The sequence below is a fragment of the Streptomyces sp. WP-1 genome (assembly GCF_030450125.1).
Classification (GTDB): domain Bacteria; phylum Actinomycetota; class Actinomycetes; order Streptomycetales; family Streptomycetaceae; genus Streptomyces; species Streptomyces incarnatus.
Genome location: NZ_CP123923.1, coordinates 1,311,135 through 1,368,805, shown reverse-complemented (window position 1 = coordinate 1,368,805; position 57,671 = coordinate 1,311,135). Strand labels below are relative to the sequence as shown.

Annotated in this window: 47 protein-coding genes, 1 tRNA gene and 1 pseudogene (2 of these 49 cut by a window edge); 29 read left to right on the top strand and 20 right to left on the bottom strand. The window is 73.3% G+C overall.

Annotated elements, in window-relative coordinates:
• Both QHG49_RS05680 and QHG49_RS05675 read left to right on the top strand, forming a co-directional pair.
• A protein-coding gene (locus QHG49_RS05680; RefSeq protein ID WP_301487527.1) for a thiolase family protein crosses the window boundary here: on the top strand, window positions 1-715 show its 3' portion. It extends 473 nt beyond the left edge of the window; only the last 715 of its 1,188 coding nucleotides appear in the window; its start codon lies off the left edge, out of view; the stop codon is at window positions 713-715.
• 112 nt (window positions 716-827) lie between these two features.
• On the top strand, window positions 828-2,336 hold the full coding sequence (locus tag QHG49_RS05675; protein WP_301487526.1) for a long-chain fatty acid--CoA ligase: 1,509 nt from the start codon (window positions 828-830) through the stop codon (window positions 2,334-2,336).
• A gap of 1 nt (window position 2,337) precedes the next feature.
• On the opposite strand, the pseudogene QHG49_RS05670 reads toward QHG49_RS05675, so the two are convergent.
• Window positions 2,338-2,652, bottom strand: a pseudogene (locus QHG49_RS05670) (aldo/keto reductase); the annotation flags it as partial.
• A 239-nt stretch (window positions 2,653-2,891) separates the two neighbouring features.
• Between QHG49_RS05670 and QHG49_RS05665 the strand changes: the two are divergent.
• Window positions 2,892-3,701, top strand: a complete 810-nt coding sequence (locus tag QHG49_RS05665; RefSeq protein WP_301487523.1) for a cobalt-precorrin-6A reductase — start codon at window positions 2,892-2,894, stop codon at window positions 3,699-3,701.
• 30 nt (window positions 3,702-3,731) lie between these two features.
• Here QHG49_RS05665 and cobF read toward each other — a convergent pair whose 3' ends face one another.
• Window positions 3,732-4,505 carry a precorrin-6A synthase (deacetylating) gene (gene cobF / locus QHG49_RS05660; RefSeq protein WP_301487521.1) on the bottom strand — a complete coding sequence of 258 codons (774 nt, stop codon included), beginning with the start codon at window positions 4,503-4,505 and terminating at the stop codon, window positions 3,732-3,734.
• Window positions 4,506-4,542: 37 nt separating this feature from the next.
• A complete protein-coding gene (locus QHG49_RS05655; protein ID WP_145491713.1) occupies window positions 4,543-5,049 on the bottom strand; it encodes a DUF309 domain-containing protein in 507 nt (168 codons plus the stop codon).
• 106 nt (window positions 5,050-5,155) lie between these two features.
• Here QHG49_RS05655 and QHG49_RS05650 point away from each other — a divergent pair.
• Window positions 5,156-5,229 (top strand) — tRNA-Pro (locus tag QHG49_RS05650).
• 77 nt (window positions 5,230-5,306) lie between these two features.
• On the opposite strand, the gene QHG49_RS05645 is transcribed toward QHG49_RS05650, so the two are convergent.
• A complete protein-coding gene (locus tag QHG49_RS05645) occupies window positions 5,307-5,615 on the bottom strand; it encodes a tyrosine-type recombinase/integrase (protein WP_301487517.1) in 309 nt (102 codons plus the stop codon).
• Between QHG49_RS05645 and QHG49_RS05640 the strand changes: the two genes are divergently transcribed.
• Complete coding sequence (locus tag QHG49_RS05640; RefSeq protein ID WP_301487514.1) at window positions 5,614-5,799, top strand: hypothetical protein; 186 nt, start codon at window positions 5,614-5,616, stop codon at window positions 5,797-5,799. The genes QHG49_RS05645 and QHG49_RS05640 overlap by 2 nt on opposite strands.
• 226 nt (window positions 5,800-6,025) lie before the next feature.
• Here QHG49_RS05640 and QHG49_RS05635 read toward each other — a convergent pair whose 3' ends face one another.
• On the bottom strand, window positions 6,026-7,276 hold the full coding sequence (locus QHG49_RS05635) for a helix-turn-helix transcriptional regulator (RefSeq protein WP_301487512.1): 1,251 nt from the start codon (window positions 7,274-7,276) through the stop codon (window positions 6,026-6,028).
• Between the two features lie 151 nt (window positions 7,277-7,427).
• On the opposite strand from QHG49_RS05635, the gene QHG49_RS05630 reads away from it, so the two are divergent.
• Entirely contained in the window at window positions 7,428-7,844 is a 417-nt protein-coding gene (locus QHG49_RS05630; protein WP_301487510.1) for an ATP-binding protein, read from the top strand.
• Window positions 7,845-8,663: 819 nt separating this feature from the next.
• On the top strand, window positions 8,664-10,826 hold the full coding sequence (locus QHG49_RS05625) for a hypothetical protein (RefSeq protein WP_301487508.1): 2,163 nt from the start codon (window positions 8,664-8,666) through the stop codon (window positions 10,824-10,826).
• Window positions 10,827-11,048: 222 nt separating this feature from the next.
• On the opposite strand, the gene QHG49_RS05620 is transcribed toward QHG49_RS05625, so the two are convergent.
• The gene (locus QHG49_RS05620; RefSeq protein ID WP_159706624.1) at window positions 11,049-11,345 is read right to left on the bottom strand and encodes a hypothetical protein; all 297 of its coding nucleotides are present in this window, start codon (window positions 11,343-11,345) and stop codon (window positions 11,049-11,051) included.
• Between the two features lie 502 nt (window positions 11,346-11,847).
• Here QHG49_RS05620 and QHG49_RS05615 point away from each other — a divergent pair.
• The 9 genes from QHG49_RS05615 (at window position 11,848) to QHG49_RS05575 (ending at window position 24,014) form a co-directional block, all read left to right on the top strand.
• A complete protein-coding gene (locus QHG49_RS05615; RefSeq protein ID WP_301487505.1) occupies window positions 11,848-14,487 on the top strand; it encodes an aldehyde dehydrogenase family protein in 2,640 nt (879 codons plus the stop codon).
• 5 nt (window positions 14,488-14,492) lie between these two features.
• A complete protein-coding gene (locus QHG49_RS05610) occupies window positions 14,493-16,226 on the top strand; it encodes a thiamine pyrophosphate-binding protein (RefSeq protein ID WP_301487503.1) in 1,734 nt (577 codons plus the stop codon).
• Between the two features lie 14 nt (window positions 16,227-16,240).
• The gene (fabF, locus tag QHG49_RS05605) at window positions 16,241-17,518 is read left to right on the top strand and encodes a beta-ketoacyl-ACP synthase II (protein ID WP_301487501.1); all 1,278 of its coding nucleotides are present in this window, start codon (window positions 16,241-16,243) and stop codon (window positions 17,516-17,518) included.
• Window positions 17,519-17,528: 10 nt separating this feature from the next.
• A complete protein-coding gene (locus tag QHG49_RS05600; RefSeq protein WP_301487499.1) occupies window positions 17,529-19,616 on the top strand; it encodes a condensation domain-containing protein in 2,088 nt (695 codons plus the stop codon).
• Window positions 19,613-20,860, top strand: coding sequence for an aminotransferase class I/II-fold pyridoxal phosphate-dependent enzyme (locus QHG49_RS05595; RefSeq protein ID WP_145490545.1), 1,248 nt, complete (start codon window positions 19,613-19,615; stop codon window positions 20,858-20,860). Before QHG49_RS05600 ends, QHG49_RS05595 begins: the two co-directional genes overlap by 4 nt.
• Before the next feature lie 80 nt (window positions 20,861-20,940).
• Window positions 20,941-21,183 (top strand): acyl carrier protein, encoded by a 243-nt coding sequence (locus tag QHG49_RS05590; RefSeq protein ID WP_301487497.1) that lies wholly within the window; start codon window positions 20,941-20,943, stop codon window positions 21,181-21,183.
• Window positions 21,184-21,195: 12 nt separating this feature from the next.
• Window positions 21,196-21,957 (top strand): SDR family NAD(P)-dependent oxidoreductase, encoded by a 762-nt coding sequence (locus tag QHG49_RS05585; protein WP_159706632.1) that lies wholly within the window; start codon window positions 21,196-21,198, stop codon window positions 21,955-21,957.
• Between the two features lie 140 nt (window positions 21,958-22,097).
• Window positions 22,098-23,354: an MFS transporter gene (locus QHG49_RS05580; RefSeq protein ID WP_301487495.1), complete on the top strand. Its 1,257-nt coding sequence runs from the start codon at window positions 22,098-22,100 to the stop codon at window positions 23,352-23,354.
• A 102-nt stretch (window positions 23,355-23,456) separates the two neighbouring features.
• A complete protein-coding gene (locus tag QHG49_RS05575) occupies window positions 23,457-24,014 on the top strand; it encodes a GNAT family N-acetyltransferase (RefSeq protein WP_145490557.1) in 558 nt (185 codons plus the stop codon).
• Here QHG49_RS05575 and QHG49_RS05570 read toward each other — a convergent pair.
• Genes QHG49_RS05570 through QHG49_RS05555 form a run of 4 tightly spaced genes read right to left on the bottom strand, consistent with a single transcriptional unit; the run spans window position 23,990 to window position 27,972 of the window.
• Window positions 23,990-24,742: a nucleoside 2-deoxyribosyltransferase domain-containing protein gene (locus QHG49_RS05570; RefSeq protein WP_301487492.1), complete on the bottom strand. Its 753-nt coding sequence runs from the start codon at window positions 24,740-24,742 to the stop codon at window positions 23,990-23,992. The genes QHG49_RS05575 and QHG49_RS05570 overlap by 25 nt on opposite strands.
• Entirely contained in the window at window positions 24,732-25,529 is a 798-nt protein-coding gene (locus tag QHG49_RS05565) for an alpha/beta fold hydrolase (RefSeq protein WP_301487489.1), read from the bottom strand. Before QHG49_RS05565 ends, QHG49_RS05570 begins: the two co-directional genes overlap by 11 nt.
• Window positions 25,526-26,458: a macrolide 2'-phosphotransferase gene (locus QHG49_RS05560; RefSeq protein ID WP_236576536.1), complete on the bottom strand. Its 933-nt coding sequence runs from the start codon at window positions 26,456-26,458 to the stop codon at window positions 25,526-25,528. Before QHG49_RS05560 ends, QHG49_RS05565 begins: the two co-directional genes overlap by 4 nt.
• Window positions 26,455-27,972, bottom strand: coding sequence for an AMP-binding protein (locus QHG49_RS05555; protein WP_301487487.1), 1,518 nt, complete (start codon window positions 27,970-27,972; stop codon window positions 26,455-26,457). Before QHG49_RS05555 ends, QHG49_RS05560 begins: the two co-directional genes overlap by 4 nt.
• A 70-nt stretch (window positions 27,973-28,042) precedes the next feature.
• Here QHG49_RS05555 and QHG49_RS05550 point away from each other — a divergent pair, with 70 nt between their 5' ends.
• Window positions 28,043-29,668 carry a CocE/NonD family hydrolase gene (locus QHG49_RS05550; RefSeq protein ID WP_301487486.1) on the top strand — a complete coding sequence of 542 codons (1,626 nt, stop codon included), beginning with the start codon at window positions 28,043-28,045 and terminating at the stop codon, window positions 29,666-29,668.
• On the opposite strand, the gene QHG49_RS05545 is transcribed toward QHG49_RS05550, so the two are convergent.
• From QHG49_RS05545 to QHG49_RS05505, 9 genes are all read right to left on the bottom strand, one after another.
• Window positions 29,597-30,796: a glycosyltransferase family 2 protein gene (locus tag QHG49_RS05545; RefSeq protein WP_301487484.1), complete on the bottom strand. Its 1,200-nt coding sequence runs from the start codon at window positions 30,794-30,796 to the stop codon at window positions 29,597-29,599. The two genes, QHG49_RS05550 and QHG49_RS05545, sit on opposite strands and share 72 nt — an antisense overlap.
• Window positions 30,793-32,025, bottom strand: a complete 1,233-nt coding sequence (locus tag QHG49_RS05540; RefSeq protein ID WP_159706644.1) for an acetyl-CoA carboxylase biotin carboxylase subunit family protein — start codon at window positions 32,023-32,025, stop codon at window positions 30,793-30,795. The genes QHG49_RS05545 and QHG49_RS05540 overlap by 4 nt, the downstream gene beginning before the upstream one ends.
• Complete coding sequence (locus tag QHG49_RS05535) at window positions 32,018-32,752, bottom strand: PIG-L deacetylase family protein (RefSeq protein WP_236576539.1); 735 nt, start codon at window positions 32,750-32,752, stop codon at window positions 32,018-32,020. Before QHG49_RS05535 ends, QHG49_RS05540 begins: the two co-directional genes overlap by 8 nt.
• Entirely contained in the window at window positions 32,749-34,770 is a 2,022-nt protein-coding gene (locus tag QHG49_RS05530; protein WP_301487479.1) for an NAD-dependent epimerase/dehydratase family protein, read from the bottom strand. Before QHG49_RS05530 ends, QHG49_RS05535 begins: the two co-directional genes overlap by 4 nt.
• 73 nt (window positions 34,771-34,843) lie before the next feature.
• Window positions 34,844-35,587 carry a hypothetical protein gene (locus QHG49_RS05525; protein ID WP_301487477.1) on the bottom strand — a complete coding sequence of 248 codons (744 nt, stop codon included), beginning with the start codon at window positions 35,585-35,587 and terminating at the stop codon, window positions 34,844-34,846.
• An 8-nt stretch (window positions 35,588-35,595) separates the two neighbouring features.
• On the bottom strand, window positions 35,596-36,630 hold the full coding sequence (gene vioC, locus QHG49_RS05520) for an arginine beta-hydroxylase, Fe(II)/alpha-ketoglutarate-dependent (RefSeq protein ID WP_145490577.1): 1,035 nt from the start codon (window positions 36,628-36,630) through the stop codon (window positions 35,596-35,598).
• 226 nt (window positions 36,631-36,856) lie between these two features.
• The gene (locus QHG49_RS05515) at window positions 36,857-38,797 is read right to left on the bottom strand and encodes an amino acid adenylation domain-containing protein (protein WP_301487474.1); all 1,941 of its coding nucleotides are present in this window, start codon (window positions 38,795-38,797) and stop codon (window positions 36,857-36,859) included.
• Window positions 38,794-39,954, bottom strand: a complete 1,161-nt coding sequence (gene vioD / locus QHG49_RS05510; protein WP_301487472.1) for a capreomycidine synthase — start codon at window positions 39,952-39,954, stop codon at window positions 38,794-38,796. The genes QHG49_RS05515 and vioD overlap by 4 nt, the downstream gene beginning before the upstream one ends.
• Window positions 39,955-39,973: 19 nt before the next feature.
• A complete protein-coding gene (locus QHG49_RS05505) occupies window positions 39,974-41,374 on the bottom strand; it encodes a KamA family radical SAM protein (protein ID WP_301487471.1) in 1,401 nt (466 codons plus the stop codon).
• A 520-nt stretch (window positions 41,375-41,894) separates the two neighbouring features.
• Here QHG49_RS05505 and QHG49_RS34040 point away from each other — a divergent pair.
• The 6 genes from QHG49_RS34040 (at window position 41,895) to QHG49_RS05470 (ending at window position 50,291) form a co-directional block, all read left to right on the top strand.
• A complete protein-coding gene (locus QHG49_RS34040; protein ID WP_370530428.1) occupies window positions 41,895-42,332 on the top strand; it encodes an XRE family transcriptional regulator in 438 nt (145 codons plus the stop codon).
• Between the two features lie 68 nt (window positions 42,333-42,400).
• The gene (locus tag QHG49_RS05490) at window positions 42,401-44,134 is read left to right on the top strand and encodes a carbamoyltransferase C-terminal domain-containing protein (protein ID WP_301487469.1); all 1,734 of its coding nucleotides are present in this window, start codon (window positions 42,401-42,403) and stop codon (window positions 44,132-44,134) included.
• The gene (locus QHG49_RS05485; RefSeq protein ID WP_301487467.1) at window positions 44,131-45,930 is read left to right on the top strand and encodes a condensation domain-containing protein; all 1,800 of its coding nucleotides are present in this window, start codon (window positions 44,131-44,133) and stop codon (window positions 45,928-45,930) included. Before QHG49_RS05490 ends, QHG49_RS05485 begins: the two co-directional genes overlap by 4 nt.
• Before the next feature lie 37 nt (window positions 45,931-45,967).
• Window positions 45,968-46,681, top strand: a complete 714-nt coding sequence (locus QHG49_RS05480) for a hypothetical protein (protein WP_301487465.1) — start codon at window positions 45,968-45,970, stop codon at window positions 46,679-46,681.
• Entirely contained in the window at window positions 46,678-48,411 is a 1,734-nt protein-coding gene (locus QHG49_RS05475) for an ABC transporter ATP-binding protein (RefSeq protein WP_301487464.1), read from the top strand. Before QHG49_RS05480 ends, QHG49_RS05475 begins: the two co-directional genes overlap by 4 nt.
• Complete coding sequence (locus tag QHG49_RS05470; protein WP_301487462.1) at window positions 48,408-50,291, top strand: ABC transporter ATP-binding protein; 1,884 nt, start codon at window positions 48,408-48,410, stop codon at window positions 50,289-50,291. Before QHG49_RS05475 ends, QHG49_RS05470 begins: the two co-directional genes overlap by 4 nt.
• Window positions 50,292-50,384: 93 nt before the next feature.
• On the opposite strand, the gene QHG49_RS05465 is transcribed toward QHG49_RS05470, so the two are convergent.
• Window positions 50,385-50,558, bottom strand: coding sequence for a CsbD family protein (locus tag QHG49_RS05465; protein WP_159706662.1), 174 nt, complete (start codon window positions 50,556-50,558; stop codon window positions 50,385-50,387).
• Window positions 50,559-50,695: 137 nt separating this feature from the next.
• Between QHG49_RS05465 and QHG49_RS05460 the strand changes: the two genes are divergently transcribed.
• From QHG49_RS05460 to QHG49_RS05430, 6 genes are all read left to right on the top strand, one after another.
• Entirely contained in the window at window positions 50,696-50,866 is a 171-nt protein-coding gene (locus tag QHG49_RS05460; protein ID WP_145487627.1) for a hydrophobic protein, read from the top strand.
• A gap of 871 nt (window positions 50,867-51,737) precedes the next feature.
• Complete coding sequence (locus QHG49_RS05450; protein ID WP_301487457.1) at window positions 51,738-53,495, top strand: PEP/pyruvate-binding domain-containing protein; 1,758 nt, start codon at window positions 51,738-51,740, stop codon at window positions 53,493-53,495.
• An 84-nt stretch (window positions 53,496-53,579) separates the two neighbouring features.
• On the top strand, window positions 53,580-54,341 hold the full coding sequence (locus QHG49_RS05445; RefSeq protein ID WP_159706666.1) for an SAM-dependent chlorinase/fluorinase: 762 nt from the start codon (window positions 53,580-53,582) through the stop codon (window positions 54,339-54,341).
• Between the two features lie 164 nt (window positions 54,342-54,505).
• Window positions 54,506-55,468, top strand: a complete 963-nt coding sequence (locus QHG49_RS05440) for a hypothetical protein (RefSeq protein ID WP_301487454.1) — start codon at window positions 54,506-54,508, stop codon at window positions 55,466-55,468.
• On the top strand, window positions 55,461-56,876 hold the full coding sequence (locus QHG49_RS05435) for an aminotransferase class I/II-fold pyridoxal phosphate-dependent enzyme (RefSeq protein WP_301487452.1): 1,416 nt from the start codon (window positions 55,461-55,463) through the stop codon (window positions 56,874-56,876). The genes QHG49_RS05440 and QHG49_RS05435 overlap by 8 nt, the downstream gene beginning before the upstream one ends.
• On the top strand, window positions 56,873-57,671 hold the 5' portion of the coding sequence (locus tag QHG49_RS05430) for an MFS transporter (protein ID WP_301487450.1). Its footprint extends 593 nt past the window's final position; only the first 799 of its 1,392 coding nucleotides appear in the window; the start codon lies at window positions 56,873-56,875; its stop codon lies beyond the right edge, outside the window. The genes QHG49_RS05435 and QHG49_RS05430 overlap by 4 nt, the downstream gene beginning before the upstream one ends.

The window sequence follows — 57,671 nt, the reverse complement described above, 5'->3', positions numbered from 1 at the left end:
CGGCGTGCTCGCCATGGGGGAGACCGCCGAGGAGGTCGCCACCCGGCACGGCATCTCCCGTGAACGGCAGGACGAGTTCGCGCTGCGCAGCCACCAACTCGCCGCCGCCGCCCGCAAGAACGGCCTGTTCGCGGACGAGATCCTGCCCGTCGAACGCCCCGACGGCATCGTGGTCGAGCAGGACGAGTGCATCCGCGAGGACACCTCGCTGGAGAAGCTGGCCCGCCTCAAGCCGGTCTACCGCGCGGGCGGCACGGTCACCGCGGGCAACACCTCGCCGATGAACGACGGCGCCGCCGGCCTGCTCCTGGTCAGCGAGGAGGCCCTCGGCGAACTGGGCCTGGAGTCCCTCGGCCGCTACGTCGCCGGTGCCTCCGCGGGCGTCCACCCCGATGTCATGGGCATCGGACCGGTGCCCGCCACCCGCAAGGTGCTCGCGCGGGCCGGCTGGGAGGTCGCCGACCTCCAGGAGGCCGAGTTCAACGAGGCGTTCGCCGCCCAGGTCCTCGCCTGCGTCGACCAGCTCGGCATCGATCCCGGCCTGATCAACCCCACCGGCGGCGCCCTCGCCCTCGGCCACCCCCTCGGCTCCTCCGGCGCCCGCATCCTGACCACCCTGCTGCACCGCATGCGCCGCACCGGCGCCGAACGCGGCCTGGCCACCATGTGCGTGGGCGTGGGCCAGGGCAGCGCGGTGCTGGTCGAGAGGCACTAGCTACCATCCGACGCGGGGATCCCTCTCGTGAGGACGGGGGATCCCCGCCGAGGGACGACCGTACGACCGGTTCGGCGCGCCGAGCCGCAGCAAGGAAACGGAGCCGTACTCCATGGCAACCCTGTCCGTCGCCGCCATCCTGGCCGAGAACGCCAGGCGCCGCCCCGCACGCACCGCACTCGTGGAAGGGGAGCGGCGGCTGAGCTTCGGCGCCGCGTGGCAGGCGGCGCTGGCCCAGGCCGGCGCGCTCACCGCCCTCGGCGTCCGGCCGGGCGACCGGGTCGCCCTCATGGCCCCGAACACCACGGAGTTCCCGCTCGCCTACTACGCCGTCGCCGCGGCCGGCGGTGTCGTCGTCCCCGTCCATCTGCTGCTGTCCCCGGGCGAGATCGAGCACGTCCTCAAGGACAGCGGCGCCACGCTGCTCCTCGTCCACCCGGCACAGGCCGTCGCCGGGCGGACCGCGGCCGACGCCCTCGGCGTCCGCGTAATCACCCTGGGCGCGGAGTTCGACGCCCTCGCCGCCGAGGCCGAGCCGCTGACGACGTACGCCACCCGGGCCGCCGACGACCCGGCCGTGATCCTCTACACCAGCGGCACCACCGGCGTCCCCAAGGGCGCCGTGCTCAGCCACTTCAACCTGGTGATGAACGCGACCGTCTGCGCCTTCGACGCCAACGACGTGCGCCCCGACGACATCGCCCTCGGCGCGCTGCCCCTCTTCCACGCGTTCGGGCAGACCGTCTCGCTCAACTCCACCTGGCGGGCGGGCGCCACGCTGGTGCTGCTGCCCCGGTTCGACGCGGCCCGCGCGATCGAGCTGATGGTGAAGGAGAACATCAACACCTTCCACGGCGTGCCCACCATGTTCGTCGCGCTCGCGGCGGCCGCGGCGGACGCGGACGTCCTGCCCGAGCTGCGGGTGTGCATCTCCGGCGGCGCCTCGCTGCCCGTCGCCGTACTCGAACGCTTCGAGGCCGCGTTCGGCGCGCGGATCTACGAGGGGTATGGGCTGTCGGAGACCTCGCCGACGGCCACCGTCAACCAGCCGGACTTCGGCACCCGGGCCGGCACCATCGGGCACCCGCTGTGGGGCGTCGACGCGGAGATCGCGCGCGCCGAGGTGGAGGGCCGGATCGAACTGCTGCCGCCCGGCGAACTGGGCGAGGTCGTCATCCGCGGCCACAACGTCTTCTCCGGTTACCTCGGCCGCCCGGAGGCCACCGCCGAGGCCCTGGTCGACGGCTGGTTCCGCACCGGCGACCTCGGCACCAAGGACGAGCAGGGCTTCCTCACGATCGTCGACCGCAAGAAGGACGTCATCATCCGCGGCGGCTACAACGTCTACCCGCGCGAGGTCGAGGAGGTCCTGGTACGGCACCCCGGCATCGCCCAGGTCGCCGTCATCGGCCTGCCCGACGAGCTGCACGGCGAGGAGGTCTGCGCGATCGTCGTCCCGGCACCCGGCGGCGGCCTCGACGCCACCGCCGTCATCGAGTGGTCCAAGGAGCACCTCGGCCGTCACAAGTACCCGCGGCGCGTGGAGTTCGCCGAGGAACTGCCGCTCGGCCCGAGCATGAAGGTGCTCAAGCGGGAGCTGCGGACGCGGTACACGGGCTGACGTCCTCGACCTGGCCGCGCAACTGCTCGGGACGCGCCATGGGCAGCCACTCACCACCGGAGTCCCGCCCCGGCCCGACCTTGGTCACCACGGCCACCTCGCCGGACCAGCCCGCGAGGGCACGGTTGGTCAGCTCGTTCGCGGACCGTAGCGGCGAGAAGTAGAAGGCGGCCGTGTCGATGTGGTCGACCCCCAGCTCGAACGCGCGGCGCAGCAGAGCGACGGCGGCGCGGTCGCTCTGCGCGCCGTCGGAGTTCCCCATCATCCCGTTGCCCGTCAGCCGCAGCGCGCCGTGGCCGACACGGCTCACCTCCAGGTCTCCGAGCTTCCGCGTACCTGCCGCCGCCGCTGTGTTCGCCCTGTTCCTCGGCCGGTGTGCTGATCAGGTCCAGGAGTATGAGGCGTCCGCCGCTTGCCGCGACAGGGCGACCGGCGGGGCGAAAAGTCACATCCGGCACGGGAACCATCCCCGGCCGCCCGGCCGTTGACTCCCCTGAGAGCCCACGGCACGGCACGCGTTTCTCCACCCCCTGACCTGCCGATACGCTCACCCTCATGCCCGCACCGCCCCCGCAGCCCCCGCGACGACACGTCCTCGTCCTCGGCGGCACCACCGAGGCCCGCAGCCTCGCCGCCGCTCTGGCCGCGCACCCCGCCGGGCTCCGGGTGACCACCTCCCTGGCCGGACGCACCGCCCGGCCGGAAGCACCGGCGGGGGAGATACGGACCGGGGGCTTCGGCGGGGCCGAGGGCCTGGCGGAGTGGCTGCGGGCGCACCGGGTGGACGCGCTGGTCGACGCCACCCATCCGTTCGCCGCGTCGATCACCGCGAACGCGGCCCGCGCGACGGCGGCCACCGGAGTCCCGATGGTCGTACTGCGCCGCCCCGGCTGGGGGCCCGTCCCGGGCGATCGCTGGTACGACGTCCCGTCCCTGGCCGCGGCCGCGGAGGCGCTGCCCGGACTTGGCGACCGGGTGTTCCTCACCACCGGGCGCCTCGGCCTGGCCGCCTTCGCGCACCTGGCCGAGCAGCACTTCCTGGTCCGCTCGGTGGAACGCCCCGACCCCCCGCTGCCCCCGCACACCGAAATCCTCCTGGCGCGCGGCCCGTTCACCGTCGCCGACGAGCGGGAACTGCTGCGGGCGCACCGCGTCGACGTCCTGGTCACCAAGGACAGCGGCGGCGAGGCCACGGCGGCGAAACTCACGGCCGCCAGGGAACTCGGGCTGCCGGTGGTGGTCGTACGACGGCCGCCGCTGCCGGACGGGGTGACGGCCGTCCCCGATGTGGCGGGGGTGCTGGGGCGGCTCGGTCTCGGATCGGAGGCAACCGAGGGGGCCGCGCAGGCCGAGGGAACCGCGTAGAGCGAGGAGCCGGCGGGCCCCCGAACCGGGCTACCGCTCCCCGGGGTTCCGCCGCAGCAGATACGTGTCCATGATCCACCCCTTGCGCTCCCGGGCCTCCGCCCGCACCCGCTCGATCTCGGGGCCCGCCTCGGCGAGGGGCCCGGAGACGAGGATCTCGTCCGGGGTGCCTATGTAGGCGCCCCAGTAGATGTCGATGTCCTCGTCCGCGTAGTGCCGGAAGGCCTGGTGGGCGTCGAGCATCACGACCACGTCGTCCACTCCCTGGGGGAAGCCCTCGGCGAGCCGCCGCCCGGTGGTGATCTGCACGGGCCGGGCGACCCGGTTCAGACCGGTGCGGTGACGGGCGACCAGCGCGGAGACGCTGCTGACACCGGGCACCACGGCGTACTCGAAGGAGACCGCGCCCCGCGCCAGCACCTCGTCCAGGATGCCGATCGTGCTGTCGTACAGCGCCGGATCGCCCCACACCAGGAACGCGCCGGTCTCGTCGTCGCCCAACTCCTCGACGATCAGCCGCTCGTAGATACCGGCGCGGGCGCTGCGCCAGTCCCCGACGGCCGGCGAGTACGCCGACCCGCCCGCCTTGCGGTCCCGCTCCGGGTCCCGGGCCTCGACCACCCGGTACGACCCCTCGGGCAGGTGCGCGTCCAATATGTCCAGGCGGAGCCGGGTGAGATCGCTCTTCTCCTCGCCCTTGTCGAGCAGGAAGAACACGTCCGTGCCGCGCAGCGCCCTCACCGCCTGGAGGGTCAGCTGCTCGGGGTCGCCCGCGCCGATACCGATGACATGAATCTCTCGCACGCCCCGAGTCTGCCGTACGCCACTGACAACGCGCCCCTCAGGGCCCCAGCCTGGGCGCCTCCACCCCGGCGTCCACCGGATCGCCCCCGGCCTCCACCCTCCCGGCCAGCTCCCGCGCCCAGCGGACGAGCCCGGCGAGATCCATCCCGTACGGCCGGTCCTCGCCGCTGCCGCGCTCCCACTTCTCGACCGCGTCCGCGCCGCGCCGCAGCAGCCGGGCGCCGCCGACCGCGTTGCCCCGGGCGGCGTGGGTGAGCCCCACCGCCAGCTGGGCCAGCCCCCGCCACAGGGCGCGCTCGTCCTCGGGCCCCGACTTCCAGGCGTCCTCGAACACCTCGTGCGCGTGGAACGGCCTGCCCGTGTCGAGCAGCGCCTGAGCCTCGGCGACCGTCTCGCGCGGCGCCCTCACCACACCCTCCGGCTGCCGCGGCACCCCCTGCGCGCCGTACGGCAACGGCCGCCCGAGCCCGTCCCGCGGCCGCGCACTGCGGGCCCGCCCCTCCGCGTCCCGGTCCCGCTCCCCGCCGTCACCCGCGTTCGTCATGCCCCCGATTCTCCCCGCCCCCACCCCGAGCCCCTTTCTGCGCACCCCCGTACGTGCGGTAAAGTTCCCCTCGCGCGATCACGCGGTTCACCGCGAGGCAGCGCATCGGGACGTGGCGCAGCTTGGTAGCGCACTTGACTGGGGGTCAAGGGGTCGCAGGTTCAAATCCTGTCGTCCCGACGGTGAAGTACAAGGTCGGAGGGGTCTTTCGGGGCCCCTCTTGATCGTTTCCAGGGGCGCCGTCTCACAATTTCTCACTAACGCTGTTGATCAAGCTCAGTCGAGCAGTTCGGCGGCTTCTCCGAACCCGCCCTGAGCGACTGCGGGTCGGGGTGCACGTAGGCCCGCTTCGTGAAGCCGAGATCCGAGTGACCGGCCCACGCGGAGACCACCGTGTCCGGCACCCCGTTGTTCGCCATCCACGACAGGCAGGCGTCCCGCGCGTCGTACAGCCGCACCTTCCGTACGCCCGTGGCGGCCATCAGCTTGTGCGCCTCGCGCCGGAGCTTGTCCGTCCTCCACTGCCGCCCCCGGCTGCTGAAGGTGTGCGATCTTGTGGCGCGCATGGGCGTGGAAAAGCGCCTGGTGACGCTGGCCGAGGTCCAGACGAAGATCATGTTCGAGGCCATGAACCGGACGCCGGACGCCTTGGAGCCGACGGCCGCGCAGCGCGCCCGCGTGCCGGACGTGATGGCCGGTTTTCTGCGGGGCATGGCTACCGAGGGGCGGCTGGAACTTCCCGCCGCCTGAACGCCAGGAAGCCGTAGCCCGTGAGCGCTGCGGCTTCCTGCGTGTGACGAGAACCCAGGCGGGCCGATTGATCAATCAGACGGGGATATCCCGTATGCGCAGATAGTCGTCCGGATCGTATGACAGGCGTAGTGGTGTCTGCTGGTCGGACAAAGTTCCTCTTTCCTCGGTGCCTTCACTGAGGGTGCTTTGCTGGCTTCACCGATCGGAAACGAGTGGCGTACCCCTAAGCGAGCAACAAGTGCCCATGGTCGGCCAGCACTTCGCGTGCCTCGGGCACGTCCTTGTACTCCCTCAGCCGGTGCAGGACCGTCCGGGCCCGCTCCGCCGTGCGCTCCGAGGAAAGATCGCCGGATGTGCCGATGACGCGGCGGGCCTCTTCGGCAGCCTGCTCGGGCTCGTTCGCGTCAGCCAGCGCCACGGCCAACCATGAGCGGTACAGCGCGACCTCCCGGGCGTGCGTGGCGTCGTAGCGTCCCAGCACGTCCTGGAGCAGCGGCACCGCGCGCAGCGGGCGGCGCAGCTCGGTGAACACCCGGGCGTCCATGACCTCCAGCTCCTCGCGGTTGACCCAGTAGGCCCACTTCGGCGCGGGAGGGCCGCCCGTGGCGTCCAGGGCGGCGTGGGCCTCCCCGAGCGCCCGCAGGGCCGGTTGAGCCTCCCCGGCACGCGTATGCGCCCACGCCACGCGGTCCAGGAACAGGGCGCGGGTTGTGGCCGGAGCGTCCGGCCCGGCCTCCGCAACGGCTGCCTTCGCCAGCTCCAGGCCCTCCCGTTCCCGGCCGCTGTTCGTCAGGTGGTAGCCGAGGCTGCCCGCGAGCTGTGCCACCAGCGGCGCGTCCCCGGCCTGGCGGGCGGCCGAGAGCCCGAGTCGGTAGGCGTGCTCCGCGTCGTCACCCCGACCGGCGTCCGAGGCGATCCATCCGGCGATCTGGCCCAACTCCCCGATCTGCACGAGCAGGCCGCGCCCCGTCTCCTCGGAGTGCTCGGACTCGCGGTACAGGCGGACGGCGGCGCGCAGCTCACGGAAGGCGGGGGCGATCAGGTCCCCGCCGGACAGCACATCGTCCGCGAGCCGGAGACCGTGGACGCGAGCCGCCAGACCGTCCACTGTGGTGGCACCGATCCGACGGCCACAGGGGGCTGACAGCGGCTCCAGCGCGTCCCCGTCGGGCAGCAGGTCCCCGAGGGTGGCCGCGACCCCGGGAAGGACGGCCTGAGCGTCCCCCCGGGCGTACGCGGCGGCCTGCTCCAGCTCACGCAGCGGCACGCCGAGCACCTGGGCGAAGGTGGGGAGCCACGCGTCCGGGACGCGCTCCCCGCGCTCCCATCGGGAGACCTCGTTCCGCGTGATCGACTGGGCGCCGGACACGGCGCACAGCACGGCGGCGAACTGCCGCTGCGAGCGGCCGGAGTGCCGCCGCAGACCGGCGAGGTAGGCGCCGAACTCGCGGCGTCGCTCGGTGGTGTCGCTCATGGTGGCCCCCTTCCGTATCCAGTGTGGCCCCTTCCTGGCCCCCTGGTTGGCTCCTCCGCGTGATCGCGCACCCCGGTTACCTGAACGCGTAGCGCCCCGGCGACCGCGCGAACGGCCCCGGGGCTGGCCGATCTGAAGGAAGCAGACCGACATGCCGCAACCTACAACCCGGGCCCGCCAGACCGGGCACCCCGGGTACAGCGAGACCCTGCCGAGGCAGCCCGAGAGCGCAGCCACCGCGCGGCTCCTGCTTCGTACCGCCTGTGCCGTCTGGGGGCTGGACGCATTGGCCGAGGATGGGGCGCTGATCGTCTCCGAGTTGGTGGCCAACGCCGTGCAGCACGCCCGGCGGGAGTCCATCCGGGTCGTCATCGACCGCCCCGGCGCCGCGCGGGTGCGTGTCGGAGTCGCGGATCTCTCTCGGGCGCGGCCGGTGGAGCGCGAAGCGCACGAGAACGAAGAGGGCGGGCGCGGTCTGCGCCTCGTGGCGGCGCCGGCCGCCGACTGGGGCACGGACGAGCGGCACTGGGGCAAGATCGTGTGGGCGGACCTGGAGGGGCGGGGTTGACCACGCGAGAGACCCCTGGCCGCAGTGCGGCGCGCGCCCATCTGTCGCAGTTGATCGAGCTGTTCGGTACGGACGGATGCCTGCGGATCAGTACGGCCCCCGCTGACCCGGACCGCCCGCCGTCGGCGGAGAGGCCGAGGACGACGAGCAAGACTGACCGCCCCAAGGCGCGGCGAAGCCCCGGCCGGTGAACTCCACCGAGCCGGGGCTTCGCCGTCTCACAGCCGTCTCACACAGGTCTCACGAACTGCACGGACCGACGTGGAATTTGTGGCGCCGACCTGGACGTTTCCGCTCTCCCTGGATCTCACGGACCCCCCTGGACGGTGTTTCGTTCACTGGGGGCAAGGGGTCGCAGGCCAGGGGCGGTTTCGGAGAGATCCGAAACCGCCCCCCGATCATTTTTGGGGACCAGGTGGGGACCAGCGTTCCTTGACTTGTCGTGGGACCACAGCGTCGACGTCCTGGCGCCGGGCGTGAAACGGTCCAAGGTTCCTCGCGTCGGCCCGTCGGTGCCCGGATCGCTCACTTCTGATGAGCATTCAGCACTGGGCCGCCGGTGCGTCAGCAGGTGCTTCAGTGAACCGGCTTCAGGGCGCCGACCAGGGAAAAGAGCGTGCTCTCCGCTTCCGCGGGTGATGGTCACAGCGTCTTCACGCATTTCTCAGCGAACCCTCATCTTCATCCGGGGCGCGGACCGGGCCTGTACGTTTCGCCTTCCTGGAGCGTTCTCCAGGCCGGCCCTTCCGCCAGGCATCTTCGGCGGGGGACTTCGCAGAACGGATGACAGCAGTGAACCCTCGCGCCTTGAACCGCCGTATGGCTTCCAGCGGCCTGACTCTGGTGATGCTCACCGCCGGACTCGCCGTGGCCGGCCTGCCGGGCGCGCCGGTGGCGGCCGCCGCCGGCGCCACGACCGCGACCGCTCCGACCCCCGGCCCGATCGACCCGGACAGCCTGTTCCTGAACCGCTGGATGGGCCAGATCCGCGACGTCATCGGCGACCGGCCGCTCAACAAGGTCGTGATGCCCGGCAGCCACGACGCGGGAACGTGGGGCATCACCGACAAGTCGGGAGTCTGCGACACCGCGAGCGAAGCGTCGATGGCCCGGAAGTACCCGGAGATCGCCGCCGCCATCTCGGTCACGCAGTCGGGCCCCATCAAGGCCCAGCTCGACGCCGGCTCGCGCTATCTCGACCTGCGGCTGTGCAAGCAGAACGGCAAGTGGTACACGTACCACGGCGGTCCGCTCGGCGGTCTGTTCTTCGACGACCCCGCCACCGGACAGAAGGGCGAGATCAACGACATCGCCGCCTGGATCCGCGACCACCCGGAGGAGATCGTCACGATCGATCTGCGCACCTCCGTCCCGAAGGAGTCCGCGGCCGCGGACAACAAGGAAGCCGTCGAGCTGCTGGCCAAGGCGATCGGCACCTCCCGCATGGCCGACAAGAACAAGCTGACGCCCTCCTCCACGTACTACCAGTACATGGCGGCCGGCGCCAACGTCATCCTGCTCGACACCACCAACAGCACGGACGAGCCCTGGGACTGGCCGGAGAGCCGCATCGACGGCCGCGACAGCTACGTCGAGGACAAGGACTGGGGCGGCCTCATCAAGGAGGCGGTGACGCACCCCTTCTCGTCGGACCCGGCGATCGACAAGATCAGCCGCACGGCGCTCGACCGCGACCAGCAGGTGCTGAGCACCGACCTGGGCACGCCGGACACGTTCTTCGCGCTCTCCGGCAACGTCGACTCCACGCTCGCCATCCCCGACGCGGCCTACGACGTCGCCAACAACGGCATGAACTTCAGGGGCGGTGACGGCGTCCCCTACATGCTCTACCTGGCCCGTCAGCACAACTACAACCTGGTGAAGAAGCTGGAAGGCGAATGGCGCTACTCCAGCATCGCCAGGAACACCAACATCGTGGCGTACGACAACGTCAACATGGGTGACGGCAGGGGCCCCATCAGGGGCTCCGGGTACATCAACGCGGCCATCATCGCCAACAACACCCCGACCACGGCACCCGGCACCCTGGTGGGCACCCAGCGCCGCGCCGACGGGACCTGGAGCGCCGCCGAGGCGCTGCCCGGCGCCTACGGCGCGCTGGAGTTCGCCGGCGGTGAGCGCGCGGTGGCGGCCATGCCCGACGGCGACCTGCAGTTCCTCGCCTACGGCAACGACAAGCACCTCTACCACAACATCCGTTTCTCCAACGGCTCGTGGCAGGGCTGGAACCGCCTCAACAGCGACGCCGTCGACAAGCAGCTGAACGGCGGCCCGCTCGCCCTCGCCAGCACCCCCAACGGCACGCTCCAGGCGCTCGCCGTCGACAAGGACGGCAACCTGCTGCACACCCTGCGCAAGCCGGACGGCTCCTGGCAGGAGGGCGGCTGGGCAGGCGTCGGGGACGGCACCGGCAAGGGCGTCATGAAGGCCAAGGACGTCGCCGTCACCGGCCTGCCGAACAACTCCATCAAGGTGCTCGTGTACGGCCGGGACGGTGCCATGCGCCTGACCGAGCGCTACATGAACGGCATGTGGGAGCAGTCGGGCTGGCAGACCCTGCCCGGGGTCGGCGGCGCCGCCACCTTCGTCGGCAAGGACCTCTCGATCACGGCCACGCGGGACTACACCCTCCAGATCGCCGCGATCGGCCAGGACGGCAACATCTGGCACATGACCCAGAACGCGCAGCGGGTCGACTCCGGCTGGAACACCCCGCAGTGGGCGCCCGGTCAGGCGATGCAGGCCACGTCCGTCGCGATCTCCGCCACGCCGGACGGCGCCGCCCAGCTCCTCGCCGTCGGCATGGACGGCAACACCTGGCACAACCTCCGCCAGGCCAACGGCCAGTGGACCGGGTTCGGCGCGCCGCGCGGAACGTACAACCGCCCGCTGGCAGCCACCAGCGTCAAGATCGCCGGCCTGCCCGACGGGAGCAGCTACAGCCTGATCGACGCGCGCTGACGCACGCCGACGCACCGCACGCCGCCCCCGGCACCGGGGGCGGCGTTGTCGTTCGTGGACACCCGCCGCGGTCAGGGTCCACCGGCGCGGACGGCTGCCCGGCGAAGACGTCTGCCCGCTGCCGCACCGGCGGGCGGAAGCGGTGGTACGCCAGGGCGACCACAGCGGCGCAGGGGGCGACGGCGCCTGCGACCATCAGGGCACCCGGGCGGATTCCTGCGCCTAAGCCCGCCGGACGGCGGCGACGGTCGTCCCGCCCGCGCACAGGGACAGCACCCGCGGACGGTCCGTCCGCCAGGAGGCGATCTGCTCGGCAGTACCGGGGACGACGGCGGTGGCGAGAAGGGCCCAGAGGAGACAGACGCCGGCGCCCCTCACGATGTCGGACGGGCGGTGCCTGGCCGCCGGCTGCACGAAGTACGCCGTCCGTGTGGCGACCGCGGCCCCGGCCGGGACGGCGACGTACCGCAGAGCCGCCGGGCGGCCGATCAGGGCGACCAGCGCCGCGCAGGTCTCCATGGTGGGGTGACCGCTGGGGCGGACCAGAGAGGTGCGGGCATGCCGACCGAACCGGGGTCGCCGGAGACGTCGGGGCTTGTCCGGAGACGTCGGGGCTTGTGCCGGCGGCATCGCTGATTACAGCGGTGGGGGCCGGGCGGGGAGCACCGTCGGAATTGTCGCGGAATAGCCGTCGGGCCGGTCATTCAATCGTACTTTTAGTGGCCGCCTGTCGGGCGCTCCGATGAGTCCGCGGTCGTATCGGCCGCGCTTCCGCCCCGATCGGCAGGATTCTTGTCGGCACTCAAAAAGAAACGCCGCTGCCAACCGTGCCAAGAGTTCACCGATCAGAACCGGCCGCCCGGTGCGTCACTTCCGTCGCTGCGCACTCAAGCATCCCGTATGTGTCAGGGAGTTCCTCTTGCCGTATTCGACGCCGAACTGCGGCTGTGGGACAGTCGCCTGAGAGCTGAACACGCTCTCTGGTGGTGTTAAGGAGTACGAGGTGCCTATTATCAGGCGCTTGATTTCTCCCGAGGGGCATATCTGGGAGACGGATGAAATCGTGGCCCGAGTCTTCGGTGCCGCTGAACTTCTTGCACACCGTGGCGTCGAACCCGGTTCGCGGGTGATGATGAGCGGGGCGAATTCCCCGGAATGGGTCGTCGATCTGCTGGCGCTCATTCACCTCGACGCCTCGGTGGTGCTGACCGATCATCGAGCCACCTCCTCACGACGAGCGCAGATCCGCGCCCAGGCGCGCACATTGCTCGAAATCGGCGCCGAGACGGACAGCACCGCACCGCCACCACCCACTTCCGCTACGGCACCCGTGCCCGACATCGCGGCCTGGGCACGGCGTCAGGACGCCGCGATCTCATGGTCGTCGGGTACGACGGGCACCCCCAAGGGAATCGTCCGCTCCGGGCGCTCCATTCTGGACAACCTCGCGCTCAGCGCGGAACGGATGGCGTACCGGCCCGACGACGTCTTCCTGCCCGTCCTGCCGTACTCCCACCAGTACGGTCTGTCGCTGGTCCTCTGCTGGTGGCTGGGCGGCGGCACGCTCGTGGTCTACGGGCCGGCGACCCGCCTGGACCATGCGCTCGCGGTCGGCATGGACCACGGTCTCTCCGTCGTGGACGCGGCCCCGTCGACCTACTACAGCCTGCTCAACCTGTTCGACCGTCGTCCGGCTCTCACCGACGCGCTGGAGACGGTACGGGCCTGGTGCGTGGGCGGCGCGCCGCTGGGACGCAACCTGGCCGCCCGGTTCCACGCCCGTACGGGCCGCCACCTGCTCGACGGCTATGGGGCGACCGAGGTGGGAAACATCGCGCTGGCGACCCCTGCCGACCCGGTCGGATGCGGGACGCCCCTGCCCGGCGTGACCGTCGAGGTGCACGACGAACACGGCAGGCCGCTTTCCCCTGGCCGGCTCGGCGAACTCGTCGTCCGCAGCGACGGTCTGATGACCGGCCGACTGGGCGATGACGGCGAGATCATCCCGGTCCTGGATTCCGTGTACCGCACGGGCGACATCGGCCTGCTCGACGACGCCGGCCGGGTGTTCCCGGTCGGGCGCAAGCACGCGGTGCACCGCGACGGCCACACGCTCTATCCCGACCACCTCGCCCGGCGGGCCGCGGAGGCCGGTGTGGAGACGCAGGTCCTCGCCGTCCCCGACGACCGCCTGGGCCACCGTCTGGTGTTCGTCGTCGCGGACCCGGACACTCGCGAGCCGGCGCACTGGAAGCGACTGCTGCGCACCGCGCTCGCCCGCTACGAGCAGCCCGACCACATCGTCGTGCTTCCCTCCTGGCCCCTGACGGGAACCGGGAAGCCCGACCTGGCCGTTCTGCGGAACATCGCCGTGACCTCGCTGCCCGCCTCGCGGGACGAGACCGGCGGCCCCGCCGCGTCCGGCCCGGGTGCCGGTGCGGCCGGCTACCGCATCCCCTTCCCCGACCGGGTCGACGCGCTGCGTGCGGTGCGCCGGTACGTGGCCGACCACGAGGAGGCGGTGGTGGACATTCTCACCGAAGTCTCCCCCCGCCGCACCGCCGTCGCGGAAATTCGTTCGTTCCTTGCGACGCTCGACGGAGCGGAGGAGGAAATCCGCCGGGTCCGGCCGGGCCGCGTGCCCCTCGCGGCCGTCTTCATGCCCTCCAACATCCCGCTCTACTCCTACGCGCTCTACATGCTCGTGGCATCGCTTTACAGCGACCGCATCGCCTTCCGGCCGTCTTCCGAGACGAAAAGCCAGATGCAGCGTCTGCATGCTCTGCTGGCACCGGCCCACGGTTTACCCATCGAGCTTTTCGAACTCAGCCAGCGCAAGTTCGTGACAGGACCGGTGCGCGAGGCGGACCTCATCGTCTTCACCGGGAATTACGCCAACGCCGAAACCGTCCGCGAGGGCCTGGCGGAAGATCAGCTCTTTCTCTTCTTCGGCAACGGAATCAACCCTTTCGTGGTCGCGCCCGATGCCGATCTCGCCCTTGCCGTGCATGACGTCACGAGGATCCGGCTCTACAACTCGGGCCAGGACTGCTTCGGGCCCGACGTCGTGTTCACACCGCGGGGCCGTACCGAGGAATTCGTCGGCCTGCTGTCCGCCGAGCTGGACGCGCTGCGTTTCGGGGACAACCGTGACCCGGCCGCCGACTACGGTCCGATCCACTACGACTCGGCGCTGGTGAACTGCTCGGACTACCTGGTACGTCACGCGCGGCGCATCCGGCACGGCGGGCGCATCGATCTGCCGTCCCGCAGGGTCGAACCGACCGTCCTGCTGTGGGACTTCGACGACAAGATCCCCCTGGACGAGATGTTCGCCCCGGTGTTCAACGTCGTGTCCTACCCCAGTGCCCGGCGATTACGCGAACGGTTGTCGAGCCCCTTCTTCAGCGAACGCGCGCTGGGAGCGATGGTCTACGGAAACGACCCGGACACGGTGAGAGTCCTGTCCGAGCGGCACCAGACCTGTGTCGACCACACCCTGCTGGACGTCGAGGACGGAAACCGCCCGTTCGGTGGATTCGGGATGAGGGCGAACTACCTCTCCTTCGGCGGGAAGCGGCACGCCGAACCGCTGCTCATGTCACAGGCGGTGGCCCGGAATCTCCCGACGGCCGCCCTGGACGCGGTGGGTGAGAGGTGAACGCGGTGAGCAAGCGATACGCCGACGCGTGGTCCGCGATCGTCGACCTGCTGGTGGCCAACGAGGTGGACACCTGCTTCGGACTGCCCGGCGACGACCTGGAGTTGCTCCGCGCCCTCGACGCCGCGGGCCTGGACCTCGTACCGTGCCGTGACCAGCGCAACGCGCTGTACATGGCCACCGGCTACGCGCTCCAGTCGGGCCGGCTCGCCGTGTGCGCACTGGGCAAGGGGCCGGCTGTCACCCACGCGGCCACCGGGCTGCTGGAGGCGCGGGAGTCCGGCGCGCCGGTTCTCGTGCTCGCCGCCGGCGTGGCCGAACGGCGCCGGGGCAGCGGTGGATTCCAGGAACTCGACCAGGTCGCCGCGGTGGCGCCCCTGGTGCGGTGGGCGCACCGGGTGGGACACCCGGACCGGGTCGTCCCCGCGACGGTGACGGCGCTGACCCGCGCCGCGGGGCCGCCGCCCGGACCCGTGTACCTGGAGCTGCCCGACGACGTCCGCACGGCGGAGATCCTCGTCACCGGACCACGGCCGACACCGCCCGAACGACTGCTCCCCGATTCCGTTGCCGTGACGCCGGGACCGGCGCTGGCGGCGATCCGCGCGAGCCGGCGCCCGGTGGTGCTGGTGGGCGGCGGGATGCGGCACCGCAACGAGGACGGGGTGGTCGAGCACTTCGCCGGACGCCTCGGCGCGGCGATCTTCACCACCGCGTCCGGCCGCGGTGCCGTCGACGAGCGGCACCCGCTGTTCTGCGGTCTGGCGGGCCTGTACGCCGCCGCCCCCGCCCGTGAACTGTGGTCCTCCTGCGACCTGGTGGTGTCGCTCGCCGGGCGTCTGGAGGAGACCGCCGTGGAAGGCGGAACACCGTGGCCCCCGGTCACGGTGGTGCAGGTCAATGTCGACCCCGGCGGCCTCTCGGCGGAGTTCGCGGGCCCGCGCGTGCTCGGAGACGCCCGGCACGCCGTGCTCGGCTGGGCGCGGGCTCTGGAGGAGGACCCGGGGTCAGGGCGGGCCGGGCGGGCCGGGCAGGCCGGGCAGGGCGGGCAGGGCGGGCACGCGGACACGCCCGGGGCGTGGCCGGACAGGATCGCCGCCGCCCGCGAGGCCATGTCGCTCCACATGGCGGAGGAACTGGCCCGCGCGGCGGCACTGCCGGGCATCCGCATCGCCGAGCTGCTCGCCGCGCTGGACGCCACCGCCGCCGAGCCCCGCGTACTGGTCCAGGAGAACGGGCTCCAGGACATGTGGTCCTACTGCTTCCCCTTCCACGCCGGTGGCGGGTCCATCGTGCCGTCGGAGCAGACCCCCCTGGGCTTCGGAGCGGCGGCGGCCATCGGGGTCAAGCGGGCCGCCCCGGACCACGAGGTCACCGCGATCATCGGGGACGGAGCGTTCCTCGCGGCCCGCGCGGACATCGCCGTCACCGCCCCGGCCCACGGCGGTGTGCTGTACGTGGTGCTGTGCAACGGCGGCTACGGCTGGCTGGACGCCCAGCGCGCCCGCCTCGGACTCGACGCCGACCGCTATCCCTTCACCCGCCCGGGCGCGCCACCGCCCATGGTGGACGGCCCGGACATCCACTGCCGGGTGCTGCGCGACAAGGCCGCGCTGACCGAGGAGATCCGCGCCGCGCGCCGGTTCTGCGCACAGGGCGGTACGGCCGTGCTGATGGTGCCGGTCGGCCCCGACGACATCCCCCCGCCCCTCCGCGACGCCGAGGTGGTTCCCCAGTGACGGAGGTGACGGACGTGACGGACGCGACACAGCGGGGTGACTCCCGGCGCGGCGGGTCCCGGCGCCGGGTGATGGTCACCGGGTACGGGGCGGTGACACCGCTGGGCCACAGCGTCGCCGACACCTGGACGGCGATGCTGGCCGGGCGCAGCGGCATCGACACCGTGGACGGGATCGACGTGACCGGCCTCGGAGTCCGGATCGGCGGCCAGGTCCGCGGGTTCACCCCCGGCCGCTACATGCCCCGGCCGGTCAGCCGCCGCGCCGATCCCTACGCGCAGTACGCCCTCGCCGCGGCCCTGGAGGCATGCGAGCACGCCGGACTCGTCGTCGACGACCACTCGGCACCGCGGGTCGCCGTGGTCATCGGCAGCGGCTACGGCCCGGTGGGGTCGATCTACCGGGCCGCGAACACGCTGCGGGACAAAGGGCCGCGGGCCATCGGCCCCTTCACCCAGGTCACCACCGCCATGGACAGCGCCGCCGCCGAGATCAGCATGCGGCTGGGCACCCGGGGGCCGAGCCGTGCCCAGAGCACGGCGTGCGCCAGCGGCGCCGACGCGGTGGGCGCGGCGATGCGGATGATCTGCCAGGGGGAGGCCGACATCGTCCTCGCCGGCGGCGCCGACGCCTGCGTCACCGCCGTCGACCTCGCGGGCAGCGGCAACGCCCGCGCGCTGTCCACCCGCAACGACGACCCGACCGCCGCGTGCCGGCCGTTCGACGCGCACCGCGACGGATTCGTGATGAGCGAGGGCGCCGCCGTGCTGGTGCTGGAGGCCGCCGAAGTGGCCGACCGGCGGGGGGCGACGGCGCTGGCGGAGCTGATCGGCTACGGAGCGAGTTCCGACGCCCATCACTGGACCGCCCCGCACCCGGAGGGACGAGGCGCGTGCCTCGCCGTGGAGGCGGCACTGCGCGACGCGGGGATCACCGGGTCGGACGTGGACTACGTCAACGCGCACGGCACCGGGACGCTGCTGAACGACGCCGTCGAGACGGCCGTGCTGCGCCAGGTGCTGGGCGATCGTGCCACCCGGATCCCGGTCAGCTCCACCAAGTCGATGACCGGACACATGATCGGTGCCGCCGGGGCGGTCGAACTCGTGGCCTCCATCCAGGTCCTGCGCACGGGTGACGTCCCGCCGACCGTCAACTGCGACGAGCCGATCGACCCGGACATCAACTTCGTGCCGCACCGGGCGCAGCACCACGAGCGGGTGCGGATCGCGCTCAGCAACTCGTTCGGCTTCGGCGGGCACAACGCCGCGCTCGTGGTCCGGGCCGTATGAGGTGCCGGCCGTGAACCATGCCCCGCGACCGGCTCCGAGCCGCCCCGCCACCGTCATCCGCAGCGGACCGCTGAACTGGGTCCAGCAGTGGCACTGGTACGAGCGCACCATTCCCGCGCGACGGCGGGTGAACCCGACACCGCTCGCCGACCACTGCCACGTCCCGCCCCCGGCGACGGTCGCCGACGTCCACCGGGCGCTCGCGACGCTCACCGCCCGCCATGAGGCGCTGCGCACCACGGTCGACCCGCTCCACCCGACGCAGCACGTCCACCGGGCGGACTGGGCCCCCCTGCCGGTCGACCATGCCGAGGTTCCCGCCGCCTCCGCCGACATCCTGGAGGCCGCCACGGCGGCGCTGGCCGCCCGCCCGATCGACCCCGAGCGTAATCCGCCCTGGCTCGCCCGGGTGCTGCTGGAGGCGGGAGAGCCGCGCGCGGTCGTGCTGGCCGTCCACCATGTCGTGATCGACGGATGGGGACTGGCGGTGCTGCTCGACCAACTGCACGACCTGCTGCGCGGCGCCGGCGCACCGCCGAAGAAGCCCGCGCCTCCGCCCGCTATCGCGCCTGCGCCCGCCACCGCGCCTGCGCCCGCCACCGCGCCTGCGCCCACCGCCGCGCCTGCGCCCACCCCCGCGCCCCCGCCCACCCCCGCGCACCCGCCCATCGCACACCCCCTCGACGCGGCCGGTGACCAGGACCCGGAACGCGCCCGCGCGGCGGAGCGGGAGTGGCTCACGCGTCTCGCGGACAACCCGACCTGCGTGCTGGCCCCGTTCGGCGGGACCGACGACGGTGAGGGGCGCCACCGCCTCCAGCACCGCTCGGTGGAGGCGTACGACGACCTCGACCGCGTCGCCCGGCGTCACCGGGTCAGCCCGGAGATCGTCATGCTCGCCGTGCTGGCCCACGACGTCGCCGCCCGCACCGGCGAACACCGGTTCCTCGCCTCGGTGGTGGTCTCCAACCGGGCCCGCGCCGCGCTGCGGACCAGCATCGGTGTCCGGGCCCTGACGGTTCCGGTACAGATCGATCTCCGCCCGGGCGCGGTGTTCGGCGAGGTGGTCGCCTCGGTCGCCGCCGCCTCCGCCACGGCCTACCGGTACGGGCGGTGGCGCCCCGCCGAACTGGTCGCCGCCCAGGCCCGGATGGACCGCCGCCGGGGTGTCGTGACCGTACCCACCATCGAGTACAACTGCTATTCCTGGCCGCGCGACTACCTGGTCCCCGCGCCCGACACCCCGCCCGGCGGGACCGCCACCTGGATCCGCAGCGCGCCCGACGAGCCCTGCGACACGCTGTACGTCGACTTCAGCCGCGACGGAGGGGCCGTCACCCTCGACGTCACCGTCGGGGACCATCTCCTCGACACCGGGCAGGCCGCCGCGTTGCCCCTCCGGCTGTGCGCCGCCCTGCGCGCGCTCGCCGACGGCGACGAACGCGCGCTCCCGGCACACCGGCTCACCCCGCCCGCCCCCGGATGGTGGCGCGCCCCGCAGGGCTGGGTGTGCCTGCCCAAGGTCGAGGACGTGGTGCGCGGCCACCCCGGAGTGCTCGACGCGACGGTGACACCCGGCGGGGACGCCACCGCGAAGGGCGACGACCCTCACCTCGTCGTACATGCCCGCACGGTCTCCGGCCTCACCCCCGGCGACCTGCACCGCCACGTCCTGGACCACCTCGGCGAAGTACCCGGCACCCTGGCCCCGGGCCGCTACGTCCTGCGCCCGGCCACCCCCGGACCCGGCCGTCTCCCCGACCTGCCCCGCGCCACCACCGGCGGCCCGGAAACCCCGCACGTACCGTCACGCCCGCCCGCGACGGACGCCGAACGGGCGCTGGCCGCCGCCGTGACCGCCGTCCGACCCCCTGACCCGTCGGCAAGCCCCCGTGATGCCGTCGACATGAACCGCTGCCTCGCCGACCACGGGATCACTCTGCTCGCCGTCCCTCGTCTGCTGGCGCTGCTCCACCGGTCCGGCTTCACCGGGATCGCGTCGGACGAACTGGCCGGAACGGCCTCGCTCGGCCATCTCGCCGCAGCCCTGGAGCCCCTGCCGCCCCGCGCCCACCGTGGAGGAGAAAACTCGCCATGACCGCGTCCCACACCCCCGCACCGACCGCGGACCGCCTGGCCCCGTGGGCCTTCGCCGCCTTCGTCGAGGCGAACACCCACGACACCGCGTACCGCCCGCCGGTGGTGGACGGCCCCGTCGGACCCACCATCGTCCGCAACGGCCGCGAACTGGTGAACTTCGCCAGCATCAGCTTCCTCGACCTGGAGCGGCACATCCCGGTACAACGCCATTTCGCACAGGGAGCGCTCGCCCACGGACTGAGCACCAGCGGATCCCGGATGACACAGGGAATCTGCCGCCCGCACCAGGAGCTGGAGGAGACGATCGCCCGCCGCACGGGCAAGGAGCGAGCCATCAGCTTCGCCACCGGCCTCCTGGCCAACATCGGATTCGTCCACGCCATGAGCAGTTCCGCGCACTTCGACGCCGGGATCGAAGTGCACAACCACGACACCGTCTTCGTCGTCGACCGCGATGTCCACTGGAGTATCTGGAAAGGTCTCGAAGGGCTCGGCTACAGCCGCAAGGCGCACGCCTTCCGGCACAACGACGTCGCCGACCTGGACCGTGTCCTGGACCGGGTCCGGGCCCCCAAGACCGTGGTGATCGCCGAGAGCATCTACTCGGCCGACGGCACCATGGGGCCGATCGTGGACATCCTCGACGCGTGCGACCGCCACGGCGCCATCAGCATGATCGACGATGCGAACGGCTTCATGGTGTACGGGCCCGAGAACCGTCCGTACGCCGCGGAGGCCGCCGCGATCCGGGAGCGGGCCGACTTCGTCATGGTGTCACTGTCGAAGGCCATCGGTCTGGAGGGCGGCGCGATCGCCGGGCCGGCGGCGGCCATCGACGCCTTCGAACTGCTCTCCGGCACCTCGATGTTCACGGCCGCCATCCAGCCGCCCACCGCCTACGCCGCCAAGCGCACCATCGACGCCCTCGCCGACGATCCGCGCATCGTCGACGACTACCTGGCGCACGCCGCCCGCCTGCGCCGGCAGATGCGCGAGGCCGGCACGCCCACGACGCCGACCGAGTCGTACATGCTCTCCGTGCCGATCGGCAGCGACGCCGCCGCGCTCCAGATGCGGGAGTGGTTCGTGGCGGACGGCTACCTCGTACCCGTCTTCTCCTACCCGGCGGTCTCACGCAACCAGGCGCTGCTGCGCCTGTTCCCGCACGCGGGCCACACCGAGGAGCAGATGGAGGGCTTCCTGGACACCCTCCTCACCTACCGGCGCCGCCTCGGGCTCTGACGCCCCCGCACCCACGACGGCCGACTCGGCACGACCCGTCCCAAGGACTCGGCAGGACCCGTCCCAAGAAGGAGGAACCCATGGCGAACAACGCCGACATTCTCGACTCCCTTGCCAAGATCGTCGAAGAGGTCGCAGGCATCGACCCCGCCGAAGTGACCGCCGAGAAGTCCTTCACCGACGACCTCGACGTCGACTCCCTCTCCATGGTGGAGATCACCGTGGCGGCCGAGGACACGTTCGAGGTGAAGTTCCCCGACGACCGGGGCGCTGAACTGAGGACCGTCGGCGACGTGGTGAACTACATCGCCGCCCACCGGTGACGTCGGGCAGCCATGAGCGTTCTTGACCGCTTCCGGCTCGACGGCCGCGTGGCCGTGGTCACCGGCGCCTCCTCCGGACTGGGTATCGCCTTCGCCACCGCGGTGGCCGAGGCCGGAGCCGATGTCGTGCTCGGGGCACGGCGCGTCGAGCGGCTGGCGGCTGTGCGCACGGCCGTCGAAAGGCTCGGCCGCCGGGCCGTCGCGGTGCGCACCGACATCTCCAGACCGGAGGACTGCCGGGCCCTGGTCGACGCGGCCGTGCGCGCCTTCGGGCGGGTGGACATCCTGGTCAACAACGCCGGGATCAGCGGCGAACGACCCGCGACGGAGGAGACGCCGGAACAGTTCCGCGAGGTCATCGACATCAATCTCAACGGCTCCTACTGGATGGCGCAGGCCGCGGGCGCGGTGATGCCGCCCGGCAGCGCCATCGTCAACGTGTCGAGCATCCTCGCGCTGGTCACCGGCGGTCTGCCACAGGCCGCCTACTCGGCGTCGAAGGCCGGCCTCCTCGGACTCACCCGCGATCTCGCCCAGCAGTGGACCCCGGGCAGGGGCATCCGCGTCAACGCCCTCGCACCGGGCTTCTTCCCCTCCGCGATGACCGACGAATACGCCGAGGGCTACCTCGAGGCGATGATGCCGCGGGTGCTCGCGGGCCGCGTCGGGCAGCCCGAGGAACTCGCCGCGGCCCTGGTCTTCCTCGTCTCCGACGCGGCGTCGTACATCACCGGCACCACTTTGACGGTCGACGGGGGCACACACATCGCGTAGGGACAGCGGCGCGATCCCGTCCCGCGTGTGCCGGTCGACGAGCGCTACGGTCGTGTCCGTCCCGGCGTGACCGGGCGCGACCGCGTCGGCGGCGTGTCGCGCGCGGGACCGATCCACTCGGCACCCCGAGGGGGCAGACAATGACGACGGAGCCGACGGCCCGCTCCCGTCCGCGTGGACCGCTGGGCGATCCGCACCTGCGCCGTCTGGTCGCGGGCCAAGGGCTGGCGGCCGTGGTCGACGCGCTGTTCCTCGTATGGCTCACGCTTTTCGTGCTCGACCTGTCGAAACCCGGGATCGTCACGGGGTTCGTCCTCGTCGCCGTGGCACTGCCGCGAGCGGCTCTCCTGCTGCCCGCGGGCGTGGTGGTCGACCGCCTCGGCCCCGTGCGTGTCGCGGTCGGCGCCGCCTGGCTCCGGGTCGCCGTCCTGCTCGCCCTCGGTGCCGTCATCGCCCTCACCTCACCATCGGTGACGACGGTCGCGCTGCTCGCCGGACTGCTCGGCGCCGCCGACGCCGCGTACTTCCCGGCGGCCCTGGCCGTGCTGCCCGCCATGGTGCCGACCGAGAAGCTCTCCCGGGTCAACGCGCTGATCCAGGGCGCGGAGTCGGGGGGCGATCTGGTCGGCCCGGCGGTGGCCGCCGCGGCCGTGGCCGCAGTCGGATTCGACGCGACGCTCGGTGGGATCGCGGCGCTGGCGGTGCTCGCCGCCGTCGCCCTCAGCACGCTCGTCCGTGTGGTGCGACGCGGCGAACGCGCCGGGGACGACACCGGTCCCGACCCCGTCCAGGGTGAACGGCTCAGCAGTACACGTGCCCTCCGAGCGGGCCTGGGATACGCCTGGCACGAACCACTGGTGCGGGGAATGCTGGCGGCCGTGGCCCTGATCAACATCGCGGTCGTGGGCCCCGTACTCGTGGGCGGCGCGGTGCTCGCCGATCAACGCCTCGGGGGCACGGGATCCCTGGGGATCGTGCTCTCCGGGTTCGGCGCGGGCGCACTGGCCGGCTCACTCATGGCCGGATGGCGCCCGCCCGCCCGGCGCGGCTGGACCGTGGTCGGCGGGGTCGCGGCGATCGGCGCGGGCGTGGCCGGACTCGGCACCGTCACCCACGTCGCCGCCGCGACGGCGGTCGTCTCGCTCGTCGGCCTCGGGTCCGCGTTCCTCGGCGTGGTGGTCGTGGCCACCTTGCAGGAGCGCGTGCCCCAGCACCTGCTGGGCCGCGTCCTCAGTCTCGTCGTGCTGGCCACGGTGGCGCTGGACCCGTTCTCCTACGTCCTCGCGGGCGTACTGCTCCCGTACGGTACGACGACGCTGTTCCTGGTCTGCGGCGGCGCCGTCCTGGCGTGCGCCGGCCTGGTCGCCACGAGCCCGACGATCCGCTCTCTGCGCTGACCCGCACCGCCCGGCGCAGGGGCACGGAGACCGGTCGGTGGCACGCGGGTCTGGTCGGCCGAAAGCAGCCTGTCGTTCTCCGGCCGGCCCTAGCGTCGTGCCGTGACCACTGCTGACGACACCGCCTACCGGTACCGCACCGCCGTCCCCGAGGACGCCGAGGCCATCGAGGCCCTGGACGGCTCCTTCACCACCGGCACGGTCTTCCGGGTGACCGCCGGCGACGACGGGTTCGCGCTGCGGGAGATCCCCGTGGACCCGCCGCTGACCAAGGTGTTCCCCGACGACGGAGCGCACGACGAGGACGGCGACGACGGGGATTCCCGGACCTTCGTCGCCCGTGGGACCGCCGGTGACCTGGCCGGGTTCGTCACCGTCTCGTACTCCGGATGGAACCGGCGGCTGACCGTCGAGGACATCGAGGTCGCACCGGAGCACCGCGGCCGGGGCGTCGGCCGCGCGCTGATGGGGCTCGGGGCGGAGTTCGCCCGCGAGCGGGGTGCCGGGCACATCTGGCTGGAGGTCACCAACGTCAACGCGCCGGCCATCCACGCGTACCGGCGGATGGGCTTCGCCTTCTGCGGGCTGGACACCTCCCTCTACGACGGCACCCCCTCCGAGGGCGAGCAGGCGCTCTACATGAGCATGCCCTGCCCCTGAGCCGACAGCAGCCGGCGCACGGTCGGGCCGGTCCCGTCACCCGTCTCGCACGTCACGGTCAGCAGCCACGCCGGGACGCCGTCCGGTGCCGTGGCCCGCTCGTACCACTCCACGCGCGCGTCCAGCAGCCGGCAGCCCGCCGGACGGGCCGCGTACCACTTCCGGAAGGGCTCGGACCGCCACACCGCCAGCGGGACGGCCCGCTCGCCACCGGTACGGCGGGAGCCGCGGCCCACCGCGCGCAGGGCCGCTTCCGCCGCCCCGGGAAGGGTGCGCGCCACCGGTACCCCGAACGCCTCGGCGAAGTGCAGGAGGTACGTCATGCGCTCGGCCTCCGGCGGCGCACCCAGCACCGCCCGGCCCGAGTCGTGCCACGCCCCCCACTTGATGTTGGACACCAGCCCGGGGAGCCGGCGCATGTCCCGGGGGATCCAGAACAGCACCGCGTCCGAGCGGCGCATCGCCTCCTCCTCCCAGGCGATCTGGTCCCCGTACGAGGGGTAGGACCCGCCGGCGGTGGGCTCCGGCAGGAAGACCACCAGCCGCCCCGGGACCCTCCAGGCGGCACGCAGAGCGGCGACCGCGGCCGGGCGCCAGGACGGCTCCGCCGGGTCGGCGGGGGTGGGCCCGCACAGGTACACGGCCGCTTCCCAGGACCCGGGCGGCTCCTGGCCGACGTACACGACCTCGACCGAGGCGGCCATTTTCGCGGGGGACTCAGGGGACATGGGACGCTCCGGGGTCGGTCGTGGGGAGGGTGGCCAGGAAGTCCAGCAGGACGGTGTTGAAGGCGTCGGGCCGTTCCAGGAAACCGAGGTGGCCGGTGTCCGCCAGCTGCGTGTACCGGGCGCCGGCCACCGCCGCGGCCAGCTCGCGGCCCAGGTGGGCGGGGGCCAGCACGTCGTCGGCGAAACCCACCACCAGCAGGGGTGCGGTGATCCGCGCGTACGCCTCCAGCCGGTCGGCGACGGGCGGGCGCGGGTGACGGGCACCGGCCAAGGCACCGCTGAACGCGGCGATCTCGAACAAGTCCAGCCATTCTGCGACCGCGCCCTCGTCCGCCAGGGTCCGGGGCGAGAGGTTCAGCACCAGCTGGACGAACGCCTCGTACTCCGGCGGGAGCCGGCCGCCCGTCCCGGTGTGCGCGGCCTCGGCGCGGGCCAGAGCCTCGCTCACCGGGTCGGGCCGGCCCCGCGTCGCGGCCAGTACCGCGCCGCTCGCCAGGTGCGGATCGGTGACGAGCAGCTCCTGTATCGCCAGGGCCCCCAGGGAGTGGCCGACGAGCGGGCAGGGCGGCAGCCCCAGTGCGATGAGGAGTTCCCTCACGGCGGCGGCCAGTTCACCGGCGCTGGAGTCGGCGGCGCCGTGGTCGAAGGTGACGACCCGGTGGCCCGCCCCGGTGAGCGCGGGCACCTGGTGGTGCTCCCAGATCCGGCCGGTGCCCCCCGCCCCGGCGACCAGGACCACCGGCTGCCGCCCGGAGCCGTGGACCGTGTACGCCGTCCCCCCGCTCACCGGGCCATCCTCCGCAGTGCGGTCTCCGTCCACGCCGGGCGGCCGGTGTCCAGGCCGCGCAGCGCCACATGGACCCAGAGGAAGGACGCCCGGGCCAGGATGTGCGACCGCATGCCGCCGGGCACGTCGCCGCCCGCCGCCCGGTAGGCGTCCAGGAGCCGGTCGAGGACGTCCGTGCCACCGGCGTACAGCATGTCGACGAAGTCCGCCGCCGGATCACCGATGCCCGCGTTCGCCCAGTCCAGCAGGGCCGACAGCGCCAAAGGGGCGGACGGCCCGCGCTCCACCAGGGTGTGGCCCGGGTGCACGTCGCCATGGACGAGCACCAGGCGGCCGGGCCACAGCCGGTCGTCGTCCAGCCACTCCCGCCAGCGGCGCACCCGGGCGGCGGGCAGCTCCAGTTCGGCATGGGCGCGGGCCAGCCGGTCCGCGATCCGGGAGCGCACGGCCTCGGGTCCGGACGGCCGCGGGACCGCCCGTGCCCAGGCTCCGTCCAGGGGCGTGGAGTGCACCTCGGCCAGGCAGCGGGCCAGCGGCTCCAGGTAGCGGTCCGGGTGGGCCAGCGGATCCATCGACCAGCCGTAGACCAGGGTGTCCGGGTCCTCGCTGCCCGCCGCCTCGCCGGGCAGCCGCGGGTAGGCGACGAGGTCCGGGGTCTGCAACCGCCAGTCGGGCACGGCCACCGGCACCCGGTCGCGTACCGCGCCGAGCACCGCGCCCTCCACGGCCAGCCGGCCGGCCGCCCCGGGCCGGCGCGGCCGCCGCAGGATCCAGTACGTGCCGTCCGTGGCCCGGATGTGGGTGACGCGGAAGTCCCAGCCGCTGTCGTCGTTCTGCGCGGACTCCGGTACGAGTGCCACGCCCAGCTTCCGCGAGGCGTGGGCGGCCAGCTCGGCGGCCACCGCGTCCGGCGCCGTGGCAGCGCTCATCGGGCGGCCTCCACGGCACCCAGGCGGCGGTCCCGGGTGGCGTCGCGGTCGACCTTGCCGGTGTGGGTCCGCTCCAGCGCGTCCACCGGCAGGATCAGTTCGGGCACCAGATGCGGCGGCACCGTCCGTGTCAGCCGGTCACGGGCGGCCGCGGCGACCTCGCCCGGCTCGGCGTCCGGCAGCGGAACGAAGAACGCGGCCAGCGCGGAGTGCCCGGCCCGGTCCACCCGGGCGGCCGCGACCGCTGACACGCCCTCACATCGCCCGATCAGCTCCTCGACGTCGAGCAGGTCCACCCGGAAGCCGCGGATCTTGACCTGGTGGTCGGAGCGCCCCTTGAACACCAGGGCGCCGCCGGGCGCCTCGCCGACCAGGTCCCCCGTGCGGTACCAGCGGGTGCCGTCCCGTTCGGTGAAGCGGGCAGCCGTCGCCTCCGGGTCCCCGTGATAGCCGAGGGCCACTCCGGGCCCGGACACAAACAACTCGCCCGTCTCGTCGATGCGTTGGCCGACGTGCGGCAGGGGAAGCCCGATGGGCAGGTCCCCGCCGGACTCCGGCAGCGCGGGGGCGCCCGGCCCGGCGAGCTGCACCGCGTGCGTGACCAGCGCGGTCTCCGTGGCGCCGTAGGTGTTGAGCAGCCGCACCTCCTCGGCGCCGCCGAGCCGGTGCCAGCGTTCCAGCATGTCGGCGCGCACCGCCTCGCCACCGATCACCACGGTGCGCAGGGACGCGGGCAGCCGGGCGCCCCGGCGCAGCAGATCGCCCGTCAGACCGTCCCAGAACCCGGTGGGCAGCACCGCCACCGAGAGCTGCTGCTCCTCCGCCACCCGCGCGAACCCCTCCCGCGCGGCGTCGTCGACAACGAGGGTGGCGCCCGCGGTCAGGGTCGGGAGGATCTCCTCCAGGCTCGTGTCACCGCCCGCGCCGTGGAAGTGCAGCACGGAGTCGTCCTCGCCGATGCCGTACAGGCCGCGCAGCGCCGGCACCACGGCAGCCGGCGCCCGGTGCGGGACGACCACTCCCTTCGGCTCGCCGGTGGAGCCCGAGGTGAACAGCACGTACGCCGGGTCCTCGGGACGCGGGTCCGGCCACGGCGGGGCGGCCGGTGCCGTGGCCGCCGCGGGGGCGGGCGCCCAGCGGGGCCGGATCACCTTCTCGACGGGGGGCTGCCAGCCGGTCTCCGCGGTCGCCACCGCCTCCCGGCAGCCGACCCGGCGCACGATCGCCTCCAGCCGGACCCCGGGGTGGTGGGCCTCCAGCGGCACGTACGCCCGTCCCGCCGCCAGCACACCGATGAGCGCCGCCACATCACGGGCCGAGTGGTGCGCCACGACGCCCACGGGAGGCTGGGGCGCCGCCGTGCGCGGCTCGACGGCGGCGGCGACTTTCCGCACCCAGGCGGCGAAGGTGCCGTAGGTGAGGACGAGACCGTTGTCGACGACGGCCGGCCGGCCGGGATCGTCGCGCGCCGTGTCGAAGAATGGTTTGAGAAATGATGCCGAGGAGAACGTCATTGTGAATTCCCGTGTCCTGGTGGATTATTGGCGGGTGCGTATTGTTGTGGAACACGATGTGCAAATACCCATGCGCGACGGCGTGTTATTGAGTGCCGATCTCTACCGCCCGGACACGCCCGAGGCGGTGCCCGTGCTCGTCCGGCGCACGCCCTACGGGAAGTCGGGAAGTCCCGGTGGGGCCTCTGTCGACGGCCTGCGGCTGGTCCGTTCGGGCTACGCGTTGCTGGTGCAGGACGTCCGCGGCCGGTTCGCCTCCGGCGGCGCCTTCGAGCCGTACTGGAACGAGGCTCAGGACGGTGCCGACACCGTCGCCTGGGCCGTCCGGCGGCCGTGGTGCGACGGCTCGGCGGGCCTGTTCGGCCGCTCGTACGAAGGCATGGCCGCGCTGCTCGCGGCGGGGGAGCGGCCGCCCGGTCTGGGCGCCGTCGTCCCGCACGTGGCCGGCTCGGGGTTCGACGAGGGCTGGACCCGTCAGGGGGGCGCCCTGCAACGGGGGTTCCTCCTCTACTGGGTGCTGTACGACCTGCTGCTCGACGGGGCCGGGCTGACCGGGCCGGAGCTGGCCGAGGTGGCGGACGCCGTCGACCGGATCGATGCCCTGTACGTGGATCCGGACGCCGCAGCCGGCCTCCTGGACCGGCTCGCGCCCTATTACCGGCAATGGCTCGAACACCCCACCGGCCACCCCTACTGGAAAGCCGCCTCCCCCCGTGACTCGTATCCGCTGATCGACGTTCCGTCTCTCCATGTGACGGGGTGGTACGACATATTCCTCGCCGGTGCCCTCGAAAATTTCCAGGGAATTCGGGAACAGGGCGTGGAGTCGCGTCTGGTGGTCGGGCCGTGGTCCCATTGCGTCACCGGCGGGATATTTCCCCAGCGCCGTTACGGGCTCGCCGCCGACGAACAGCGGCTCGATGTCACCGGTCTGCACCTGGACCACTTCGACCGCCATCTGCGCGGACGGCCGACCGGTGCGGCGGCCCCGGCGCCGGTGCGGCTCTTCCTCACCGGCGCCGACGAGTGGCGCGCCTTCCCCGACTGGCCGGTCCCCGGCACCGAGGAGTACGTGCTCCACCTGGACGGCCCGCGGCTCACGCCCGGACCCGTGCCGCGGACCGCGGCCGGCGACACGATCCGGCACGACCCGGCCGACCCGGTGCCCACCACCGGCGGCGCCACCGCCCTGCCCGGCCAGTTCACCGGCGCCGACTGCGGCCCGCTCGACCAGCGCGAGGTCGAGCGGCGCGACGATGTCCTGAGCTTCACCGGCGCACCGCTCACCGCCCCGCTGACCGTGGTCGGCGACACCGTTCTGACGGTGTACGTCACGCCGGACGCGGCGGGCGCCGACGTGACCGGCAAGCTCGTCGACGTCCGGCCCGACGGCCGGGCGGAGTTGCTGTGCGACGGCATCCAGCGGCTGGAGCCGCCGGGGGAGGGCGGAGCGGCCGCCCCCGGCCGGCCGGCCGAGGTCACCGTCCGCCTCGGTGCGATCGGCCATGTGTTCCGCCCCGGCCACCGCGTCCGCCTCGACGTCGCGGCCAGCAACGCTCCACGCTTCGACGTCCACCCCCGGGTGGTCGCGCACCACACCGTCCACCACGGCGGTGACCATCCCTCACGCCTGACGCTGCCGCGTCTCGCCGACGGCCGAGGGGACGGGCGAGGAGACGGCCGAGGGGACGGCTGAGGAGGCGGCGGGGCCGGCGGTGTCCTGACGGAAGACCGAGAGGTCCGCCACCTTCTCGATCCGCCGGCCCGCCTCCCAGTGCGCCCGGCGCAGCCGCCGCAACTGGGCTCCGGTCAGGCGGGTGCTGTGCTGCGGGATCGACCGCACCATACGGGCCCGCTTGGCCGAGGCCGGGTAGCGGTCCCGCACCCGGTAGGGGTCGTTGAGCAGGTGGTGTGCGGTACCCGTGTGGAAGGCGATCTTCAGCAGCGCGTAGTACGCCGCGGCACCCGCTCCCTTGGCGCGGGCGCAGTGCGCCAGCGTCCTGACCGCCTCGTACCACCGCCACAGCACCGGCACGGCCGGCGTGGTGAACACGCCCGTCTCCTGGGCGATGCCCTCGCCGACGCCGTAGCGGAAGTAGCTGCGCATGTTCGCGAAGCCGTGCTGGGCATCGTGGAAGATCCGGGCCTCGGGCAGGTACACCACCGGGATGCCGGCCAGCTGGAGCCGGAAGTCGAACTCCCGGTCCTCGCACCAGTGGATGAGCTCGTCGAAGTGGTACCCGCCGATGTGCTCCACGATCGTCCTGTTGTAGATGAGCGGCGGGGACAGCGCGCTGACGTAGTCGCCCTCGTCGAACTCCCGCACGCGGGCGGTCAGTCTGCTGAGCAGGCCGTCGGACTCCCCGTACACCACCTGCCCCTTGACCACCGGCTCGGTGAGGACCGCGCGGACCATGGAGCGCACCACCCCCGGGGCGAAGGTGCAGTCGGAGTCCATCAGCAGCAGGTACTGCCGGTCGGTGGCGGCGGCCCCCGCGTTGTAGGCCGCGCCCAGGTTGCCGACGTCCTCGATCTCGGTGACCGTCAGCGGCCTCGGATGCTCGGCGATCAGCTTCAGCACGGCCTCGGTGGGGCCGTTCAACGCCAGTACGATCTCGACGTCCTCGTCGATCGACGCGATGCAGTCGGCGATCCGCAGGTCGTCGCGCAGGGCGATGACCACGGCGGTGCGGGCGATCCCCTTCTCCACCGCTGCCTCGTCCACCGGGTCGGTGGCCATTGCGTTCTCCCTCGTCTCGTCGGTGCGCGCGCGGGCGGGCGCGTCCAGCGGCCCGCGCACGGTGGTCGCCGGTGTCGTGGTCATTGCGTCGCCGCCTTGAACCGCAGGGGCAGCGCGCGCAGCGTGCGCTCGGCGACCGCCTCCGCCGCGGCGCGCTCGTCGGCGTACGCGATCACCCCGGCCAGCACATCGGCCCCGCCGCGGTAGCGCGGCACCACGGTGCCGGGCGCGAGCTCCATCCCCCAGAAGACGTCGTGCACCCCCGCCCGGCGGGCGACGTCCCGCGGGTCGCCGGCCCACTCCACCACTCCGCCGTCCGCGGGCAGGAAGCGCTGGACCGCCGCCCCGTCGCGGGTCGGGCGCAGCTCGGAGAGCTCCAGCGGCCGGCCCAGCGCCAGCCGCACCACGTTGGGCAGCGGGTCCACCCCGGTGGCCAGCCGCATCACCTCGGTGGCGATCCGCGCGCCGGTGAGCCGGCAGGTGATCTCCAGGAGCACCACCCGGCCGTCGCGGGTGCGCAGGATGTCGGTGTTGATCACCGCGGGGTCCAGCCGCAGGGCCCGGGCCCCGCGCCGCACGGTCTCGGTGACCTCCTCGATCTGCCCGGCGGTGAGCCGGCTGGGCAGAGTGTCGCCGCCCTCGAAGAAGTACGGGGCGAACTCCTCCTTGCGCCCGTACTCCCGGTCCCCGAAGCCGAACCGGTGCAGCTCGCCGTCGACCATGAACGCGGCCAGCGTGTGCTCGGTGCCCTCGAGGAACTCCTCGACGACGATCCGGCCGACGGGGCTGAGCCGCAGCGCCTCGGCCGCCCCCTGCCATGCCGCCTCGGCCGACTCCACCTTCAGCACGCCCAGCGAACCGGTCTGATCGCTCGGCTTGATGACGGCCGGCAGGCCGACCTCGGCGACCGCCCGCACCGCCTCCCGCACACTCCCGGCGGTCGCGAACCGGGGCAGGTCCAGGCCCGCCTCGCGCAGGATCGCCAGTCGGCGGTCCTTGAGCGTGCAGTCGAGCGCCGTCTCCAGGGGCAGGCCGGGGCAGCCGAACCGGTGGGCCACGGTGCTGATCACCGGCGGATTGTCCGCGCCGAGCGAGAACACGCCGTCCAGCCGGTCGACACCGGCCGCCGACAGCTCGGCGAGGACCGCCGTGCTGTCGGTCGGGTCACAGACCAGCAGCGTGTCCGCGGCCGCCCGCGCCCGGTCGGTCGGTGTGTCGGTGACCACCAGCAACTCGCGTCTCGGAGAGCGCAGTTCCGTCAGTGAACGGTCCATTCCCGAACCCAGACCGCAGACCAGGAGCCGCTCAGTCACGGCGGCCTCCCGGTCCGTCGCCGGTCGCCTCTCCGGCGTCCGGGCCGCCGGCCGCGGGCGGGGTGCGCAGGCTCAGCACCTGGAACACCTCCGCGTGGCCCGAGCCCGCGGACACCGTGCCCCGGTAGCGGGCCAGGCCACGGACACCCTCGTCCCAGGCGGCGTGGCGCAGCTGCGAGACGTACGCGCGCATCGCCTCGACCTTGGTCTCGATCTGTCCGTCGATGTTCTGCGCGTACTGGAACCGGGCCATCGGCGCCCACACCTCGTATCCGAGCACCAGCCGGGGCGCCGGCATCGGCCGCCCGCCCGACTCCTGGAAGAACTCCGACTGCGCCATCCACAGCGCCTCGGTGGTCAGTTGGTGCACCATGCGGTGTTCGACGTCGTCGTCGTTGTCGTGCGGCAGGTAGACCACCTGCGGTCGCACCTCCCGCAGCACCCGCACCAGGTCCAGGTGCACCCGGCGGGAGAGCGTGAAGTCCCGTGACGGCTCGTCGAGGCGGATGCAGCGGTGCACGCCCAGTGCCTTCGCGGCGGCCTGCGTCTCGGCGGCGAACTCGGCGTCGGTGACCGCGTCGTCCAGGGCGCTGCGCTCACGCCCGATGACCACGACCACCGTCACCCGGGCCCCGTCCCGGACGTGCTGGGCGATGGAGCCGCCGCAGCCGATGACGTCGTCGTCGGGGTGCGGCGCGACCACCAGCACATCGGTGACGCCCGTCACGACCGCGCCTCCGGCGCCTGCCGGGCCCAGACCGCCCACTGCCCGGTCAGCTCGACGCCCGTGGCGAAGGGCGTCCGCGCGGTGAAGCCGAGCAGGCGTTCGGCCTTGTCGTACCGGGCCCGGGCGGTCGAGCGGTACAGCTCCAGCTCCCAGTCAGGCACCGGGTTCCCGGCGGGCCGCCCCGCCGGACCGCCCAGGCCGCGCAGGGCGCGGATCGCGTCGAAGAACCGGCCCCAGCCGAGCGGTTCACCGTTGCCGACGAGGAAGCGCCGACCGGCTGCCGCCTCCTTCCCGGCGGCCAGGAGCACCGCGTCCACCAGATCGTCGACGTACACGGCGTTGCACACACCGGCGTCCTCGCCCGTCGGCAGCACGGCGAAGTCGCCTTCGGCGCGCCCGAGCTGGGCGGTGGTCCACTGACCGCCCCACGGCCCGTAGACCACGCCGGGCTGCAGGACGACGGTCTCCAGCTCCGGGCCGTGGGCGTCGAGCACCAGCTGTTCGGCGGCGAGCTTCTGCTGTTCGTACTCGCGGTCGGCGGGGTCCGCCGGGCGGCCCGGTGACTCCTCGGTCAGCTCACCGGCGAGGGTGGGGTCGTAGACGTCGACGGTGCTCAGGTGCACCACCCTGCGGACGCCGGCGGCGCGGGCGGCGGCCAGGACGTTCGCGGTGCCCTCGACGGAGGCCGCCCAGCGGTCCGCCTCCTCACCGGCGCTGCCGAAGGCGCAGTGCACGACGGTGTCGCACCCCTCGAAGGCGGCCCGCAGGCCGTCGGGGTCCAGCAGGTCGGCCCGGTGGAACTCCAGCCGCTCCTGCGGCAGGACGGACAGCCGCGCGGCCCGGCCGAAGCCGCGTACCACCGGCCGTACGGTGGCCCGGGTGCCCAGGGCGAGCCGTTCGACGACGCGGCCGCCGATGAAGCCGCTCGCACCAGTGACCGCCACGGTGCCGGTGAGCGCGTCCGCCACGCCGGTCGCGGCGCGACGGGTGGTCCAGGGCTGGGCGGTCTCCTCGCGGGCGCCGCCGTAGCACTCCTGGATCAGCTCGACGACGCGCAGGCCGTCCTCGGGACCGGAGTGCGCCGCGGCGGTCCCGCGCACGGCCGCGGCGAAGTTGGCGAGCTGCTCGGTGAACAGCAGCTCCCACTCGTCCTGGGCGGGGGCCACCGCCGCCACGTCTCCCCGGTGCAGTTCCACGCCGTCGGCGGTGACCAGGGTGCACTCGCCGGCCGGGAAGTCGGTCCCGATGGTCACGGTCGCCTTGGTGCCGGTCACCGTGCAGGAGATACCGAGGTCGCGCAGCCGGCTGAACGCGCAGTGCACGTCGACGCCGCCGAAACGCAGATGGGCGGTCGCGTCGGTCTCCACCCCGCCCAGCGAGTCGTCCTCGTAGCGGACGACCCGCGCGTCGGGGCCGAGCCACCACAGCAGCGTGTCGAAGACGTGCGAGGCGGTGTCGGTGAGCACGCCGCCGCCCGCGAGCCGCCGGTCGAACATCGACCAGGAGACCGGCTCCCAGGCGTACGGGTGGCCCTCCGACCAGTCGACGCGTACCACGTCGCCCAGGTCGCCGCTCTCGATGAGCCGCTTGACCCAGGCGTACGCGGGGAACAGCCGCCGGGGGTGGGCCATCGCGAGCAGCGGCGCGAAGTCGTCGGCGGCGAGCGCGACCAGGCGCCGGGCGTCCTCGACCGAGGTGGTCATCGGCTTCTCCAGCAGCACGTGCTTGCCGGCCGCGAGCAGTGACTCGACGGTCCGGGCGTGCGACGTGTGCGGTACGACGACCACGGCCGCGTCGAAGGCGTCCGCGGCCTCGGCCGGATCGGTCGCGATCACCACCTGGTCGGCACCGGTGCCGCCCAGCTCGCGGTACAGGTCGAGCGCGGCCCGCGCCTGGCGCGGGTCCCGGTCGATGAGCGCGGTCAGCCGCACATCGCCCTTCAGCGGCGGCAGGGCGGGCACGTGGCAGCCGCGTGCGGCGGCACCGCACCCGACGATGGCGAGACGTACGGGAGGCATGATTCTCCAGGGGTCGCGAGGGGGTGACTTGGGAGGGATGTGCAGGCCGCGGCGCCGGGGCGCGCGGGGCGGGTCACGGCACGGCCGGCGCGTGGTGAACCCAGACGTTGGGCTCGGCGTAGATCCCGTGGCCGTCGGCGGTGACCCGCAGCGGCACCAGGCCGCCGGGCAGCGGATGGTCGCCCGGCCCCGGCAGCGGATGGCCGAGGAACTCCTCCCAGCGGGACACCGGCTGACGGATCACCAGGGACCGCTTGGCGATGCCCAGTTGCCGGGCGCCCAGCTCGGCGTGTGCAGCGAGCCATGGATCGAAGCAGCGGCCGTCGGGGCGGCGCCAGGCGGCGTACTCCTCGATCGGGATCAGGGGGTATCGAGGCTTGCGGGTGGGCCGGACCGGGATGATCAGGCCGCGGGGGCACTGCTCCGCGGCCCTGGTGCGGGCCTCGGCCAGCAGCCGCTCGGCGTGGCCGGCCGCCCGGTGCGCGGGATCGACGGACACCGACAGCATGCAGAGGGCGTCCGGGTGGTCCGGCGGCCCGTGGTCGACGGCCTCGACCAGGATCTCGTCACTGCCGGAGGGCAGTGACGAGGCCCGGCCGTCCCACCGCACCGGCAGCCCGTTGGCCGCCGCCACCAGCTTCCCGCTGTCGTCCACCAGGCAGAGCTGATGGGCGGGGAAACGCTCGTACATTCCGTGCCAGCGCCAGTTGCCGGGGGACTCCCAGCCCATGAACGCGGGCATGTTGGCGCCGATCAGCGCGTCCACCTCGGGCAGCAGCCACCGGTCGCGGGACAGGTCGGTGAGGGTGAGTGCCACGGGTGCGCTCAGCCCAGCAGCCGAGTCTCGGCCGTGGCCCGCATCGGGCGGGAGCGCCGCAGGTCGGCGGTGACGCACATCCGCTTGAGCCACCGGTCGGTGCCGTCGTAGCGGGCCTGGAACGGCAGGCGGCCGTGCACCGCCCGGTGGTTGTCGATGATGAGCACGTCGCCCTGGTCCGCGACCACCTCCCGCATTCCGGCGTCCACCACCTTGAACAGCGCGTCATAGGCACGCCGGGCGTCGGTGTCGTCCTCGGGCACGGAGGTGAAGTACGGGTCCAGACGCATGTACGGGTCCTGCCGTGAGCCGTAGAGCAGCGGGCCGAGCGGCCGCTCGTCGATCATCTTCTGGATGGTGGCGAAGCGGGCGGCCTCCTCCTCGGAGGTGATGGTGTTGTTCTTCGGCAGATGCGACTCGTCCGGCGCGATGAAGAAGCGCGACTCGAAGAGGATGTCGATGTCGTCCTCGGACAGCGAGGCCAGGTCCAGTTCGCCCACCGTGGTGGGCACGTGGTCGGGGTTGCGCAGTGCGCCCAGGATCAGGTAGTCGCTGCGGTAGGGATGGAAGGCGTCCTCGGTGTGCCAGGTCAGCAGCTGCTTGCTGCCCATGCCGAGCTGGTCGTTCTCGTGCCGGCGGATCGGGAAGATGTCGTGGACGAGGTGGCCGTCCTGCTGCGTGGCCCAGCCGAAGGGCTCGCCCAGCAGCGCCGAGTACAGCATCAGCAGCAGCTCCTCGGGGAACTCCGGGCCGGGCCGGTGGCGGCCGCGCCAGTGCTCGGGGGTGGGCCCGATGCGCTGCTGGTCGAACTCGTGCCCGCGCACGAGAACATGGCCGTGGCGGTCGCCCAGCTTGAAGTCGCGCAGGAAGTGCTGCACGCCGAGCGGCAGCCGGGCCGCGAGCCGCGGCAGGTCGCGCAGCAGACCGGCGTCGTCGAAGGAGGGGTAGGCGGCGGCCAGTTCGAGGGTGAGCCCCGTAGTCGCGGCGGCCTCGTCGGGGCTGAGGGTGTAGCTTCGTGTGGACTGGTCGGTGAGGTTCGACATGGCCAACTCTCGCTGAGTGACGGGTGGTTACTGCCCGCGGGCGGCCGAAGCCGGGCCCGCGGGCCCTCGGGTGGTGCAGGTGGTGCTGTGGTCCCGGCGGTGCCGGTGGTGCGGTGGTCCGGGCGGTGCCGGTGGTCCGGGCGGTGCCGGCTGCGCGGTGGTCCCGGCGGTGCGGGCCGCGCGGTGGTCCGGGCCGGGCGCGAAGCGGTGCGCGGGCCGTGACGGCTCAGAGCCGGGCGGCCTCGTCGGCGCGGAGCGCCCCGGCCAGCAGCCGGGGGGTCGGGCACCGGAGCAGTGCGCTCGCCCGCAGCCCGGCCGCCGCCGGGAAGGACTCGCGCAGCCGCGCGAGCAGCCGCATGGCCAGCAGGGACTGGCCGCCATGGTCGAAGAAGTCGTCGTCGGGGCCGATCCCCGGTGCGTCCAGGACCTCGCGGAACAGGTCCGTCACCGTGGACAGCGGTTCGTCGCGGGGCTCCGGTCCGGAACCCGGACCCGGCGCCTGCGTTCCGGGCGTCGCCAGGGGCGCCCGCGGGGCCTCCACCGCTTCCGGCCGCTGCCGCGCGGCGACGTGCTCCGCCGCGGCCCAGCCGCTCAGCCGCCGTTTGTCGATCTTGCCGTGCCGGTTCTTCGGCAGGGCCGACACCCGGTACAGCACCCTGGGCACGGCCCAGTCCGGCATGTGTGCCGCCAGCGGTGCCAGCAGCGCGTCCTTCTCCGCCCCGGCCACCCGGACCGCTTCGCCGGGCAGTGGCGCGCGCAGCGGGTCGGCCGGGACCGTGAAGGCCCACAGCGCGGTGCCGGTCCGAGGGTCGGGGAACACCACGGCCTGGTCCACAGCGGGGTCCGCGCACAGGGCCCGCTCCACCCGCGCCGGCTCCAGCCGGTGGCCGCGTATCTTCACCTGGTCGTCGAGCCGCCCGAGGAAGACCAGGTGGCCGTCGGCGTCGATCCGCCCCAGATCGCCGGTCCGGTACACCCGGGCCCCGGGGACGGGGGACAGCGGGTCGGGCACGAACCGGCGGGCGGTGGCGGCCTCGTCGTCGAGGAAGCCGCGCGCCAGCAGCGGTCCGCCGATGTGGATCTCCCCGGCCTCGCCCCGTGGCACGGGCCGCCCGTCGCGCCGGACACCGATCTCCACGTCCCGCAGCGGTGTGCCGAGCGGGACCTCCTCGGCGTCGGCCGGAAGCAGCCCGGTGTAGAAGGTGGAGCTGACGGTGCACTCGGTCAGTCCGTAGACGTGGGCCAGCCGGGCCGGATGGCGGGCCTGCCACTCCCGGTAGGGCCCCGGGTCCATCCGCTCGCCGCCGACCACCACCAGGCGCAGTTCCCTCGGCGTGGTCAGGCCGCGGGTGTCGAGCCAGCGGGCGTACTCCAGCCAGTACTGCGTGGACAGTTCCACCACCGTGGTCCCGGTGCGGGCCGTCATGGTGTGCAGCTCCTCCGCGTCCAGGGCCTGTGTGTCGGCCCGGCACACCACGGCCGCGCCGGAGAGGAGCGCGGGGAACACCTCCTCGATCAGGACGTCGAACCCCGGTGAGGCGACCTGGAGCCAGCGGTCACCGGCGGTCAGCTCCAGCCGTTCGGCGACCGCGACGGCGAACCCGCGCAGCGAGTCCCGCTCGACGACCGTGCCCTTGGGCTGCCCGGTGGACCCGGAGGTGAACAGCACGTACGCCACGTCGCCGCCGCAGGCCCGGACCGGCCGCCGGGAGGCGAGGCCGTCCGCGCCCGCCGGGCCGCCGGTGTCCGGGGCCGAGCCGCCGTGATCGGCCGTCTCGCCGCCGGCACCGGGCGCCCCGGCCGGCACGTAGGCCGTGACGGGTGCGTGGGCGCCGTCGCCGAGCCAGACCGCGGCCCGCGTACGCCGCACCAGTAACTCCCGTGCGGTGTCGGGCAGCCGGTCGTCCAGGACGGTGAAGCCCGCTCCGGCCTTCAGCGCCGCCACCATGCCGAGCACCGTGCGCCCGGGATCCGGGAACGCGAGGCCCACCAGCCGCCCGGGACCCGCGCCGCGTGCGGCCAGGGAACCGGCCCAGGCGTCGGTCAGCCGGTCCACCGACCGGTACGTCCAGACATGACTCGGCGTCACCAGAGCCGGCTGTAAGGCGTGTTCACGCACGCAGCGGTCCCACAGGTCCAGGACGTCGGGGGCGCCCGCGGCGGTCATCGGGCGGCCCCCCGGGTGCGCAGGAACTCGGAGAGCTCCGCGAGCCCGGCCCGGAAGTGCTCCTCCGGTCCGCCGAAGCCGAGCCGTGCGCCGTACGGCGCGCCGAAGGCCGTACCCGGCACCAGCAGCGTGTGGTGGCGGGAGAGCAGTTCCAGGCAGAGCCGCTCCACCGTCGCGGGGCCGGCCGAGGTCCGCTCCAACTCCCGGAAGACGGGCAGCGCGCACACCCCGCCCTCCGGCGGCCGCCAGCGCACCAGGTCCTCGTGCTCGGCCATCCACGCGGTGAGGTGTGCCAGGTTGCGACGCGCCTCGGCCGCCCGGGTGCGGACCAGCACGTCGGCGTGGCGCATGGCCCGCTCGGCGATCAGCTCGACCAGCGGCGACAGGAACAGCGTGGTCCGGTCGCGCAGCGGGAAGGTGGCGGTGATGAGTCCGGGCGGCGCGACGGCCCAGCCGACCCGCAGTCCCGGCAGGCCGAAGGTCTTGGAGAAGGTGCCGTAGGAGACCGTGTCGCCGTGGGTGGCGGCGGGGTCCGGGAGCACGTCCCAGCGGTGCGTGATCTCGGCGGTGGCGGCGTCCCACACCAGGGTCGCGCCGACGGAGGCGGTCCGCTCGGTCAGCGCCTTCAGGCCCTGCGGCGACAGCGTGGCCCCGGAGGGGTTGTGCGGGAAGTTGACGACGACGGCCGCGGTCCCCGCGGTGACCAGGCCCTCCAGCACGCTCTGGTCGATCTCGCCGTCGCGCACGGCCGCGGCCGGCAACTCGGCGAGTTCGCAGCCCGCCGCCCGGGGATAGTGGCCCAGGGAATGGTAGATGCCCTGCTGGACGACCACCCGGTCGCCGGGCCGCAGCAGCGTGCCCAGCGTGAGCGCGATGGCCTCGCTGGAGCCGTGGGTGACCAGCACCCTGTCGGCGTCGCCGCCCGCGTACCGGTCGGCGATCGCCTGGCGGATGCCCGCGCCGCCCTGGGAGACGCTGTCGTCCATGACGACCGCGTCCAGGTCCTCGGCCGGGATGCGGCACATCGTCCGTATCTCGGCGAAGGTGTACGGGTGGACGCCGCTGGAGCTGATGTCGTGGATGCCGGGGCCCAGGTGCCGGCGGTACCACTCTTCGAGCACCGGGGGGTCCTCACCCGGCGGACGCAGACTGCTCATGGTTGTGCAACTGTCCCTTCTACCCCTGGCCGGCGCTCTGCCGGGTGTCCCGCCACCACCGCTGTCCGGCCAGCGGAAGCGTGTCGATGGGGTCGTAGTAGTGGTACGAGCCGTTGCGGGCCTCCGGGTCCGCCACTTCCAGCGGGGTGAGCCAGCTCTTGCTCCAGTGGGATATGCCGAGTTCGCGGTCGTAGGAGTCGGCCTGGTCCACCCAGCGCTTGCCGGCCATCGGCACGTCGCACACGATGCGTGGCGTGGCGAAGCCGGGCAGGTAGCCCATGATCTGACGCTGGATCACCTGGGCGCGGTGGAGCGGCACCCGCCAGTGCTCGGCGTTGGGGATCATGTCGCACATGTAGAAGTAGTACGGCGTGATCCCCGCGTGGTCGGTGAGCGCGAAGCACAGGTCCAGCAGGTCGTGCGCGCTGTCATTGACCCCGCGCATCAGCACACCCTGGTTGCGCACCTCGTGCAGTCCCGCGTCCAGGAGCGCCCAGGCCGCCTCCGCCACCGCGGGGGTGATCTGCTGGGCGGCGTTGGCGTGGGTGTGCAGCGCGATGCGCACCCCGCGGGACCTGGCCGTCCGCGCCACCCGCGCCACACCCGCCAGCACGGGACCGGACCGCCAGTGCTGCGGCAGCCCGATCAGCCCCTTGCTGGCCAACCGGATGTCCCGGACCGACTCGATCTCCAGCAAGCCGTCGATGAAGCGCTCCAGGCGGGGCCACGGCATGTTGGCGAGGTCGCCGCCGGAGACCACCACGTCCCGGATGCGGGGGGAGGCGCGCAGATGCTCCAGGATGCGGTCGGCCCGCTCGGCGGGCTTCAGACTCAGCCTGTTCTTGGCCACCTGGGGCGTGGAGTTGCCCACCAGGTCCATCCGGGTGCAGTGCCCGCAGTACTGGGGGCACGTCGACAGCAACTCGGCCAGCACCTTGGTGGGGTAACGGTGGGTCAGCCCCTCCACCACCCACATGTCCTGCTCGTGCAGGGAGTCCCGGGCGGCCATCGGGTGCGAGGGCCACTCGGGGTGCCGGTCGGAGAAGACGGGCAGCATGTAACGGCGCACCGGGTCGTCGTAGAACGCCTTGTCCAGCTCGCCCGGACGGCCCACGGCCGCGGTCGCCATGGTGTTGATCATCTGGGGCGGCAGCAGCACCGACATGGTGGCGCGGTGCAGCCGGTCCCGCTCCCAGTCCTCGTAGAAGCTCTCCGCGAGCAGATCGCCCATGACCGCGCGCAGGCCCTTCGCGTCCTTCACACAGTTCGCGCGCTGCCACCGGGGGTCGGCCCACTCGTCCGCGGTGACGTCACGCCAGCCGGGCAGGCGTCGCCAGTCCGGCTCCGTGAGTGGACGACCGCGGTACTCGTAGAAGCCCTCCGGCGCCGCCGGCCGGGCCTGGCCGCGTGGTGTGTCCACCAACCCTCACCCCCATCCCCTCGGTTTCGGCCGAATCGCCTTGCGTCGATCTTGCAGAGCGTGCGGGGTTGTACACGACAGGAAGTTGTACGGGGTGAAGTCGTCGAGTGCCCCTGTACAACCGGGAATCGCACGACGGGAAGCGGAAGTGCCGGGCCGGCGCGGGAGGAGGGGAGCGGGCACCCTCGCGTACCGGTTGACCGGCCCAGAGGGTGGCGTAAATCATTAACTGATGTTGAAGTACGCATGGTTGACATGTACCACTTGCCGAAGATCCGGTGCGGTGGGTCTCTCATCGGAATCCGCCCGTCTCCGGCTGATCGTGCCGTCGGGACTGTGCGCCGCTGACCACGGTTGTACGGCCCCGCGGAACCTGTGCTTACGACGAGACAACCGAGCATCAGGGGGGAAAGTGCCCAGGCCAGAGCGGTTATTGGATCCCACGGCAGGACCACTGGAGGCGTTCGCACACGACTTGCGGGCCCTGCGGAGGCGGGCGGGGAACCCCTCGTACCGCACCATGGCGAAAAGGGCCCACTATTCCGTGTCCACGCTCGCCGAGGCCGCGCGGGGACTGCACAAACCTTCCTTGAAGGTGACCCTCGCCTACGTGGACGCGTGCGGTGGCGACCTGGAGACGTGGTCCCGCCGCTGGCAGAACGTCTGCGACAAACTGGAAGCCGGTGACGCACCGGTACCCGAGCGACCGGACACAAGACGGGAGTCCCGCCGCTCCGGCCGCCCTCCGGCCCCGCGCGGCGCCCCGCGCGATGTGCGCACGGACGACGGGCTGACGAGGGACGAGAAGGCCGAACTGCTGCGGCTGCGCCTTGAGGTCGAGGAACTGCGGCGCGCGAACGAGGTGCTGAAGGCGGCGTCCGCGATCTTCGCCGCGGATCTCCGCACAACGCGGAAGGTCGTGTACAACTCGGCAGGCCGACAAGATCGGTTGGTGTGACCGGTGCGCCCCGTGCCCTCGGGCACGGGGCGCACCGGACGATCCCGACCGACCTTTGGGGACTGACCATGCGTGTGCTCGGAGTCAACGGCTGGCCCGGGGCCAGCCATGATGGTGCCGCCTGCCTCGTCGTGGACGGCGAAGTCGTCGCCCTGGCCGAAGAGGAACGATTCACCCGGAACAAGCACGCCTACGGAGAGGCGCCCCTCAACGCCGCCGCACACTGCCTCGCGGAGCACGGCCTGACCCTGGACGACATCGACATCGTCGCCCACGGATGGGACCTGCCCAAACTCTTCCGCGACCGGGACCTGGACTGGTTCGACACCGACGCCGACGCACTGGAACACCTGCTGCCCAAGGCGCTGTTCCCGCGCACCCGCGACCCGCGGCTGACCTTTGTCAACCACCACATCGCACACGCCGCCAGCGCCTACCACCTCTCCGGGCGCGACCGAGGCGCCGTCCTGGTCCTGGACGGCCAGGGCGAGGACGTGAGCACCACCCTCGCCGTCGGCATCGACGGCGAGATCAAGACCCTGCGCGCCTATACGCCAGGCTGGTCACTGGGCTACTTCTACGCCGCGGTCTGCGAGTACGCCGGCCTCGGCGCCGACGCGGCCGGCAAGATGATGGGCCTGGCCTCCTACGGCACCCCCCAGGACCTCACCTTCGGCGGAGCCCTGGACTTCACGGACGAGGGCTTCGCCATCGGCGTCGTACCGCCAAACCTGCGCTCCACCGGCGACACCGACGAGGAGACGGCGACCATACGGCACTGGCTGGCGCACCTGGAGAAGGCGCTGCCCGACGGGCCCAACCGCTCCGCCCGCCGCTTCTCCTCCCGGCTGGGCCGCTACACCAAGGTCACGGAACGGGACCCGTTCGAGTACCGGGACATCGCGGCCACGGCCCAGGCGGCGCTGGAACGCGCGGTCATGGCCCTCGTACGCACCCTGCTCCGCGAGAGCGGCGAGACCACGCTGCTGATCGCGGGCGGCGTCGGCTTCAACGCCACCCTCAACGGCAAACTCATGCGCATGCCCGAGGTCCAAGACCTCTTCGTCCAGCCGCTCGCCGGTGACCAGGGCGTCTCGCTCGGCGCGGCGGTCTGGGCCGCGGCCCAGGAGGGTGACCGGATCCAGCCCATGAAGGGCTCGGTGGCCTGGGGCCCGCAGTGGAGCCCCGAGGAGATCCGCCGGGTCCTGGAGACCACCGGAACCGCCTACACCGAGCCCGCGGACATCACCGCCGCGACCGCGGACATCCTGGCCGCCGGCGGGGTCGCCGGCTGGTTCCAGGGCCGGGCCGAGGGCGGCCCCCGCGCCCTCGGCCACCGCAGCATGCTCGCCGTGCCCCACCCCGAGCAGACCCGCGACCGGGTGAACGTCCGCATCAAGGACCGCGAGGCGTGGCGGCCGTTCGCCCCGAGCATGTGCCAGGAGGCGGCCGAAGCCCTGATCGGCACCACCACCCCGCTGCCGTACATGATCGTCACCACCCCGGTCACCGAGGCCGGCGCCGCCGTCATGCCCGCCGTGGTGCACAGTGACCGCACCACGCGGCCGCAGACCGTCTCCGCCGATGTCGACCCCCTCTACCACCGGCTCATCGGCGAGGTCGGCGACCGTACCGGCGCCGCGGTCGTCCTGAACACCTCCTTCAACGGCCGCGACGAACCGGTCGTGTGCAGCCCGGGCGACGCCCTCGCCACCTTCCACCGGCTGCCGATGGACGCCCTGGCCCTCGGACCGTTCCTGGTACGGCGCCCCGACGGTGCCCCGCGGGAGGCCGGCGCATGACCGCTGCGGCCCGCCCGCACACCGGCGGCCCCGTGCGGTCCGATGCCTCGGCGGACACCGGCGCCGCACCCGCGGCCTCCGCGCGCAAGGGCCCGGCGGCCCCCGACGCCACCACCGGGCGGGCCGGCCCCGGCGGCCCGCCCGGTCCGGCCGTCGAGGAGATTCGCGCCAGGCTGGAGGACTGGCTCGCCGGGGCGGTGCTCGCGCCGGAGGCCGACCTGTCCGCGCCGCTCGCCGACCTCGGGGTGGACTCCCTGGACCTCATCCGTACCGCCCGCCGCATCGAGGACGCCTTCGGCGTCCGTGTGCGACTGCGCGAACTGGCCGTCCCGGAGATGACCACGGCCCGGCTGGCCGCGCTGGTCGCCGAACGCGCCGGGCCGCGCCGTACCTCCGCAGCCGTGCCCGGCGCCGGGCACGGGCCGGTCGTCCTCACCCCCGCGCAGGAACAGGCATGGGAGGAGCAGACCGGCGACCGGGGCCACTGGAACCAGGCGCTTCTCCTCACCACCCGGCCGGGCCTGGACGGCGAGCTGTTCGCCGAGGCGGTCCGCCGTCTGGTCGCCGGACACGCCTCGCTGCGCCTGACGGTCGAGGATCGCCCGGCCCGGCGCCCCCGGCAGCTGGTGACGGCCATCGCGCTCGACGGCCCGCCCGGCGCGGCCCTCGGCCCCGTGCTGGACACGGTGGACATCTCCGAGATCGCCGACCCCGACCTGCCGTCCGCGGTCACCCTGCGCTGCACGGTCGAACAAGAGGCACCGCACCCGCGGACCGGACCGGTGGCCCGGTTCGTCCGGTTCGACGCCGGTCCGACCCGCCCGGGGCGGCTGCTGATCGTCGTCCACCAGATCGCCTTCGACATGGTGTCGTGGTCCGTCCTCCTTGAAGACCTGGAGGAGTTGTACACGGCGCTGGAAGCCGGCCACGACGACGTCTGGTGCGCCGAGGGAACCCCCTACCCGCAGTGGGCCGAGGCGCTCGCCGCCCACGCCCGCACCGTCGACGCCGAGGCGGAGACCGACTGGTGGACGGAGGTGGTCCGCACCCCCGCGGCCGTACCGCTGGACCACGCCGTGGCCGACCCGCGCGACGCGAACACCGCCCGCACCGCCGCGACACATCGCGAGGAGTTCCCGCAGGAACTCACCGCCCGCCTCCGCGCGGCTGCCCACGCCCACCACGCCCACCCCGGCGACCTGGTCCTGCACGCCCTGGGCGAGGTGCTGGCCGACTGGCTGGGCGAGAGCGCGGTCCGGGTCGACATCCTGCGGCACGGCCGCGAGGAGCACGTCGGCGAAACCCATCTGGCGCGCACCACCGGCTGGTTCACCACCACCGTGCCCGTCCGCCTCGACCTGGCCCCCGGCACCGCGACCGAACGGCTCGCGCGGACCCTCGGCCATCTCGCGGCCCTGCCCGGCGGGGGCGTGGGCTTCGGCGCGCTCAGCCGCCATGGCCGGCCGCGTGTCTCGGCGGCCCTGCGCGCGGCCCCGCCCAGCGACGTCTCCTTCGACTTCGAGGGCGACGACGCGGACACCCTGCCGTTGGGCACCCTGCTGCCCGACGTGGCGCCGGAACCCGTCGGCGACATCACGGCCCCGCACTGGACACGGCCTCATCTGGTCGAAGTGATCGCCACGACCGACGACGAGGTGCTGCGCGTCGAGTGGTGGTACTCCACCGCTCTGCACGACGAGGCGACCGTCCGAGGCCTCGCCGCCCGCCACCGGGCCGCCCTCACGGCCCTCCTCGACGCGGCGGAACCCGGCGCGGCCCCGACTCGCATCAGCTGAACACCCCACGGACGGACCAGAGAAGGCGCTCTGCCCCATGACCCTGCCCAGCGTGCTCGACCCCTTTTCCGCCCTCGCCCGCTCCGACCCCGGCCGGGCGGCGGTCGCCGAACACGGAACGACGGCCGGGTACGGCCGACCGGCCGACCGGGCAGGGTCGGTGGCGGACCTGGTCGCCACCCGCGCACCCGGGCCGCACCCGCCCGTGGCCGTCATCCCGCGCCACGGTGTCCGGGACATCGCCGCGCTCACCGGCGTACCCGCGGCGGGCCGCGACCGCCGGGCGGTGCCCGGCGGCGCCGCCGACCATGCCGGCGCGGCCCCGCGCGCCATCGGCCGCAAGGAGTTGGCCGCCACCGCCGAGACCGACCGGCCACCCGGCGCCGACCGAGCCCCGCGTCCTCATCGGGAGCCCTCCCACACCCCGGCCCGGGACGGCGGCGAACCGGTCGGCCCCGATGGCGTCTCCCTCGACTTCACGCGCGCCGACAGCGTCCCCCTCGACTTCACGCGCACCGACGGCGACACCGGGCTGGAGGAGATCCCGCCGCCTATGCCGACCCGTGGCCTCGTCGTCCCGGACGACGCCGACGACGACGGCGTCGAGGACCGACCCGCCGTGCCGCGCGCGCAGCCTCCCGCCACGCTCCCCGCACACCTGCTCCCCGACCGGATCGCCGCGGTCCCCGGGCCGGCGCGCACCCGCACGGGCAGGACCGGCCGCGCGGCCACCCGGGACCGGTACCTGTGACCAACCGACTCTTCGACGCCTCGGTGGCCCCGGCCACCCTGCCCGAGGCGGACGCGCGCGGCCCCTGGGCCTACTTGTGGTGGCTGATGCGTATCCGGCCCTGGCCGCTGGTCCTCAGCGCCGTGCTCGGCGCCGTCTGGATGGTCCCCCTGGCGCTGGTCCCGCTCGTCATCGGGAAGGCCATCGACCAGGCCGGCCGGGGCGGCGGGGACGCCGGCATCTGGCTGTGGTCGCTGCTCGCGCTCGCCCTGGGCATCGTCCAGGCCGCCGCCGGCGCCGGCCTGATCCAGGCCGCCGTGGGCGCCGAGGCACACGCCCTGTCGGTCAGCCACCGCGTCCTGATGCGGCATGTGGTCCGGCTGGGCGCCGGTCTGCGCGGTCAGGCCCGCTCCGGCGACGTGGCCGCGTCGGCCGCCGCCGACGTCGAGAGCATCGGCAACGCCTTCGAGGTGGTCGGCCGTACCATCGGCGCGGTGGTCGCCGCCGTGCTCGTGGCCGTGGCCCTCACCGCGACCTCGCCCGTTCTCGGGCTGGCCGTGCTCATCGGCGTCCCGGCCGCCGTCCTGGCCATCGGACCGCTGCTGCGGCCGCTCCAGGAGCGCGACGAGGAACAGCGCGAACAGATGGGCATCGCCACCTCCCAGGCCGGCGACATCGTCGCGGGCCTGCGCGTCCTGCGCGGCATCGGCGGCGAGGCCGCTTTCGCCGAGCGCTTCCGCCGCACCAGCCAAGAGGTGCGCCACGCCGGCGAGTCGGCCGGCCGGATGGAGGCATGGCTCCAGGCGGCGGGAGTCTTCCTGCCCGGACTCGTCACCGTGGGCATCGTCTGGCTCGGCGCCCGCCTCGCCCTGCGGGGGACCATCACCGTGGGCGAACTGGTCGCCTTCTACGGCGCTTCGGCGTTCCTCACCCTCCCGGTGAGCACCGCGACCGAGGCCGCCGAGACGCTCAGCCTGGCCAAGGTCGCTGCCGGCCGGCTCTGCGGCCTGCTGCGCCTGGACCCCGGCACCGCCGATCCCGGACACCCCGAGCCGCTGCCACCGGGACCGCTCTCCCTCGTGGACGCCCACACCGGCATCACCGCCGAGGCCGGACGGCTCACCGTGGTCGTGACCCCCGCCGACGGCACCGGGGACCTCGCCGACCGGCTCACCCGCCCCACCGGCACCGGCACCGGCGGCGGCACGCCGACCGTACGGCTCGGCGGCGTTCCGCTCGACCGGGTGGACCCCGTCGAACTGCGCTCCCGGGTACTGCGGTCCGGCCCCGCCGACAGCCTGTTCAGCGGCACCGTACGGGAGGAGCTGACCGCGTCGGCCGACCGCTCCGCGCAGGAGCTGCGGCGCGCGTTGTTCACCGCCGACGCCGCGGACGTGGTCGAGGCCCTCCGGGCCGGCCTGGACACGCGGTTGGAGGAGGGCGGCCGGGCCCTGTCCGGGGGGCAGCGCCAGCGCCTCGTCCTCGCGCGGGCGTTGCTGGCCGCCCCCGACGTCCTGGTGCTGGAGGACCCGACCTCCTCGATCGACGCCCACACCGAGGCCCGTGTCGTCCACAGGGTGGCCGCCGCGCGCGCGGGGCGCACCACCATCGTGTTCAGCGACAGCCCTCTGTGGCGCGGGGTCGCCGACCGCGAGATCCGCCGCCTTCCGGACGCCGGTCCCGGCAGCCCCGACCGCTCCGCTGACGCCGGTTCCGGCAGCCCCGACCGCTCCGCAGGAGTGCCCTCGTGACGACGACCCGACCCCAGACCCCCGCCCTAGCGGAAGCCGCCCCCGCCCCGCCGTCCGCCGCCGAGCCCGACGGCGTGCCCGGCCTCCCGGGGCGGCTGCCCCTCGCCGACCGGGCCGACGTCCGGGCATGGGCCGGCGCCTTCCTGCGCGCCGAGGCGGCCCGGCTGCTCGGCACCTTCGCACTGTTCGCCGCCGCCCTGGTGGCGGGCCTCACCGGGCCCCGGCTCCTGGGGCATCTGGTCGAGTCCGTCAAGGCCGGGACCACTGCGGGCCGGGTCGACCTGCTCGCCCTGGCCTTCGTCGCCATCCTCGCCACCCACGCCCTGCTCACCCGCGCCGCCCGCACCCAGGCCACCCTGCTCGGCGAGCGGGTCCTGGCGCGTACCCGCGAGGACTTCGTCCGCAGGGTCCTGGGGCTGCCGCTGTCGGAGGTGGAGAGCGTCGCGACAGGCGACCTCCTCAGCCGGGCCACCAACGACGCCGACCGGCTGAACGAGAGCATCCGGCAGGCCGTCCCCCGTATCGCCCTGGCCGCCGTCACCCTGGTGTTCACCCTGGCGGCGATCGTGCTGACCTCGCCCCTGCTCGCCCTCGGGCTGCTGGCCGGGGTGCCCTTCGCCGCCCTGTCGACCTGGTGGTACCGGCCGCGCGCGACCCGCGCCTACGAGCGCCTGCTCGCCCAGGAGGCCGACATCCTGGCCGTCACGCACGAGACCGCCCGCGGCGCCGGGACCGTCGAGGCGCTCGGGCTCGGGCCGCGTCAGACACGGCGTCACGGCCGGGCCGTCGACCAGGTCGTACGGACCCGGCAGCGCACCACCTGGCTCCAGACCATCTGGTTCCCCAGCCTGGACCTCGCCACCATGGTGCCGATGGCGCTGACCCTGCTCATCGGTGGCCTCGCCTACCAGCGCGGTGCCGTGGGACTGGGCGAGCTGACCGCCGTGGTGCTGTACGTGCAGGCGCTCGGCGAGCCCCTCAACGACCTGCTCACCTGGACCGATGAACTCCAGATCGGCAACGCCGCGCTGCGCCGGATCCTGGGCGTGGACCGGCTGCCCTGCGAGCAGCGCCGGCCGCCGGTGGCCACCGAGGGCCAGGCCATCCGGCTGGAAGGCGTCGGCTTCGGCTACGGCCCCGGCCGGGAGGTCCTGTCCGGCATCGACCTCGACATCGCCCCCGGCGAACGCCTGATGGTGGTCGGAGCCTCCGGCGCGGGCAAGTCCACCCTCGGCAAACTGCTGGCCGGGGTGCACCACGCGACCCGGGGGGCCGTGCGCATCGGCGGCGCCGAGATCGGCACCCTGCCGGTGGACCAGCTGCGACGCGAGATCGCGCTCGTCACCCAGGAGCAGCACGTGTTCACCGGCACCGTACGGGACAACCTCACACTGGCCCGCGAGGACGCGCTGCCGGACGAGCGGCTGTGGGCGGTGCTGGAGACCGTCCTGCTGACGGACTGGGCGCGCGCGCTCCCCGACGGCCTCGACAGCGAGATCGGCCCGGGCGCCGCGCCGGTGTCGCCGTCGGCGGCCCAGCAACTGGCGCTGGCCCGGCTGCTGCTGTCGGACCCGCACGCGCTGGTCCTGGACGAGGCCACGGCGCTGCTGGACTCCTCCGCGTCGCGCCGGGTCGAGCGTTCGCTCGCGGCGCTGATCGAGGGCCGTACCGTGATCTCCATCGTGCACCGCCTGGACTCGGTGCGGGACGCCGACCGCGTCGCGGTGATGGAACGCGGCCGGATCGTCGAACTCGGCAGCCACGAGGAACTGCTCGCGGCGGACGGCGCCTACGCCTCCCTGTGGCATGCCTGGCAGGCGGCCCGGCACTCCGATCCGGCGGTACGGAGCGACCAGGGGCGCGGCGCCGACCGGTCGTGACGCCCGTCGAATCCGGTGCTGACCGACCGCATGAGACAGGGGCCCTCCGCCGTCGGCAGGAGGGCCCCTGTGTCCCGGAGAGCGGGGGTGACGTCAGTGCTTGAAGGCGTCCTTCGTCTTCTCCTTGGCCGCGCGGGCGTCGCCCGTGCTCTTCTCCGCCTGTCCCTCGGCGGCCATCCGGTCGTTGCCGAGGGCGCTGCCCACGGCTTCCTTGGCCTTGCCCTTGGCCTGCTCGCCCTTGGCCTTGGCCTTCTCACCGGCGCTCATGAAAGACAGCCTCCTCGAAGTGTTCGTTCACTGTTCCGTGACCGGCTGGTGCCCCGGCGCACCCCTCATAAACAAAGGCGCAGGCGAGGTTGTCACCAGCAATGGAGGGCATACGGCGGGTCAGGAGGTTGATAACCATGGTTCCCCTTTTGCTCGTACTGCTTCTCGCGCTCATCCTTTTCGGTGCCGGGTTCGCCGTCCAGATTCTCTGGTGGGTGGCTCTGGTCGTCCTCGTGGTGTGGCTGCTCGGATTCCTCGTGCGCTCCACGAACGCCGGCGGCGGCCGCGGCCGCTGGTACCGATGGTGACCTGACCCACGCACACCCGCCCTGTGGGGCCCGGCCGAACGCTCGGCCGGGCCCCACAGGCATGCCGAGGGCGGGTCGGTGTCGCGTGCTGGTGCGCGGAGCCGCCCTGGGGCGCGGTGACGAGAGTGTTGCGGGCCCCCGCCGGTGCGGGCGCGGAGCGGGGCTGACGTGTGGGGTGGGAGCGGTGTCGGCTGAAGTCCCGTGGTGCATCTGTGGGGCTTGGCGACGAGATCGACGGACGACTGCCGGCCGGGCTCGGTGTGCCGGTCGACGGTGCGCTCACCGCTGATCTGTCCGGTGGCGAGCCTCAACACACCGCCGTGACAAGCGCCTTGATGTCCGAGACGTCCCTGCTGCTGGCGGACGAGCCGACGGGGGCGCTGGACGAGCAGGCCCGCGACCAGGTCGCCGACGTGCTGCTCGACGCTCCCCGGCGACCTGGCTGTGGCCTGCTGGCCGTGACCCATGACGCGTCGGTGGCGGAACGGGCTGACCGAGTCCTGCGGTCGAGTCAAGGGCGGCCGGCTGGACCCCAGACGGAGATCGCGCCTGTCCGACGGCGCGGCCGGTGTCCTGGGCCGGCCCGTTGCCGCTCCGCGTGGGCGGCCAGCGCGGTTTTCACCCCTGGGACCGGGCCAGGGCGCAATGGTCGCGGCCACGCCATGGATACCGCCGTGGTCGACGCCGGTGGACCGATGGCGGCCGGTGTTCGGATCGACGGCCGATCGACGGCAGCCGCCCCTCGAACGGCCGCTGTCGAACGCACGTAGAGCGCCGCTGCCTAGGTTCGATCTGGCCGGCCCGGAACGCGGACGTGCTCTGCCGTGTCCGGGGACGAGCAGTCACCGAGAACCTGAAGAGGAATCCATTCGTGAAGCTGATCCTGCCCCTGGAGCGATGTCCTCTCGACGTCGGGTCCAAGGCCAACCGCCTGCGCGCCCTGCTCGCGGCGGGCCTGCCGGTTCCGGAGGCGTACGTGATCTCCGCCGATGACCTCGCGGCGGAGAAGTCCCAGGAACTGGCGGCGGACGTACGTGAGTTGATGGACACGGTGTTTCGCGGTGCCGCCGTCGTCGTGCGCAGTTCCGCCGCGGACGAGGACACCCCGCTGGCCAGCGCGGCCGGTGTCTACGAGTCCTATCTCGACCGCCGTACGGCCGACGAGGTGCTCGACGCGATCGCGGCCTGCCGTGCCAGCGCGGTGTCCGCCGACGCCGATGCCTACCGCGTCCTGCACGGACGCGTCGAGTGCGCCCCGATGCATGTCATCGTCCAGCGCATGGCGGACTGCCGGATCTCCGGCGTGCTCTACACCCGCAATCCGGTCGCCGAGGACGCCACGATGCTCGTGGAGACCAGCCGGGGGCTCGGCACCCGCGTGGTCGCCGGACTGGGCGCCGACCAGCGCTTCACCCTCTCCCGTTCGGCGCCCGAGCCACGGGACCGGGACCGTGCGGACCGGACCGTGGGCGAGGAGGACCTGCCCCGGACGCTCCAGGAGCTGGGGCTCGCCCTGGAGGCCGAGTTCGGCTGCCCGCAGGACGTCGAATGGGGACTGGCCGATGGCCGGCTGTTCGTCTTCCAGTCCCGGGACATCGTCGTCCCGCCGGTTCCGGCACCGCTGCGCGCGACGCGGCCCGCGCCCTCCGCCGCACCGGCGGCCGATCTCGTCCTCTCTCCCGGCTACGGCATCGGCGTGCCCGTCACGGTGGCCGACGGCCGGCCTGCGCCCCTGGGCTCGGTCGCCGTCCTCGACCACATGCCCACGGCGAGCCGGCTCGATCTCCTCAAGGACGCCTCGGCACTCGTCCTGCGCGAGGGCAACGCCCTGTCGCACTCGGCCGCCCTCACCCGCGAGTTGGGGTTGCCGGCGATCCTCCTCACCGACCCGCACGGACTGCCGACGGACCGGTTCGCGCCGGACGGTTCGGGTCCCGGGGGAGGGGAAGCCGCTCCGGTCCTCGTGGACGCCGTACGCGGACAGGTGACCCGCCTGGTCGAACTGCCGCCGGTGGAACGGAAGAAGGCGGTGTTCGCCGCGATGCGCCAGGCCGGGCTGCGCGGGTTGCCCGGCCACCACTACCAGGGCCGCTACGAGACCGTGCTGTTCGACCCGGTCGCCCAGAACCGGGTGCTCGCACAGCTGCGCCGCCGGGGGACCGGCACGACCGAGTGCGTGCAGAGGATCCTGCCCTACGACGATCCCGCCCGGACCTACTGCGGCATCAGCGCCCGTATCCAAGTCACCGCCGACGCCTGCCGCGTGCAGTTCAAGCGGGCCAACCTGCTGCCGGACCGGCCCTACCGGTTCGACGAGGAGGTGCACGTCCGGGTGGACACCCCGGAGGCGGGCGCGGACCTGTTGCGCGGACTGCTCTACGTGGCGCGTCCGGCCCAGGAGCGCCGTATCAGCCGTGCCGAAGTCGACGGCGTGCGACTGCAGTTCAACCTGTGGCCCGGCGCGCGGCACGCCTACCTCGGCCTGGAGAGCGAACTCCCGGGCACCATCGAGGAGTTCCTGCGCGCGTGCGACGTCCCGCTCGCCGAATGCGAGCCGCTGGACGGCAAGGACCTCTTCGACATGCTCGGCATCGGGCTCGAAGACCTGCGCTTCGGCGCCCGCGCCTAGGAAGCCGCCGCGTTCCGGCCGGCCCCGCCGTTCCCGTTTTCCGCACCACCTCTCCGTCACCAGAAACCGTCGAAAGGGTTTCCCATGTCCGTCAAGCGCATCGTCGTCGTCTCCGACTGCACGGACGTCGCGTTCGTGGAAATGCGTTCCTCCATCTTCCGAGCCGCCGAGGCGTACGCGCCCGACGCCCGCGTCCAGATCGAACCGCTGGTTCCCGTCCAGCCGTTTTCCGTGCTGAACGCCGGTTTCATGGTGCGGCTGGTGGCCGAGATATCCACCCCGGACACCATGATCATGTTCATCATGAACAGCATCCGGGAGCGCACCGAACGCATCATCGGCCGCACCGAGAAGCACGGATTCGTCTTCGAGGGGACGAACACCGGTGCCGTCGGCTGGCTGATCGAGGAATTCGGTGTCGCCGAGTGCTACGAGGTCCACGACCCCGGATTCGTCCCGTTCGGCGGCAAGTTCGTGCACGGCCCCGCCGTGGGCCAGTTCGCGGCCGGACGCCCCATGGCCGAGATCGGCACCCCGTTCCCCGTGGAGAAGATCCGCCGCACCCTCCCCGACGAGGGCACGATCGTGCACGTCGACAACTTCGGGAACGCCAAGTTCCCCCTCGGGAACCAGAGTTTCGAGTACGGCGACGAGCTGGTCGTCGAGGTGGGCGGCGAGGTCTTCGAGGCCGTCTACTGGAAGCGGATGATGGAACTGGAGGACGGCACCTGGGTGGTGTACCCGGGCAGCTCGTTCGATCTCCACGAGTTCGGTGAGGTCCGCGGCAAGGGCCTGCTGCCGTACGGCATCGGCGCCGGCGCGCAGATCTCGGTCAAGCGCGCCTGACCCCCGTACGTCCCGCCTGACCCCCGCACGTCCCGCCTGATCCCCGCACGTCCCGCCTGACCCCCAGGCACCTCGCACGACCCCCGCACACCCCGAACGCGTCCCCGCGGCCGACCCCCACGTCCGCGGGGACACCCCTGTCCAGCCCTCCCCGAGGAGGCCCCATGTCCCGTCCGATCACCAGCATCCCGCCCAGCGGCCCCCTGCACCTGGGCCACTACCGCGGCGCCCTGGCCCCGTTCGTCGCCCTGCAGTCGGACAGCCGTACGGCCTTCCTCGCCGTCGCCGATCTGCACCTGATGGCGTCGCGGGTGTCCCGCCCCGTGACCGCCGCCGTGCCCGACTGTGCCGCGACCCTGGTCGCCGAGTGCCTGGCCGTCGGCGTCGACGCCGACCGGTGTGCCTTCTACCGGCAGTCGGACGTCCCCGAACTCGCCCTCATCAACGGCCTGTTGCACCACCTCGTCACCGTCGAGGAGCTGCTGCCCCAGCGCGGGTACGCCCGCCGTGCCGCGAGAGCCGACGGCCCGCCCTCGCTGGGCATGCTGGGCTGGCCCGTCCTGGAAGCCGCCGACATCATCGGCACCTCGGCCACCCACGTCGCGATCGGCGCCGGCAACGCCCGGCACATGGAGATCTGCCACGGGCTCCTGACCTGGCTGCGCGACGAGTGGGGCATCGACCTGCCGGTCCCGGCCGCCACGGTGGGCGCCGTCGATCTGCCCGGCCTCGACGGAGCCCGGAAGATGAGCCGCAGCCGGGGCAACTGCCTGCTGCTCGGCGCCGACGAGCCCACGTTGCGCGCCCGCGTGCACACCATGGCGATCCGGTCCGAGGACGGCGCGTGCGTCCCCGCGGCCTACCTCGCGGCCCTCGGGCGGACCGCCGAGGCCGACCGGGTCACCCGTGGCCTGACCGACGGCACGACGAGCCCCGACGAGGCCCGCGAGCTGGTCCTGGCCGCCGTACTCACCCACATCGCCCCGATCGGCCGCCGCGTCGGGGAACTGGCGGACGACCGGAGCCTGCTCGACGGCCTGCTGGCCACCGGCACCGAGCGGGTGCGCGACTCGGCCGACGCCACCCTGCGCCGGCTGCGCCGGGGACTGGGGCTCACCCGTGTCTGACGATCACGAACGCGCCGACGCCCCGGGCCGCACCGCCGCGCGCGTCACCGTCCGTCCCCGTGCGCGTGCGGCGGCCCGCGATCTCGGAAGGGCGGGCGGCCGTGACCTCGGACCGGCGGACGGCCCTGACCTCGGACCGGCGGACGGCCCTGACCTCGGACGGGCGGGCGGCCGTGACCTCGGAGGGGCGGGCGGCCGGGGAGCCGTACCCGCCACGGCCCCCTGCACGGTCCGCCATCACGAGTTCCCGCCCCCGTCCCACCTGCCCGCGGGGGCGCGACCGCACCGGAGCGGCGGCCTGATCGGGCTGGACATCGCGGACATGGACTTCGCCGCCCACCCGCTCGCCTCCGCCGCGGCACACCTCCGCGCCCGCACCGAGACCATGCGCTACACCCTGGCCTCCGAGACACTGCGCGACCGGATCGCCGGCTGGTACGCCGACCGGCATGCCTGGCAGGTGCGGCGGGACGCCGTCCTGCTGCTGCCCTTCGGGGTCAAGACCGCGCTGCGGCTGGCCCTGGAGACCTGCGCGGACCTGACCCGCCCCGTCCTCGTGTGCACGCCCGTCTACAGCGGCATCCTCAAGGTCGTCCGCGCGGCGGGGGCCGTACTGCGGCCGGTCGCGCTCACCACCGGCGCCGGGCTGCGTCATGTGCTGGATCCGGAGGCGCTGGACCGTGCCTTCCGGGAGACGGGTGCCCGCACCCTCGTGCTGTGCAGCCCGCACAATCCGGTCGGGCGGGTGTGGCACGCCGACGAACTGACCGGGGCCGCGCGGGCGGCACACCGGGCGGGGGCCCTGGTCCTGAGCGACGAGGTGCACAGCGACCTGGTCCATCCGGGCAGCCGCCACATCCCCTGGGGCGCGGTCGCCGCCGACCCCGACTGGATCGTCCTGCACAGTGTGGGCAAGACCTTCAACACCTCAGGACTACAGACCTGTTTCGCGGTGACCGGGACCGCGCGGCACCGCGCCGCGCTGCTCAGGGCGCTCGGCTCCTGGGGCTACTACGAGGGCAGCTACTTCGGTGACGCCGTCGCCGAGTCGCTGCTGTCCCCGGCCACCCACGCCTGGCTGGACGCGCGCGTGGCCCGCGTCGCCGGGGTGACCGCCGCGGTCCGGGACGCGCTGGCCGAACTCCCCGTACCCCTCCGCAGCAGCCCGCCGGAGGCCGGCTTCCTCCTGTGGGTCGACGCCCGCGCGCTCCCCACCCCGCCCACGGAGCCGGATCTGGCGGCCTGGATCCACCGGCGGACCGGCGTACGCATGCTGGACGGCACCCGGTTCGGCGGTGAACCGGGCATGCTGCGGCTCAACTGCGCCACGGATCCACGGCTGTTGGCCGAGGCGCTGTCGCGGCTCACCCGTTTCGTCGGGAGTCTTCCGGGGGTGGCGGCCCGATGACGAAGACCCGCCGCACCACCGCTCACCGGGGCGTACTCGCCCTGCTCTGCGCCGCCCAACTCGTGCTCATGGTCGACTTCTCGGTCGTCAACCTCGCCCTCCCCGGGATCACTTCCGCGTTCGCGGCCGACCCGGGCACCGCCCTGTGGACGGTGACCGGGTACGCCGTCGCCTTCGGGGCGCTCCTGCCGCTGGGCGGTCGGCTGGCCGACACCCTCGGCAGGCGCCGGATGTTCGTCACGGGGCTCGGTGTCTTCGGTGCCGCTTCGCTCATCGGCGGCCTCTCGCCCTGGCCGGCACTGCTGCTGGCCATGCGGGCCCTCCAGGGCGGCGCCGCCGCGCTCATCGCGCCCGCGCTGCTGTCGCTGCTCACCACGGTCTTCCCGGCCGGTCCCGCCACCCACCGGGCCCTGGCCTGGTTCGGCGCGGCGACCTCAAGCGGCTTCTCCCTGGGAGTGGTCGTGGGCGGACTGCTCACCGAGTTCGCGTCCTGGCGCGCGGTCCTGCTCATCAACGTCCCCCTGGTCGCCGTGGCCGTACCGCTCGCGGGCCGTCTGCTGCCGAGCGGCGGGCCGCCCGCTCGGCGGCGGCCTCGTGATCTGCCGGGGGCGGTGACCGGCACGACCGGCTGTGTCGCGCTCCTGCTCGGCATCAGCGAGGCCGGGTCCCGGGGATGGGACCCGTCGCGCACCGGGCTGCCGCTGTGTCTGGGACTCGGTCTGCTCGGCCTGTTCGTCCTGGTGGAACGCCGGGCCGCCGCGCCGCTGGTGCCGCCGGGCGTCTTCCGGTCGCGGT

Bases quoted from the DNA above. Each gene is read 5' to 3' on its own strand.
- QHG49_RS05675 (WP_301487526.1), top strand. From the start codon at position 828: ATGGCAACCCTGTCCGTCGCCGCCATCCTGGCCGAGAACGCCAGGCGC.
- QHG49_RS05665 (WP_301487523.1), top strand. From the start codon at position 2,892: ATGCCCGCACCGCCCCCGCAGCCCCCGCGACGACACGTCCTCGTCCTC.
- QHG49_RS05655 (WP_145491713.1), bottom strand. From the start codon at position 5,049: ATGACGAACGCGGGTGACGGCGGGGAGCGGGACCGGGACGCGGAGGGG.
- QHG49_RS05640 (WP_301487514.1), top strand. From the start codon at position 5,614: ATGGGCGTGGAAAAGCGCCTGGTGACGCTGGCCGAGGTCCAGACGAAG.
- QHG49_RS05645 (WP_301487517.1), bottom strand. From the start codon at position 5,615: ATGCGCGCCACAAGATCGCACACCTTCAGCAGCCGGGGGCGGCAGTGG.
- QHG49_RS05635 (WP_301487512.1), bottom strand. From the start codon at position 7,276: ATGAGCGACACCACCGAGCGACGCCGCGAGTTCGGCGCCTACCTCGCC.
- QHG49_RS05630 (WP_301487510.1), top strand. From the start codon at position 7,428: ATGCCGCAACCTACAACCCGGGCCCGCCAGACCGGGCACCCCGGGTAC.
- QHG49_RS05625 (WP_301487508.1), top strand. From the start codon at position 8,664: ATGGCTTCCAGCGGCCTGACTCTGGTGATGCTCACCGCCGGACTCGCC.
- QHG49_RS05620 (WP_159706624.1), bottom strand. From the start codon at position 11,345: ATGGAGACCTGCGCGGCGCTGGTCGCCCTGATCGGCCGCCCGGCGGCT.
- QHG49_RS05595 (WP_145490545.1), top strand. From the start codon at position 19,613: ATGACCGCGTCCCACACCCCCGCACCGACCGCGGACCGCCTGGCCCCG.
- QHG49_RS05590 (WP_301487497.1), top strand. From the start codon at position 20,941: ATGGCGAACAACGCCGACATTCTCGACTCCCTTGCCAAGATCGTCGAA.
- QHG49_RS05585 (WP_159706632.1), top strand. From the start codon at position 21,196: ATGAGCGTTCTTGACCGCTTCCGGCTCGACGGCCGCGTGGCCGTGGTC.
- QHG49_RS05580 (WP_301487495.1), top strand. From the start codon at position 22,098: ATGACGACGGAGCCGACGGCCCGCTCCCGTCCGCGTGGACCGCTGGGC.
- QHG49_RS05570 (WP_301487492.1), bottom strand. From the start codon at position 24,742: ATGTCCCCTGAGTCCCCCGCGAAAATGGCCGCCTCGGTCGAGGTCGTG.
- QHG49_RS05560 (WP_236576536.1), bottom strand. From the start codon at position 26,458: ATGAGCGCTGCCACGGCGCCGGACGCGGTGGCCGCCGAGCTGGCCGCC.
- QHG49_RS05555 (WP_301487487.1), bottom strand. From the start codon at position 27,972: ATGACGTTCTCCTCGGCATCATTTCTCAAACCATTCTTCGACACGGCG.
- QHG49_RS05550 (WP_301487486.1), top strand. From the start codon at position 28,043: ATGCGCGACGGCGTGTTATTGAGTGCCGATCTCTACCGCCCGGACACG.
- QHG49_RS05545 (WP_301487484.1), bottom strand. From the start codon at position 30,796: ATGACCACGACACCGGCGACCACCGTGCGCGGGCCGCTGGACGCGCCC.
- QHG49_RS05530 (WP_301487479.1), bottom strand. From the start codon at position 34,770: ATGCCTCCCGTACGTCTCGCCATCGTCGGGTGCGGTGCCGCCGCACGC.
- vioC (WP_145490577.1), bottom strand. From the start codon at position 36,630: ATGTCGAACCTCACCGACCAGTCCACACGAAGCTACACCCTCAGCCCC.
- QHG49_RS05515 (WP_301487474.1), bottom strand. From the start codon at position 38,797: ATGACCGCCGCGGGCGCCCCCGACGTCCTGGACCTGTGGGACCGCTGC.
- vioD (WP_301487472.1), bottom strand. From the start codon at position 39,954: ATGAGCAGTCTGCGTCCGCCGGGTGAGGACCCCCCGGTGCTCGAAGAG.
- QHG49_RS34040 (WP_370530428.1), top strand. From the start codon at position 41,895: ATGGCGAAAAGGGCCCACTATTCCGTGTCCACGCTCGCCGAGGCCGCG.
- QHG49_RS05490 (WP_301487469.1), top strand. From the start codon at position 42,401: ATGCGTGTGCTCGGAGTCAACGGCTGGCCCGGGGCCAGCCATGATGGT.
- QHG49_RS05485 (WP_301487467.1), top strand. From the start codon at position 44,131: ATGACCGCTGCGGCCCGCCCGCACACCGGCGGCCCCGTGCGGTCCGAT.
- QHG49_RS05480 (WP_301487465.1), top strand. From the start codon at position 45,968: ATGACCCTGCCCAGCGTGCTCGACCCCTTTTCCGCCCTCGCCCGCTCC.
- QHG49_RS05465 (WP_159706662.1), bottom strand. From the start codon at position 50,558: ATGAGCGCCGGTGAGAAGGCCAAGGCCAAGGGCGAGCAGGCCAAGGGC.
- QHG49_RS05460 (WP_145487627.1), top strand. From the start codon at position 50,696: ATGGTTCCCCTTTTGCTCGTACTGCTTCTCGCGCTCATCCTTTTCGGT.
- QHG49_RS05445 (WP_159706666.1), top strand. From the start codon at position 53,580: ATGTCCGTCAAGCGCATCGTCGTCGTCTCCGACTGCACGGACGTCGCG.
- QHG49_RS05440 (WP_301487454.1), top strand. From the start codon at position 54,506: ATGTCCCGTCCGATCACCAGCATCCCGCCCAGCGGCCCCCTGCACCTG.